Consider the following 40,769-nt stretch of genomic DNA (forward strand, 5'->3'; position numbering starts at 1 on the left):
AAGTTGGTGCGTATTGAAACGCGTGCTGGGCATGGCGCAGGTAAGCCTACGTCATCTAGCATCACGCCGAGCCCGCCTGGTACGTCGCGATCCACGCGCCCGATGATCGAGGGTTTGCGGATGTCGAAAGCCCTGAAAAACAGCAGCGCCAAAATTATCGCGACGATCGATATCCTGCTGCTCTCAAAGCCCGCGATCAGCTCCCGCAGCGGCAGCGAAAAGATCTCGCCCACGGGCGCGGTGACGCACATTGCGATCCACACCCCCACGACCTCGTCGATTACGATCTCGCTGTTATCGTGCGCGCTTACCCGCCTTTCGTAATCGCTTACGATCTTAAGCGAGACGAAAAAGACGAGGCCGGCGCACAAAAACAGCGTCACCTCGCCCGCCAGCATCAAGATTGCAAGCCCCACTATCCAGCCTGCGATGCTGCCCCAGGTGCCGGGCGCGGGCTTTAGCAACCCCGCGCCGAAAAATGTAACGAAAATTTTATCCATAATTGTCCTTTTAAATTTTGCTTTTTAAAATTTTACCGCTTATTTTAATTAGGGCATCTGCTCGCGTGCGAAAATTTTAAATTTCGTTCGTACATATAGAATTTAAATTTCGCCCGCCTACACGAAATCAGTTCTACTCGCCACGAATTTTGCTCACTAACGTAGGAATTTTAAAATTCTACTCATTTGCGTAAAAATTTTAAAATTTTGCTCGCTCCACGCGGAGTTTTCAAACCCGTCCGCAAACACACGGCATTTTGCGTGGGCGAGCAGTCGTTGCGCTGCATCTGAGTTTTGCGCTGTAACTCGCAGCAACTGCTTAATTTTAAAATTTTAGGTTCGCTTGTCGAAAACTTAAAATTTAGATTTGCCGTACTGCTTTACATATCTATCGCGCCTTAAAATTTTAAATCCGCTTCGCCGCAAAATTTTACTGCACCGTTATAAATTTGCTACGAAGCCAAGACTTTAAAATTTAAAGCTCGTTTTATCGTACCGCTGCTAATGCTCTAAAAATTTAGCTTCGTTGTACCGCAAAATTTTACGCCAAATCTGCGTCCGTCGCTCTTTATTCTACAAAATTCCGCGCAGTCCTTTCTTTCCGCACTATGAAATTTTACTTTACGTCTAGCCGCCGTAAATTCTAACGCCGCGAAATTTTACCCTCTGCCTAGCTTCTGCAAATTCCACGTCATTTTTTGCGTTGCGCCCTCAAACGCTACGTCTTTAGCGCGCTGGTTTGATACAGCTGCATCAGCTGCTCGTAAAACTCGCTTTCGCCGTGGCTCTGCAAGATCCCGCTGTTTGGAAAAAGCTCGTCGTAGAGCTTTTGTAGATCCGAAAATCGCGCGGGAAAGAGCTCGCTTAAAATCATCGCCGAGATCTCTTTACGCATAAAAATCGCAGGCGGCAAAATCCCCGCACGTAGCAATGCCTTGAGGTTTTGCGTGCGGTAATGCACGTGATGATGAGCGCCGTGAGGGCAGTTTTTCGTGCTTACGAGCACCTTGCACTTCTCGCAATAGACGTATTCGGGCATCAGCAAAATCTCGATTTCGCCGCGCTTTTGATACTCGTCCAGCACCGAATGCACGCCGCCTCCTTCAAAAAACAGTTCCATATTCGCGTGATTTTGCCCAAAAATTATTTTGTTTATACCTAAATTTTTTGCGATCGCGCACTGCAGGGCAGGCTTGCCGTCAAAAATCGCAAGCGAGCCCAGATCGATCATCATGGCGCGTTGCGCAACCAAAAAATTTTGCAGCAAATAGCTTAGCGTTTTTTTGCGTAGCTCGTAGGGCAGGGCATCCGCGCTGCTCGTGCCGGTTAAAAAAATCACCACGAAATCCGCCTTATCAATCATATGCCTAATCAGCCGCTCATGCACGCGGTGGATCGGATCGGCGCAGGTAAAAAACGCTGAAATTTTAGGCGCGGCAAGCGAGCTTGCGACTTTTTTTATACGCGCGATTTGCTCTGCAAGACCATTTTTTAGCAGCGTGATGCGCCCTTGCACTGCAGTTTGCTCTGCGTATGCGTTTTGAAATACTGAGCCTGCGATCTCGCTTGCGCTTGGGGCATAAACATCGCTAACGTCTATGCGCGCGACAAGCTCGCAAGAAGCGGGATTTTTGGTGAAATTTTCGGTGGAATTTGAGATAAAATTTCCCGCCGAATTTGCTACGGATTTTGCATCTGCGCTGCAAACGCGATTGAGTGCGGAATTTTCGGCAAAGCTCCGCGCGGAATTTACCGCAGAATTTTCGCTGGAGCTTTTCGCCAAATCCAAAGCGGCGTTTTTCGCAGATTTTACATCTGCGCTGCGAGTAAAAGTTTGATCATGGCTCGCAGTAAGGCTTTCTATATGGTCTAAGCCCTCGCTTGTGGCGTTTATAGCGCTTTGCGCACTTGCATTGCGCGCTAAATCTGCGCCGCTTTCTGCAAAATTCTGTTTATTTTGCGCCGCGGCAGAAACTCCATCCTGCAAGTTGCGCGATTCTTTAGCTAGCAAATACGCACCACTTTCACCGCTAAGCGAATTTTTGACGCGTTCGGCTATGCCGTCCTTGCTAAGATAAAGCTCTAAAATATCGCCCTTTTTTGCGTCCGCGCAGGAAAAAACGAAATTTATGCCGCATACGCTTAGCTTGCTTGGGCGCAGTAGCTCGCAGCTCTTGCCGAAAGCGCCGTTTGCGAGCAGGCTCAGGACATTTAGGTCGGAGCGCGAGATCACTATCTTGCGGATTTGCGTTGCGCTATTATTTGCGCCTTTGCTCTCGCTTCCGGCTTGCTCTGCTTTTAAATTTCTTGCCGCGCTCTTAGCTCGCGCCTCGTCTTTTCTGGCATTGCTCGTCTTTGACATTTTTAAATTCCGCATCGTTTTTAAATCACGCTTTGCTTTTGAGTTCTGTGATGCTTTTAAATTTTGCTTTGCCTTTAAATTTAGCGCCGCATCGCTCGAAGCTTTTGTGACGTTTAGAGCTTTTGTGCCGCTTAAAATTCCTTCGTTTTCAAGCGGTTTTGTATCGTACAAATTGCCGGTATCACTCGAAATTCCCATCTCGTCTGCGATCCGTACCGGATGCGCGCGGCTATTTTTTTCTTGCGATGCCATATTTTTTCCTTTTCTCCCAAAGCGATTTTCGCGAAATCCCTAAGGCGGCTGCCAGATCGGAGTCGAAATACTCGTCTTGGTGCGCTACGATCGTAAGCTTTACGTATTCTTCGATGCTTAAAATTTCACTGCGTTCTTTGCTGTTGCCGAGCGTAATTTCGTCGCTAAAGCCCTTTTGTGCGCTGATGGACCCGGCGATTAGGCGCATGGATTTGGTTTTGCTTATAAATTTTTCCTTCTGCGCGCCACTTAGGCTGTCGAAATCTGGTGCGTAAAAAATCTCCGCGCCGCGTTCTAGCAGCTCAGGGCTTTGCGAGGATAGAATTTTAAGGCGCGATTTTAGCGCGAGTGCGATCTTAAATACCGCCGCAGCCCGTGCTGCCGCATCGCCGCGCAAAAGAAGCGGAAATTTTATCTGCGCTAAACGCGCGGGCGGTATTTCGCACGAAAGGGAGGCCTCTTTAAGCAGTGCTTCGTAGGCTTCGTTTTGCGATTTTAGCGAGCGAAACTGCGCGTAATGCTCAATCTTTTTGATGAGCTCCTCTATCATAAAGGGCTTTTGGATATAGTCCGTCGCGCCCGCTTTTACGGGGTTTAGCACCGTTTCGCTATCGACGTAGGCGACCATCAAAATTATGATCGAGCGCCTAAATTTCTCGATCAGCGGATAAAAGCTCGCGCCGCTCCAGCTCGTAGAAAGCAGTACCGCCCCAAACTCCTCCGCAAGAGCTGCCGCGGCCGCCAAGCTCGCTGCGTTAGTGCATTCATGCCCCAGCGCGCCCAGCTTGTTTGCGATACTTTGAGCAAGGTAGCTTTCGCTCTCGATTATTAAAATTTTCATACGTCCTGCGCCTTTGCTGCGTGCTTTTGCCAGTCGTAAAATTTCAAATTTACCGCAGCCTGCGCAGCGATGCCCTCGCTTCTGCCCGTAAATCCCAGCCCTTCGGTCGTGGTCGCTTTGACATTGACGCGCGCGCAGTTCAAAATTTCGCTCAAAACCTCTTGCATCTGCGCTTTGTAGGCTCCGATCTTCGGGCGCTGCGCGATGATCGTAATATCGGCATTTACGAGCTCGTAGCCGTAGTCTCTGACGCGCCGCATTACATTTCGTAACAGCTCCTTGCTATCCGCGCCTTTAAATTTGGCGTCGCTATCGGGGAAAAGCTCGCCGATATCGCCCAGCATCGCCGCACCGCAAATAGCGTCGATTAGGGCGTGGATCGCTACGTCGCCGTCGCTGTGCGCGATCAGTGCGAACTCGCATGGAATTTGCACGCCGCCAAGCACGATGCCCGCGCCTTTTTCAAGCGCATGCACGTCATAACCCGTACCGCAGAATATATCGCGCGAGCAGGGTTTTAAATTTAGCGCCGCCAGATCGCTTACGCGCGTGATCTTAAGCGCGCCCGCTTCGCCTTTTATAAATTCCAACCGCCCGCCCGCGCTGCCGATCGCCGCGCTGTCGTCGGTAAAAATTTCGCTTCCTTCAAGCGCCTTTTTAAGTAGCGCCGTGCGCGAAAGCTGCGGCGTTTGGATGAGGCGCAACTCCTCCCTCTTCACCACGGCCTCGCCGAGATAGGTCGTGTCGTTTACGCCAAGATAGGGGCTGATACAGTCCGCACCGCCTAAATTTCGTATCAGCGAGGAGATCAGCCCTGGCGAAATTTGCGCACGCGCCACGTCGCTTACGAGCACGAGCTCGCTCTCTACGAGCTTTAGCGCGTTTTTTAGCGAGCTTTGGCGATTTGCACCGCCTGGGACGAAGTGAAATTTTAAATTTGCAGAGCCGCATTCATCTGCGCCGCATCCGATTTGAGGTTTAAAATTTTCCGCGCCCCGCGGCTTGCTTGCGTCGTTTAGATCATCTGCGCCGCATTCGATCCCGCCCTGCTTTCTTTGAAATTTATACTCGCTCGTGTCGCACCCTGCGCTTTTGCCGCGCGCCGAGGCCAAGCTGCACGCATAGAGGCGCTCGCAATAGCTCACGTCCTCCTCGTTTACGGCGATTATGATCTTTTTAAATGGGTGTGCCCGCGCAATGCTCTGCGCGACGTATTGCCAAAGCGGCAGCTCGCCCACGCGCAGCCATTGCTTTTTGACGCGCAGCTCAAACCTGCTCGAATCGCCCGCGGCGAGCAAAATCAGCGATATATCTTTCAAATTTTATCCTTGAAATTTTGTTACGAAATTATACGTATTAAAAATGAAAGCAAAATTAATCGCGGCTTGCGGGCTAAAATATCTTAATCTTAGGCGTAAATTTACGCGGCGCGGAGGTAAAATTTCATCCTGCGTTACGAAAATAAACGGCAAAAGAAAAGTAAGGATTAATGAAATTTGTTATATTATACGCGCATTTTTAAGAAGCGAGGCAAAAATGACCGAAAGCTGCGTATCGCAGATCTATTTTGCAAAAAAGGGCGAGCTGACGCCGCAGATGAGAGAGGTCGCGCAAAGCGAGCGTATGGACGTGCGGGCCTTGTGCGATCTGATCGCGCAAGGAAGAGCGATCATCCCCGCAAACGTTAATCACAAAAGCTTAAAACCCATCGGCATCGGACACGCTCTTCGGTGCAAGATCAATGCAAACATCGGCTCTTCAGGCACGACGAGCGATATTGAGGGCGAGCTGGAAAAGCTCGAGGTCTGCTTAAAGTACGGCGCCGATACGGTGATGGATCTAAGCACGGGCGGCGATTTGGACGAGATCCGCGCCGCTATAATCGAGCGCTCGCCCGTACCCATAGGCACGGTGCCGATCTATCAGATGATCCATGAGCTGGGCGATATTAAAAATTTAAAAACGAGCGCTATTCTTAGCACGATCGAGAAGCAAGCGCGGCAGGGAGTGGATTATTTCACGATCCACGCAGGCTTTAAGCTCGAGTTTATGCCGCTGCTCTCCCGTCGCAAAATGGGTATCGTAAGCAGGGGCGGCTCGCTGATAGCGTCGTGGATGATGAAATTTCATAAGCAAAACCCCTTCTACGAAGCGTTTGATGAAATTTGCGATATTTGCGCCGCTTATGACGTAGCGCTATCTCTGGGCGACGGCTTGCGCCCGGGCTGTTTATACGACGCGACCGATAGGGCGCAGCTTAGCGAGCTTGAAATTTTAGGCGAGCTAGCCCTGCGCGCGAATGAAAAAAACGTGCAGGTGATGATCGAGGGGCCGGGGCACATCCCGTTTAACGAGATCGAGCTTAATATACAGCTGGAGCGCAAGCTCTGCCGCGACGCGCCGTTTTACGTGCTGGGGCCGCTTCCGACCGACATCGGCGCGGGCTACGATCATATCAGTAGCGCTATCGGCGGGACGATGGCTGCGTATTGCGGCGCCAGCATGCTCTGCTATGTAACGCCGAAGGAGCATCTGGGGCTTCCTAATGCAAAAGACGTCAGGAAGGGCATCATCGCGCACAAAATCGCCGCTCACGCCGCAGACGTCGCGCTAGGCAAAGCAGGCGCGATAGAGCGTGATCACGAGATGAGCGATGCGAGGTATAATTTTGATTGGAACAGGCAGTTTGAGCTTAGCTTCGATCCTGCGCATGCGCGCGAGCTGCACGACGAGAGCCTGGGCGATGAAATTTACAAAGGCGCGGAGTTTTGCTCGATGTGCGGACCGAAATTTTGCGCATATAAAATCAGTAGAAATTTAACCGAAAATAAGGAGAAGGAATGAGTAAAGACGAAGTCTTAAATTTGCTTAAAAGCGTGATCTATCCGGGCTTTTCTAAAAGCATCGTGGATTTTGGATTTGTAAAAGAGGTCGAGATCGGCGATAGAATTTTCGTAGGGATCGAAATCCCCAGCGCCAAGCCTGAAATTGCCGCGGAGCTTAGATCGGCGACGCAAAAGGCGCTAGGGGCGGACGCCGAAATTTTAATCAAACAGCCTAAGATCGCCGAGGAAAAGAGCAACTCTCGCAGCGGCAAAAATATCGCGCCGCAGATCAAGCATTTCGTGATGATCAGCAGCGGCAAGGGCGGCGTAGGCAAGAGCACGACGACGCTAAATTTAGCCATCAGCACGGCAAAGCTCGGCAAGAGAGTAGGGATTTTAGATGCCGATATATACGGGCCGAATTTGCCGCGAATGCTGGGCGAAGATAAGACGCAAGCAAGTGTCGTGGGGCAGAAACTAAAGCCGATCTTAAGCCACGGCGTGGAGATGATGAGCATGGGCGTGCTGATGGAGGAGGGCGCGAGCCTTATCTGGCGTGGCTCTATGATAATGAAAGCGATCGAGCAGCTGCTAAAAGACGTGGCGTGGAGCGATCTGGACGTGCTGTTTTTGGATATGCCTCCGGGTACGGGCGATGCGCAGCTTACGCTCGCTCAGAGCGTGCCGGTGACGGCGGGCGTGTGCGTTACGACGCCGCAGACGGTCGCACTGGACGACAGCGCCCGCGGGCTTGATATGTTCGAAAAGCTCCACATCCCGATTGCAGGTCTTATCGAGAATATGAGCGGCTTCATCTGCCCCGATAACGGCAAAGAGTACGACATCTTCGGTCGCGGCGGCGCGCAAAAGCTGGCACAGCGATACAATACCGAAGTAATCGGCGAGATTCCGATCGAGATCGCTATCCGCGAGGGCGGCGACAGCGGTAAGCCGGTAAGCTTCTATGCGCCAGATTCTTTGAGCGCAAAGCGCTACGAGCAGGCCGCGCGCAAGCTGTGGGAAAAGATCGAGAAGATCGATCGCGAGGAGCTGGCGGACAACTCCGCAATCCAGCCGGTGATGGACGGCAAGAGCGCCTGCTCGAATTAGGGCTTTGGCGGGCACAGCGTCAAATTTCGCGTGGAATTTCTCTTGAATTTTGCAGATTGAAATTCAACGCGGAATTTCATAATTTGGAATTTTACGTCGAATTTCGCTGCAAATTTTATAATGCTCGTAAAATTTCGGTATGCAATCCGTCATAGAATTTTGCCCGTAAATTTAGCGGTCAAAATTCTATGCGGGTTTCGCGGCTCGAAATTCTGAGCCGAATTTTGTAGCTCGAAATTCCTGGCAAAAATTCCGTCGCGAAATTTTGAAGTGATTTTATGGCGCCAGTAAAATTTTTGTGTATAGAATTTCGTGCAGAGGTTGTAGCATTAAATTTTAAAGCTTGAAATTTCGAGCTACAATTTTACCCAATCTCCGTTGCGTGAGGGTTCAGATAAAATTCTAAGCGTGAAATTTTGCGGTGGAAGTTAAATTCCAAACGCGCAATTCAACGAGGTAAAATTTGCCGTAGAATTCCGCCTTGGAGTTTTAAATGTAAAATTTTAAGCATAAAGCTTTGCCGCGGAATTTCAAAATGCAAAATTTATCGCTAAAACTTTGTTCTAAAATTTTAAGATGGGGCTTTAGCGATGAATTTCTGGCTTGAAATTTTATCGCGTCTAGCTTTTTAGCGGTAGCCACAGCATTGCGCTAGTTTAAAATTTTTATTTTGCCGGGTTTCATGGCAGTGGAGCTTATCTGCGAAAGCCTCTGAGAAGCTTATTTAGAGTGGAATTTTATCCGTATCGGTCGCGGCAAGGAAATTTCTCGTGCATCTGAAATTTAAGCAGCTGGAATTTCATTCGTATAGGCAGGAAGCTAAAGCGGCAAAATCCCTAAGCCTAGGCTTTTAGGTTTAGGGATTTTACTTTTATACGAAATAAGAAAGGTCGGTAATGAGATTTTTGATTATTTTGGTGCTTGCATTTGCGGCGTTCGCGCAAGAGAGCAATATGCAAAAATGGGCGAAAGAGATTACTGCGGATGCGCAGATCCCGCAGGATAAGTTTTTGGCGTTTTATCTGAATAAAGATGAGCCTAAGAAAGTGGTTTTCTCTGAAAATGTCGATCGCATCAGCGTCAATTACGAAGGAAATTCCTTTCATGAAATCCCGTCTCCAAATCTTATGGCGTATTGGGTCGGCGAGTTTAATTTCGACGCAGATGTCGAAAAGATGGTGCTAGGAGATTACGGCTGGTCCACGCTGGTAATCGCTGTGGACGGCACGGACGTGCTGGGTGGGACATCTAGCAATCAAAAGCGCCCGCTTACGTATAAATTTAGCAAGGGCAAGCACAAGATCGAAGCGTGGTTTTTAAATGACGCGCATTCCAGCGAGCTTTTCGTAGATTTTAAAGATGTAGAGCCCTTTTATCGTCAAAAAGACGCCGTAGCCAAGATCCCTGCGGATAAGGACTATGACCTGTGGCTGGGCGCGATCTACGAAAGCGCGCAGATGAATAATCGCGTCAAGCTAAATTTAGCCAAATCCGATAAGCCCATCGTGCTACTGCTTAGCTCATATCGCGCCGTGGAGTGGGAGATCTCAAATCCTCAAAATAACGAAATTCTAGCCGTGTTAATTTACAATCCCATTAGTAGCGTCCGTGGCGTAAGCGGTGCGCTTTACGTCGAGGACTACAGATACACGGAGGCTGCGGATGGGCTTAAATGCGAGTGCATCTCCGGTAATGTCTTTCACTGCGACGGCAGCGAGATTTATGATATGAACGGGCGCGTAAACGGGATATTTGGCAGAGGCCTGGGGGCATTTGCCGGCAAGCACGCCGTAAATTCCTTAGACCTACCGGGGCTTGTTATTACTCCAAAAATTTTAGACGAAAGCAAAGCTCGCCTACTCTCGGTAGAAGCGGACCGCAAGAAATGCGAAAGCACGCCGATGGATGATGTGTTTAGGTAGGATGGAATTTAAAATTTGGAGGAAAAAATGAAAATTTTAAGAGTATTTTTACTGGCTTTTTGCGTATTTCTTGCTTGTGCAAACGCTAACGACACACAAAAATGGGCGAATGAGATCACGGCGGGCAAGCAGATTCCGGCGGATAAGTTTTTGGCTTTTTACTTAAATAAAGACGATCCGAAAACCGTCGTTTTTTCGGAAACGGTCGAAAATATAAATTTAAATTTCGCTTATGATAAGTTCCACAAGATACCTTCTGAAAAATTTATTGCCTACTGGGTCGGGAATTTCGACTTCAAGCAGGATGTGCAACAGATGATTTTGGCGGATTTTAGTTGGGCGAATTTACGTATTGCGATAGACGGCGAGCAGATATACGACTCCGAAAATGCTAGAAACAAAGCCGTCGTACATAAATTTAGTAAAGGGCGCCACAAGATCGAGGTTTGGTTCGCCAACAATTGGCATACCACTAGCCTTTTGGTGGATTTTAAGGATGAGCCAAATTTTTATAAACAAAGCGAGGTAGCTGCTAAGCTAAAAGGTCAAAATTTCGATATATGGCTAGCTGCCATTTACGAAAGTGATGCGAATGATAATAAAGTAGTCGTCGCGCTAGAAAAATCGAAAAAGCCGCTTGTAGTGATGCTAAGTTCATATCGTGCCGTACGCTGGGAGGTGTCAAATCCGCATAATAATAAAATTCTAGCCGTACTCGTTTTTAATCCGATAAGCAGTATAAATTTGAAAGAAAACGTTTATTTGGTGAATCGTGTATACGATGATAATACCAAAATAAGATGCGATTGTGTTGGCGGCGGATCGGACTTTCACTGCGATGGCGGAGATATAAGTAGCAAAAACGAGCTCATTAAAAAAGATTTTGGACAAAATTTAAGCGGTTTTAGCGGCTCTCACGACGCGATTATGATAAATTTGCCGAGTACTTTGGTGGATGAAAGTGTGTTTGCCAAGGACGCCGAGCTCAAAAAACAAATCGAAATCGATCGTGAAAAGTGCCTAAAAGGCGGTAAAATAAACGATATTTTTAATTAATTTTAGGAGTAAGAATGTCTAAAGAATTTAAAACGATAGAGGAGTTGAATGAGCTTATACAGGGCGTGCGAGCAGCCAAGGGTTATCGCGATCCGATCATGTGGGCGGTCGGGCGCGTATTTAAGGGGTGCGCGGAGGGGCACAAAAGCCTAAGCGTAAATTACGCGCACGTAAATTTTAAAGATGGGCTAACAAGCGCAGCAGTGCTAATTCACGCGCTGCAAAGCTGCGACGCACAAGCGGATTTTAGCGGTAGTGAGTGTATTTTGACGCTGACGCATAAAGCCCTAAAAAAGGCGATCGAGGCTTTAAAATTTCTGCAGCCAGACGCCAAAGAGGGCGCGCACAAAAATCTGCAGGTGCTGCTTGCGGTTAAAGAGGCGATGAAATCGGACGGGCACGCGAGCTTTTGCGCTAGTTTTATCTTTGAGGATGCCGCGCCAAAAAGCGTCGAGAGCGTCTATCTTAAGCTTTATGCGCTTTCGCTAAATCTCTGCGAGCCGCGCACGCTCAATCTAGACGGCGCATTTAGCGTGCTTCCGAACGTCGCATGGGACGAAAACGCCCGCCCGATCGAGCTTTGGTGGCTGCGTGAAAACGAAATCTCTTTAAAAATGCAAGGCCGCTATCCACGCATCATCAGCGTCGATAAATTTCCGCGCTACCTAAGCCACGTCGTGCCGCCGCAAAATGTACGGATTTTAGATGACGCGAAGGTGCGTTTGGGTGCGCATATCGCCGCGGGTACGACCGTGATGCCGGGTGCTGCGTATGTAAATTTCAACGCAGGTACGACCGGCGGCGTTATGATCGAGGGGCGTGTCAGCAGCTCGGTCGTCGTGGGCGAGGGCAGCGACATAGGCGGCGGCGCGTCGATTTTGGGCGTGCTAAGCGGCACCAACGGCAATGCTGTGAGCATCGGCAAGCACTGCTTGCTGGGCGCAAACTCCGTAACGGGCATTCCGCTAGGCGACCGCTGCATCGTGGATGCCGGCATCGCGGTACTTGAGGGCACGAAGGTTTTCATCGCGCAAAAGGATCGCGAGGCGCTAGCGGCGCTAAATCCAGGCTTTGCGTTCGATCGTGAAATTTATAAAGGGCTTGAGCTTGCCGGGCTTAGCGGACTGCACTTCCGACAAAACAGCCAAAGCGGGCAGATTACGGCAAGCATTAGCAAGCGTGCGATCAAGCTCAACGCGGAACTGCATTAAATTTATAAATTTAAACGGCGGGCGCGGATTAGCTGGAGCTTTTCAAAGCTGCGTTAAATATATAATTTAAACGGCGAGCTTGAAAAAGATACGGACGATCTCGCCGCACGCCGCTTTGAGCGAGCGCATGTGATCCGTCGCAAAAATTTCCGCTCATAGAATTTCACGCGGAATTTAAAGAATTTTTGCCGCGATTTAGAAAATTTCTAGCGGTGATTTATGGAATTTACGCCGCTATTTTAACGTAAGTAATTTTGGCGGCTCGCGGATTTGCGCCGCGCAAATAGGTCTTTAAATTTCAAAAATAGATTGAATTTAAAATTTGAATATGATAGATTTCAAATAAAAATAAGGAGATGAAAATGAAAAAATTTATACTCGCCCTGTTTGGCGTGTTTATCTGCAGCGCAGCGCTTGCGGGAGATGCCGAGCGCTGCAAGGCTTTGGCGGACGCTGTAAATGGGCGCAGTCACCCAGAGACTGAAGATATAAAGTTGGGCGCGGCTACGTGCGAAGGCGATAAATTTATAGTTTCCATGACCCTAAAAAACATAATTTGGGATAAAGTAGATCCTAAAATAAAGCAAAATTTTGAGAGAGTTTTGCGCGCCGATAGGCAAAAGGACGTTTGCGCGACGATGAAAGCGGGCGGCCTAAAACGCATAGGCGTGCGACAATTTCTGCAAAGTGGCGAAAAAATCGCCGATCTGACCTACACGCGCAGCGATTGCGGCTTAGAGTAAAATTTCAAAGGAGAGATAATGGAAGTGCCTCAAGCGGCGTATAGCAGGGATAAAATCATCATTCGCACCGGTGTGATCGGTATCATTTCAAATGTAATTTTAGCGGCATTTAAGGGTGTCGTGGGGCTGATCTCAGGCTCGATCGCGATCGTGCTTGATGCCGTAAATAACCTAAGCGACGCGCTTTCATCAGTCATTACGATCGTGGGCGTGCATCTTGCTAGCAAGCAGCCCGATCGCGCACACCCCTTCGGACACGGCAGGATCGAGTATCTAAGCGCGATCGTAATCGCCATCATCATCCTCTACACCGGCGGCGTCTCGCTCGTCGAATCGATCAAAAAGATCATTCATCCGCAAGCGGCGAATTATAATACGGTTTCGCTCGTCATCATCGCCGTAGCCGTCGCGGCGAAATTTAGCCTAGGGCTTTATACGCAAAAGACGGGCGAGCGCGTAAACTCCGACTCGCTCATCGCAAGCGGCGTGGACGCCAAATACGATGCGCTCGTATCGCTAGCCACCCTCGTAGCGGCTTTTATTTCGCTTATTTTTGGGCTGAGCTTAGAAGCGTATCTGGGCGCGATAATTTCGGCGCTTCTGATCAAAACGGCGTATGAAATTCTGCGCGATACGATCAGCAAGCTTTTGGGCTCGCGTCCGAGCTTGGAGCTTACGAATGAAATTTACGACGTCGTGCGCGGCTTTGAGGGCGTCATCGGCGCATACGATCTGATGTTTCATGACTACGGGCCCGATAAAATGGTAGGTTCGGTGCATATCGAGGTCGCGAGTGACACGACCGCGGCGCAGATCGACGCTCTTACGCGCCGCATCCAAAACGCCGTTTTTGCGAAATTTAATATCATCCTAGACACCGTAGGAATTTACGCGTTTAACAGAAACGATCCGCGCGCCGCCGAGATCTACGAGCATATCAAGCAGATGGCGTTTTCGCATGAGTTCGTCTCGCAGATACATGGATTTTATCTCGACGAGGAAAAGCGCTCGATCAGCTTCGACGTTATCGTCGATTTCGCAGCGCCCGATATGGAGGCGACGTTTCGCGCGGTTTGCAAGCAGGTGCGCGCCGCGTATCCGAACTACACGCTCATCATCACTCGCGATAGCGATTACAGCGGCTAAAATTTAAATTGCTCTAGCGGTTTAAATTTAATCGCGCCCGCCCGCCTTCGGCGAAATTTCAGAATTTTAAGCTACAATAGGAGAAATTTATCGCAGCTCCGCGCGGCGCAAAAGCCGCAATAAACCGCGAAATGAAATTTGCGCGCAAAACCTGACAGAAGCCCGCGCTCAAGGCAATGCAAATAGAAATTTAAAAGGAAAAATATGGTTGAAATCAAAGATCTTACGATGCGCTTTGGCAAACAGATACTTTTTGAAAACGTAAATTTAAGCCTCGATAAGGGCAGACGCTACGGACTCATCGGCGCAAACGGCGCGGGTAAATCGACGCTACTTAAAATTTTAAGCGGGCAGATCGAAGCAAGCAGCGGCGAAATTTTGATCGAAAGCGGGCTTAAAATCGGTGTTTTGGGGCAGGATCAATTCGCCTTTGAAAGTTTCAGCGTCAAAGACGCCGTACTCTACGGCAACAAGCGCCTTTATGACGCCGTGCGCGAAAAGACGCAGCTTTACGAAGCGGGCGAGTTTAACGACGAGATAAACGAGCGTCTCGGCGAGCTTGAGATGATCTGTGCGGAGGAGGATCCCGCCTACGAGTACGAAACGCGGATCGAGAAAATTTTAAGTTCGCTGGGGATTAGCGACTTCGATAAAAAGATGAGCGAGATCGAGACGAGCGATAAATTTAAGGTTCTTCTCGCGCAGGTGCTCTTCCCGCGCCCCGACGTGCTGTTTTTGGACGAGCCTACGAATAACCTCGATATCGACGCTATTTCGTGGCTTGAGTTTGAGCTAAATCGCCACACGGGCACGCTCGTAGTCATCAGCCACGACCGCCACTTCTTAAACCGCGTCTGCACGGACATCCTCGACGTAGATTTTAGGCGGGTGCGCGAATTTAGCGGCAATTACGACGACTGGTTTATCGCGTCCAATCTCACCCTCAAACAGGCGCAGTTTGAGCGCGAGAAAAAGCTCAAAGAGAAGGCGGAGCTTGAAAAATTTATCGCTCGTTTCAGCGCCAACGCGAGCAAGGCAAAGCAGGCCACGAGCCGCCAAAAACAGCTCGACAAACTAGGTGTTAGCGAGCTTGCGACCTCTTCGCGCAGAGAACCTAGCATTTTATTTAAGCCCGCGCGCGAGATCGGCAATGAAATTTTGGAACTAAGCGGCGTGGATATGAGCTTCGGCGAGATTGAAATTCTGAAAAATTTTAACCTCAAGCTCGCTCACGGCGATAAGATCGGCATCATCGGTCGAAACGGCGTGGGCAAAAGCACGCTTTGCAAGATCATCATGGGCGAGCTCGCACCTCTTAGCGGTAAGGTTCACATGGGCGCCACGATCGAGCCCGGGTACTTCGCGCAGGATACGAATAATAAAATTTCAGGCGAGCTTAAGCTCTACGAATATCTACAAAGCCCGCAGAATAGGGATCTGGATGAAATTCGCAAATGCCTTGGACGTATGCTTTTTAGCGGCGCGGAGCAGGAGAAAAGCGTGGGCAGCCTAAGCGGCGGCGAGAAACATCGCGTGATGCTAAGCAAGCTAATGCTGCAACGCCCGAACCTGCTGGTGCTCGATGAGCCCAACAACCACCTTGATCTTGAAGCGATTATCGCGCTTGGCGAAGCGCTGTATAATTTCGCGGGATGTGCGATCTGCGTGAGCCACGACCGCGAGCTTATCGACGCGTTTGCAAATAGAATTTTACACCTCAAAGGAGGCGGTGAGATCATAGATTTTAGGGGTACTTACGAGGAGTATCGCGAGAGCTTGGGAGCGAGCGATGATTGAGATCTACGTAAACGGCGAGCGGCTGCAGCTGGCGCAGGATATGAGCGTGAGCGAGTTTTTGCGCCAGCGCGGACACGATCTGCGCCTAGTAGCGCTCGAGCGCGACGGCGAAATTTTAAAAAAAGAGGCGTGGGGGCGCACGCAGATCTCAAGCGGCAAAAAATATGAGATCGTAGAATTCGTAGGCGGCGGCTGAGTTCGGAGCTTTGGGTTATGTTAAAATTGCGGTGACCGAGGTTTAAATCCGCGTGGAAGTTGCTAAATTTAATCGGTACGGTAACACAGCGGCCGGGGCTTAAAATTTGCACGCGCGTCGTTAAAATTTTAGCGGTATGGCAGAGCGGAGACATAGCGCGTTTGGGTTTTTAAATTTATGAGAAAGCCGCGGTAGCCTGGCGCCTGCGGCGAGATTTTAAATTTTGAATGCGAGCTAGGCCGCGGCGGCAGGACGCAGGAGTTTTAAAATTCGCTCCGCGGCGATAGAGTTTAAATTTTATTTCGGCGGCGGAACGTTAATTTGCGTCGCCAGCTGCGGCGACTGGGTGTGGAGCTGTAAACTGCGTCGGCGCCGTAGGCTTGAGCGCGGGGCTTTAAAATTTAATTTCGTCGCGCTAGGGAACGGCACCCGACGCGCAAATTTTACCCGCGAGCGCGCTAAATTAGCTCGTAAACACGGTATGTGCCGCGTGATCTATTTATATTAAACATAAAATTCCGCGTTCGGCGGCACGCCGCAGTGCGTAAAATTAACGGATCGATTCGGAGATCTATCGATATGCCGCGTTACAATACTGCGACGTAAAAAGGAGCGGGAATGCGACTCTGTTGCGCGGCGCACGGTAAAAAAGCGGCTTGCGCCGATTAAATTTGGGCGGCGCGATAAATTTAAAAAGCTTAAGGCCGGTCAAAACAAAGCGCACGATACGGCGTCAAAATTTTATCGATTGGGCTCGCTTCGGGTTTACGCGCGATTGATCGTAGCTTTTCGCTAGTCGCAAGACAAAGCGCACTTGCGTTAAGCTCAAGTGCGGGTGCGTTGGCTAATTGAGCTCAATCATGGCGGCGGGCTGAGCTTCGGTCATCAAGACCGCGCAAATTTGTCTTAAGTATAAATCGCCATGGTGCGAAGCGAGCAATTGCGCGCTACAGCTCGTAGAATCGTTAAAATTTTCGGCTTTGCGTGACGCAAAAAAGGCACAGGGTCGAAGCTCGCGCGGCGAGGCTCGGGCGCGCAAAAAGATAAAATTTAGGATCAAAATGCAGATAAAATTAAACGGCAAAGCTTACGAAACGGGCGCGAGCGATCTTGAGGGGCTGAAGTGCGAGGTTAAATTTAGCGGCGAGATCGTCGTAATAAACGGCTATGCGAGCACGCAAAACTGCGAGCTTAAGGCGGGCGACGAGCTCTTTTTGCTCGCGCACGGTGCGGAGCTGGCACCGCAGGAGCTTCGCGAGCTGATGCTTGCTCGCAACGCTCCTTCCGTAAATGAGGCGCTGCAAGGCTCGCGCGTGGCGATCTGCGGGCTCGGCGGGCTCGGCTCCAACGTCGCGATCCTGCTTGCGCGCGCGGGCGTTGGCGAGCTCTTTTTGATCGACTTCGACGTTGTCGAGCCGACCAACCTAAACCGCCAGCAGTACGAGATCGGCGATCTTTACAAGCCCAAAACGACCGCTCTGCGCGAAAAAATCGCGCGCATAAACCCGTTCGTGCGCGTGCGAACCTTAAACGAGCGACTTACCGCGCAAAACGTAGCCGAAATTTTAAAAAACGAGCGTATAATTTGCGAGTGCTTCGACGACGCGGCGGCGAAAGCGATGATTTTCGATGCGCTCGGCGGAACGGATCGCTTTTTGATCTGCGCTAGCGGTATGGCTGGCAGCGGCGACGCCAACGAGATCCGCACGACGCGGCTCGGCAAAAACGTCTTCGTCTGCGGCGACCGCAAAAGCGCCGCAGCTCAGGGCGTGGGGCTGCTCGCTCCGCGCGTAGCGATCTGTGCCGCACATCAGGCAAACGTCGCGCTTAGGCTGATTTTGGGCGAGGAGGGCTAGGCCCGGCCGCTCATCGCGCGCCTGCATTTCTAAATTTACGCGCCTTTGTGTATTGTTGCTAAATTTAAGCCTCGCGTGATTATTTTTGAGAAGCAGCGAGCGTTTCGGCGGCATACGGCGCGTTTTAAAAACGATGTGAAATTTACCGCGCACCGCGTAAATTTAAACGCAGCGTATAAATTTAAAGCCGTTGCTCCGCCGCAAAATTTTAAACAGCGCTTTGAAATTTTGCGCTGTCTGTCTGCGACATAAAATTTGACGGAAAATTTTAGGTTTCGATGCGGTCCGTGCGGCACGTAAAAATAGCAATAGAAGCAAGGTGTACAATCTGTGCCGCAATTTCGCTGTGTATAATCACCGTGCGCTGATATGCGCCATTTGCGCCGCGCATAAAAACGATAATTTAAACTAAAGAGGATAGAATGGACGATAAACTGATCTTAGGCGGCAGGGAGTTTAGCTCGCGCCTGATAATGGGCTCTGGCAAGTTCGATCACGCGATGATCGACGCCTGCGTACGGCACGCGGGCTGCGAGATCGTCACGCTTGCGCTGCGCCGCGTGAACGAAAGCAAGAGCCGCAATATCTTGGATTTCATCCCCCGCGGCGTCACGCTGCTGCCGAACACCAGCGGCGCACGAAATGCCGCCGAGGCGCTGCGGATCGCACGGCTCGCGCGCGAGCTTGGCTGCGGCGACTTCGTAAAGATCGAGATCATAGGCGATAGCAAATACCTTCTGCCCGATAACGCCGAGACGATCAAGGCCTGCGAAGCCCTAGCGCGCGAGGGTTTCGTGCCGCTTGCCTACATGCACGCCGATCTGTGCGTAGCTCGCGATCTGGTAAACGCAGGGGCTGCCGCCGTGATGCCTCTGGCCGCGCCGATCGGCTCCAATCGCGGGCTGATGATGCGCGGGATGATCGAAATTTTGCTTGGCGAAATCGACGTGCCGATCATCGTAGATGCGGGGCTCGGCGCGCCTAGCGAGGCCTGCGAGGCGATGCAGATGGGCTGCGCTGCGGTGATGGTAAATACGGCAATCGCCACGAGCGGGGATTTGGCGCTGATGGCGCGGGCATTTGCGCTCGGCGTGCAGGCGGGGCGCGATGCCTATCTGGCGGGGCTCGGCGCCGTTTGCAAAACGGCCTGCGCAAGCTCGCCGCTAACGGGATTTTTGCGCTAGCGGTTAAAATTTTAAGCGCGCTTGGTTACGCGAGCCGCGTTTTTTGCGCCGAATTTGCATTTCTTGGGTTTGTATAGATACATATCGCGCAAGGTTTTGCGCCATGTGAGTTAAATCTCAGCACACTTTGTTAAGCCCTATGCCGAACGATATAAATTCCGCATTTCGCTAGGCATCTTAAAGTGTAGTGGCGAAAAGTATAATTTGGCAGCGGTGTAGCGCGCAGCAGGCTCGGCGATCAAATTTTAAAATTTAATCGGGCTGAAAGCAGCCCGATCGAGAGAAACCCGATTGATCGGCGGGCTATTTTAGCATGTCGTATTTATCGCAGTATTCTCGTAAAGAGTCTTTATCGTAGCCGAATAACCCTGGGTGTTTTTTGCCCATTTCGCAGGCCTTTTGATAGTATTGTGTCGCCCTTGCTCTGTCGCCACCTGCTTCAAGAACTGAAGCAAAATTCCCGCACGCCATCCAACTTCCCGCATCGCAGGCTCTTCTGGCATATCCCATAGCCCGCGTCATATCCATTTTAATCCCTTTACCATTTGCATACATATAACCTAAATTGTTGCAGCCGTCTGCATATCCGCCGTCGCAAGCTTTATCGAATAGTTCGATAGCCTTTTTATAATCTTTTTTCACCCCTTTGCCACCATGATACATTGCTCCCAAATCCGAGCAGGCTACATAATCGTTTCCGTCGCAAGCCTTTTTAAAGTAGTAAAGTGCTTTTTTATAATCCCTATCGGATGCGTTTCCCCCGAACAAGGTCGGATTTTTATAAAGAGCGCCGGCGTAACTGCAAGCCTCAAAATCACCTGCTTCGCAATTTTGCTCAAATTGTTTAACTTGCTCTTTGCTAAAAGTTATGCCAAAAGCCAAAGAGCCCAATAGGGCTAAACCTAAGATGATTTTTTTCATTACTTCTCCTTAAAATTTTACGAAAGTATATTCTTTCATCTTTTAAAAATCACTAAAATTTAAAATGCGAATAGACACCCCTCATTTTGCAATTTTTTACCTAAATCCTGCTAAAATGCGCTTCTAAACCAAACGAAAAGAAACTTTGCGGCGCCTAAATTTACACGCAAAAGCGTGCCGCGTGGAATTTAAATGAAAATTTAAAAGGAAAATTTTAAAGATGATGGGAACCGGCTATCTAGCGGGCATGGAGGATATCGGAAGCGAGATGATGGAGCGTACGCTCGCTCTGCGCGAGGGCTTTTGCAAGGAGGCGAGCGAGGCTGACGTGCAAAGGGCGATCGGCGCGAAAAATAGAAGTCTGCGCGATTTTGCGGCGTTACTAAGCGTGCGCGCGGGCGAGCATTTGGAGCAGATCGCGCAAGCTGCAGCGCGCGAAAAAGCAGCGCATTTTGGCAGCAACATCGCCGTTTTCACGCCGATTTACATCTCAAACTACTGCGACAATCTGTGCGTTTACTGCGGCTTTAACTGCAAAAACAAAATCGCGCGCGCAAGGCTCGATGAGACGCAGCTAAAGGCGGAGTTTGAGGCGATCGCGGCAAGCGGGCTAGAAGAAATTTTAATCCTCACGGGCGAGAGCGAGAAAAACAGCCCCGTACGCTACATCGGGCGCGCCTGCGAGCTCGCTCGGCAGTATTTTAAGGTAATCGGCGTCGAAATTTATCCGATAAATTCCGTCGATTACGCCTATTTGCACGCTTGCGGCGTCGATTTTGTGACCGTTTTTCAAGAAACCTACGATCCCGCGCGCTACGCGCAGCTGCATCTTGCGGGTAACAAGCGCGTTTTTGCGTATCGCTTCGCAGCCCAAGAGCGCGCGATTAGAGGCGGTATGCGCGGCGTGGGCTTTGCGGCGCTTTTGGGGCTTGGGGACTTCCGCCGCGATGCTTTTGCGACGGGCGTGCACGCGTGGCTGCTTCAGCGCAAGTACCCGCGCGCCGAGATTGCTTTTTCGGTGCCGCGCCTGCGCCCGATTATCAACAACGACAAAATAAACCCGAAAGACGTCGGCGAGCGCGAGCTGCTGCAGGTGATGTGCGCGTATCGGCTGCTGCTGCCAAGTGCGCAAATCACGATCTCCACGCGCGAGAGGGCGGGCTTCCGCGACAATGCGATCAGGATCGCGGCAAGTAAAATTTCGGCGGGCGTAAGCGTGGGTATCGGCGGGCACAGCGAGCAGAGGGGCGACGAGCAGTTTGAGATCAGCGACGCGCGCAGCGTAAGCGAGGTCTGCGAGGCGATCCGCGGCGGCGGGCTGCAGCCGCTAATGAGCGAGTATATCTATGTGTGAGGCGCGAAATTTTGCCGCGTGCGTGGATGAAATTTACGGCGTTAGACGCGAGATTTGCAGCGTCGGGCTCGAGGGCGGATTTAGTGCCGCCCAGCGCAGAAGTAAAATTTGTAGCGTAAAATACGACGCCGAATTTTGCAGTGCCGCGCACGGCGATAAAATTTATGGCGCTATGGCAGATGATAAAATTTTCGATGTCGTGTCAGCTCGCGCGGGAAATTTTGAGTTACAAAATGCGTGCGTAAATTTAAGACCTAGGAACACATACGCGGATTTAAAATTTAAGGGCAGTGCAGATTCCGAGCCCGCGGGCGACTTAAATTCTAAATTTAAAAACGGCGCGAGCTTCGGGTTCTTATGCGGCGGCAACGCGAGGTCGCTAAAATCAAACGACCGGGCGAACGCTTTGAGCTCCGGCGGCGCGATGGAAATTTCAGCCATTGTCTCGGCGGGCGAAATTTTGAAATATGGCGTGACGGCGGGGATTTCGGCGCTCGCCCTAGCAAGTAAAATTTTAATCCCTAGCATCGCAGGCAAAATTTTAAATTTGAGTGCGGCGCCACGCACGGATGTTGAGTTTAAAGGAGCGGGTGCATGCAGGATTTAGAGCTTGCTTCGCGCATTACGATCATCACAAATCGCGCGTTCTGCGGCGGTGAGGCGGCGCTGCTTACGCGCATAGCGGATTTTGCCGCGGCGGGTGTAAGCGAGATCGTCGTGCGCGAAAAGGATTTAGACGAAGCGACCTATGCAGCGCTGTTTGGTAAAATTTTACGCGCCTGCGAGAGTGGGTTTTGCGCGGATACAGCCTGTGCGGACGGGATTTTTGCAGATGAAGCTCGTGCCGCTAAATTTAGCGAAACCCGGGCTTTTGCGGACGGATTGAACGCGAGCGCGGCCTACGCGGATAAAATTTCGCTCTACGAGCGCGACGCAGACGAAGTTTCTCCAGAAAAGCTCCATTTGGGCGGTGGCAAGAGCGGGCTTTGCGCGGATACGGCCCGCAAGCACGCTGCTACGGATGAGATTTGGCCTAAAAATTCCGCTTGCGTTTTAGATGAAATTTTATCTGAAAATTTTACCGGCGCTGCAAATCGCGCGAATGATAGCGCGCCTGGCGAAATTTCACTTCGCGGCGCCATATGCGAAACGAAACTAGCGGCAGAAGGCGTACGGAGCGCAGAAAATGCGGAAAGTATGCGGAGTACGCAAAGTGCAGAAAATACGAATGATGTGCATAGTGTAAAAAACGCGGGGAGCTCACAGAGCGCGCAGTATACAGAAAGCTCGGAAAGTATAGAGGGCGTAGAAAATTCACAGAGCGTGAAAGAGGCGGAAAACTTGGAGAATGTGAAGAGTGCGCAGAATGTAGAGAGTGCAAGGCGCCTGCCCACGCTATTCGTGCATAATTTCGCGGATTTTGCGCTGCGGGCGGGCGAGAGAAATTTATGGCTGCCGCTTGGTGTTTTGCGGAGCTTCAGCTCGGCGCACGGCGCGGAGTTTTTGCGCGCAAATTTCAAAAAACTGGTCGCTTCCTGCCACAGCGAGGCGGAGGCGCACGAGGCGCTGGAGCTGGGTGCCGGCGCAATCTGTCTGAGCCACATCTTCGCGACTGATTGCAAGGCGGGGCTAGCGCCGAGGGGGCTAAATTTGATCCGCGCCGTGCGGGAGTTTTTCGCGGGCGAAATCTATGCGCTGGGCGGCATAACGCCGCGCAATTTCACCTCCGTCTTGCGCGCGGGAGCCGATAGGATCGCCGTTATGAGCTCGGCGATGGCGGCGCGGGACGCGAGCGATTTCATAAGAAAATTTAAGAAATAAATTGATCCAAAAATGCGGTTTGTTTCCGTTGTCGCGCCCTTGCTGCCGTCATTGCGCTGCATGCGGCGCGACGCAAAACACATTTTAAATAAAATCAAAAACGCGCGAAATGAACGCGATTTATTGCGATTTAAGCCCGAAGGTATAAAATATGAGCGATTTAAGCTTAAGGATATTTTTTGGATAAAGTGCGGTTTGAGGAATCTAAAAAGCCTCTAAATGAACGACATCGGACTTTCAAGCAAAAGCTTCGAAAAGGCGCTAGCGCTGACATCTTTGACGATGCGGATTTAAGCGATGCAACGGATCGCAGATCATTAAATTTAAACGATGCAAATTTGAGTAGCAAAAACTTTAAAAATACGAATTTTGATCAAACAGATCCCAAACCGCAACCCGATCATCTTTGCGGCGCAAATTTCCGAGATAGAAATTTAAACGACATGAATTTAAACTCAAAAGATGAGATAAAATTTCAAAATTTAAACCCGGGTGGTATTTCATCGCGGGGCGCTAAAACTCGTGATTACGACAAAGAGCCGTTGGTCATCAAAGACTATATGCCGATCGTAAATATTATAGCTATAGTAGCGTTGCTTTGTTTTGCTATGTTTATAAATTTAGTGTCCAACATCCCTTATGATAGAAAAGTTGCGAATATCCTGCTCACCGCACCTTTGGTTGCTAGGGCTCTTAAGGGTTTTTCACAGCATTACGGAAGAAAATTTATATTTTTAAACTCAAGCATAAAATGTATAAAATCAGGCGAGCAGCTCGTAATGAAATTTGATGATATTTTATATTTTAAAAAGACTTTCGCTCTTGTTTATGAAAGTGAAACACGAAAATACACGGAAACGGAAAGAATTATAGGAAAAACCTGCCTCGCCATATACGTACTCGCTTATATTTATGGTGCGATATTTGATGATTCTATGATAGTTTTCATAATGTTATTTTGCTGCATGGGAGCGATTATCTTTCTTTTTATACCGCAAATGATTTTTCATCTGTTTAAGGGCGGATTATTTTCATGTAGGTTTGTCGATGCTTTAATTATAGACGCGCTTTACAATAAATTTTTTATATTTATACCCACTAATAAAGAATATAACGAGCTTAAAAAATATATGGAACTAAAATTTAATAAAGACCTGGACGCGCCAAATTATCTTTTAAGAGTTAAAAATTTTTAACTCAGGTATTTTTCGAATTTACGAAGTCTCATTCCACAAGCCGCGCGCGGATGTCGCCGAAGAGCAGCACGTCCTTCAAAACGGCGCGATCGGCGTAACCGCGCTCGTTTAGGCTCAGGTGCAGCTCGCCTCGGCTGCTCGAAAATATCGGCTGGTTGATGAAAACCACGTAGATCGCCGCAGCCTGCTTATCTGCGCCTGCGCCGCGCCCTTTAAAATTTACGTCCGTTGTGCCGGTTTTCGTGTCTGCTCCGCTAGAGCTTGCGCTTGCCGCTGCGCCGGAGTTTGTATCCGCATCGCTAGGCGGCGCGACGCCAAGCTCGCTCGCGATATTTGCGGCGGCGCTTCCGCGCGGTATTTGAATGTCGATCCTTCCGTCGGCGCCTTTTGCGCCCGCGGCTCGGACGAAAAATTTATCGCCCGAGTGCGGGATTTTAGAGAAATTGAAAAACAAACTCAGCAGGTCGTTCGTCGCGAAGTAGGGCAAAATTTCATCGCTTACGAGCTGTAGCTCGCCGCCCGTGCCTTTGAACTTTTGAAATTTTATCGTTTTGCGCGCGTAGTCGAAGGCGTAAGTTTTGCGCTCGTTTTTCGTCGTTTTGCCCTTTTTGCGCGAGACCTCATGGACGTAGAGATCGGGCATCAAAAGCCCCGCCACGACACGCCCCTTTGAGCGGAAGCTCTCGCGCCTTTGTCCGCTCAGGCTGCCCGCGACGCCCTGCGCAACGGCGTCCATTACGATCTCGTAGCGATCGCTCTGCCGCACGAGCCGCGTATTTGCGCTGCCGACTGCGCCGAAAACGCCGAACGAAATCTCATATTTCGCGCTGATCGTCTCGCCCAAAAGCGCGCTCGCGCATAAAATCAAAAGAGTAAAAAATTTCATTTTAACCGTCCTTCCGCTTTGCGGCCCCCCCATCATAAGGCGCCCGTTAAATTTACCCCCTTCACGCCGTCCGTAAAACTCGTGCAGGAATCTGCGCCGCGTTTGTAAAATTTACCATAAAAAGCAAAACTCGCGCCACCTATTTCATTTTCTCCATAGCGTGATTATTAAATATCAGCCGCCACCGCTCGCCGTCGTGAAAGGCTGCGCCGTGTGCGCCTAAAAAACACCGACTGTCGCCGCTTTTATATTTGCAACGCATATACGGCTCGGCGCGCGCTTGCCAGAAATCGGAGCCGCGTCGGTTGCTTGCAAATTCGATCAAATTTAAACGACCTGCGCGGGTCAAATTTGTAAATTTAGTCCTTCCAAAGCCACCATTTCAGCTTGGCTTTATCAGGACGGGGCGTGCTGGCGTAGTGGCTGGCCTCGGTAAACGTAGAGGATACATCTGCCGCGCCCGAGCGCCTTTGCGCGTTCAAACATCTGCTCGGATCCGCGCCATTTAGAGAAGCGATGTCAGTGTAGCCCAGCGCCAGCAGATCGGCCTCTGTCGCCTCGCCGACATAGGGGATTTTCTTAAAATCGCTTGCGCCTTTACTCAAATTTTACTCCAATCTTTATTTAGATTTCGCTCGACTCGCCATTTGGATAAAATTTTAAAACCCCTTGAGAGTGCGGAATTTTAAAATTTCACTCGTGCGAGGCAAGTTTTAAAATTTTATCCACGCGGCGCGAAAAATTTTTAAAATTTTACCTCGCCGCCGGGTCGCCGCTGCGCTTATGCGCGCCTCTTTTTAGTGCTAAAGCGCCCGCCGCCGCGCTCATTGTCGGAAATTTTATCCGCGAGCTAGCAGGGGGCTTCGGCGCGGTAAAGCTTAAACGTTTTTAATCCCAAAAGGAGTAAATTGATGCTTCCGCCTCGCGACAAATGCAAAAATCTGATACGTTTGTTTCAAACTCCAACGGATTTTGTAAAAAGATGACGACGGCGCTTCGACGTCATCCGAGCCGCCTTTGTGCGCATTTTAATTAAAATTTCTTGCGCGCGAAAATTCCGCTTAAAACGAGCTTGCGTCAAATTTTATGCAAGTTTTGGCGTTAAATTTGATCCAAAATTCGCTCGCAAATTTCGCGCGGATCGGCGCTTTGATAGATCGGGCGACCGACTACGATAAAGTCCGCTCCTGCCTCGCGCGCTACGCTCAGATCCGCCACCCGCTTTTGATCCCCCACGCTCTCACCAAATGGCCGCACGCCAGGGCAGAGCGTGATAAAATTTGCGCTTGTGGCATCCTTTATCAGGCGGCTCTCGTAAGCAGAGCAGACCATGCCGTCAAGCCCCGCTTCGTAGCTCATCACGCTAAATTTGCGCACGGCGTCGCTTAAATTTTGCTCGTAAACCGCGCTAAATTCCGCCTGATCAAAGCTCGTTAGCGCAGAGACTGCGAGCACCAGCGGACGTGAACCAAGCTTGTTTAACCGCTGCATCACCGTAGCCATCGCGCGTTTGCCGCTACTTGCGTGCACGTTTATCATATCTACGCCGAGCCTGGCGATCTCCTCGGCAGCGTCATCCATCGTGTTTGGGATGTCGTAGAGCTTTAGATCGAGGAAAATTTTAAAATTTCCGAGCTTTTTTAGCTCCCTCACAAAGCCCGCTCCGTCGCGCAAATAAGCTCTCAAGCCCACCTTGAGCCAAATTTTATCCGAAAAGTCCGCAAGCTGCTCCGCCAGCTGTAAACACTCCTGCTTCGAGCCCAGATCAAGCGCGACGCAGAGCTTCACCGTTTATCCTTGCCGCGCACTGCGCCTTTGCTGCCTGCTGGTTTTTTTGAGACGGTGCCTCTGCCGTCCGCAGATTTTTTCGGCGCGATAGAGCTTTTGCGCCCAGCCCTACTTTTCGGCGCAATATTTTTACCCGCAGCGCCCTTTTTTGGTGCTGTACTTTTGCCGACTCTGAAATTTCTATCCGCGCCCTCTTTTTTCGGCGCGGCGTCTTTGCCTCGTTCGCCTGCCTTAAAATTTTTACCTAGCTCGCCCGTTTTGAAATTTTTGCCCGTTTTCTCCGTCTTAAATTTATCTCCGGCCTTAAAATTTCCCTCCGTTTTAAATTTTTTGCTTGCGACGGATTTTTTGGCGGGCGCGTTGCGAGTTTTCAAATTAGCGGACTTTTTAGATGGCCTGCTTCTGCTTGGCGTAGAATTTTTCGGCGCGCCGCTCCGCTTTGCCTTAGTAAAATTTTTCGTCTCGCCGTCCGTGTCTGTAGGGATGAAATTTTTCGCCGCAACGTTGCTGTCTGAAATAGCGGAGCTTTTCGCCGCAGTGGGCTTGGAATTTTCGCTTGTCGCCGTGGATAGCTCGGAATTCACGCTTGCTGTTGTATTCGGCTTGGAAATTTTATCCGCCGCGATGTTTACGGGGCTATCTTTTAGCGCGTCCAGCACGCCGTTTATAAATCTTGGCGAGATGCCAAGCTCTTTAGCGGAGTTGATCGCTTCGTTTATGACGATGCCCGCGTCCGTGTCCGTAAAGCGCAACTCATACGCCCCGAGCCGCAGTATCGCGCGCTCCAGAGCCGAAATTTCGGCGAGCTTGAATTCCTTTAAATTTTCATCTATCAGCGCATCGACCGCGGCGAGATTTTCGCTAGCGCCGCGTAGAAGCGCCAGCGTCCAGTTGCGCTGCTCGTTGCGAATGCGCTTTTCCTCCAGATATTCGTCCGCAAAGTCCTCGCCGCCGCCGTTCATATCTTGGGAGTAAAGCAGCGAGATCGCAGCGAGCCTGGCTTGGTGTCTGGTAGCCATTTTAAGCCTTTATGTTGCGAAATAGACTTAGAAGCTCGATCGCGCCACTCATCGCTTCAAAGCCCTTGTTGCCGGCCTTTGAGCCTGCTCGCTCGATCGCCTGCTCGATATTATCGGTAGTCAGCACGCCGAAAGTCACGGGCGCGCCGTATTTTAGCATGGTGTTTGCGATACCCTTGCTTACCTCGGCGCTTACGTAGTCAAAATGCGGAGTAGAGCCGCGGATCACCGCGCCTAGGCAGACGACGGCGTCGTAGAGTTTGGAAGCTAGCGCCTTTTCAAGCGCGAGCGGGATCTCAAAAGCGCCCGGAACAAGCATCAGGCTCAAATTTTCCTCCTTGCCGCCGTGACGCAAAAACGCATCGTGCGCCCCCTCGACTAGGCGATCGGTAATGATGTGGTTGAAGCGGGCGTTGATGATTAGGATCTTTTCGCTGCCCTTAAGAGCAAGCGAGCCTTCGATGATTTTCATGGTTTTCCTTTGCGTTAAATTTAGCGCTAAGCTTAGCTAAATTCGCCAAAATTCTAAATTAATTTCAGCATCGCGGCGCTTGAAATTATGAGAAATAACAGGCGCTTTGCGCGCCAAAAATTTATCGCAGCGGACGAATACACCCGGCATCACGGCGCCGATCGTGCCGATGCCTGTGCATAAGCTTAGCGTGAATATGAAAAATATGCGAAGTAGGCTAATCTCCGAGCCCTCTTTTAGTGCGACTATCGTTTAGAGTGAAGCGATAAAAGCGTGCCGAGGCCCGTGTATAGGACGTATGTGAGTGTCGCACTATGTATTTAAAAGCAGGCATAAATATAAAAAGCTCGCAATTACGCAGATGACGGTGAGCAGCGATTCGTGCGTACTAGCAGCGTGCTTAAGTCCGTAAGCCCAGCCGCACTCAAAAAGCGCTCCGATGAGGAGAAGAACAAAGCTTTTGGTTATTCAAAACCGCCTAAATTTTAAATTTAAAGCACGATTATATTAGGAGCGAGCTAGATTGAAATTCATCTTAAAATTAATCCTAAATAATAAATTTTATTATTCGTTTAGAAATTTTAGGCTATAATCGCTTTAAAATTCATTTCAAGGAGAGAAAGATGTTTAAACTTAGAGAGTTGCCGTTCGATGCGGCGCACAACGCGGTAGTAAGCAAGCAAACCTGTGATTATCACCACGGCAAGCACCACGCGACCTATGTGGCAAATTTAAATAAATTTACCGAATCAGGCGAGTTTGCGGGCAAGGGGCTTTACGAGATCGTAATGGCTGCTAGCGGCGGGCTTTTTAACAACGCCGCGCAGGTTTACAACCACGATTTTTACTGGGATTGCATCGCAAAACCTAGCGAGGCTTCCGCGGAGCTAAAATCGGCGCTGGCAGAAAATTTCGCGGATTTTAAAAGCGAGTTTTTGGCTGCTGCTACGGCGCATTTCGGCTCGGGTTGGGTGTGGCTTGCTTACGATCCGAAATCGGGCAAGCTTTGCATCAAAGCGACCCAAAATGCCGCCACGCCGGTGACCGAGGGGCTCGTACCACTTCTAGTCGTGGACGTTTGGGAGCACGCGTATTACATCGATGAGCACAATGCGCGCCCGAAATATCTGGAGAAATTCTACGCAGGCATCAACTGGGAGTTCGTCTCAAGCGCCTACGAATGGGCGAAAAAAGAGGGTCTCGGCTCTGTGAAATTTTACATCGACGAGCTTCACGGCAGAGATTAAATTTTAAAATTTAAGCGGATGCGACGAGGCGATGCTACATAAAGCAAAACCGCCTAAACGCGCCGCCGTTTCGCTGCGGATAAGAATCATGCCCGCAAATTCCTTAGGCGCACTGTAGGCTAACCCTGGACGATAACCGCCGCGGCGCTTGGTGCACGCCACCGATCGCTTAAAATTTTAATTCAGAGCTAGCGGCTAAATTTTAAAGGCTTTCTTGAGATTTAGCCGCAGCAATACCGCTTTTCAATCTATCTTTTAAATTTAAAATTTCATCAAAACTCGGGCGCCAAGCCCAATCAAAATTTAGCCTAAAATCATCCATAGTCCGATCGCGCACATCAGCACCGAGCAGAAAATTTCGAGGTATTTCAGATGGGTTTTCAGCAGATTTTTTAGCACCGCTCCGCCCAGCGCGTAGATGCTAAGACAGATGCTTTCGCTGGCGCACAGCGTGGCGACAAGGGCAAATGTGCGCGCGCCGAAAAGATTGTCCGCGTCCAAAAATGGCGGAAAGAGCGCGGTAAAAAATATCCACGCCTTGGGGTTTGAGACCGCGACTACGAGACCTTGGAAGAAGATATTTTCGCTGCGCTTCTGTTTTTGCAGCTTGAAATTTCCGCGCGCTAAAAAGGTCGCGACGCCCAGATAGAAGATATACGCGCCGCCTAAAATTTTAATCGCGCTAAGCGCTGCAGGGTGCGCAAGCAGAATGCCCGCGACGCCGAATATGCACGCAAGCGCCACGGCCGCGACGCCCAGCACCTGCGCCAGCAGTGCAGGCAGCGCCCTAAGATAGCCGCGCGAGATGCCGAGATTTAGCGCGTAGGTCATGTTGATGCCCGGCATCAGCGATATCGGAAAGATCGTAAAGAAAAACAGAAGCATTGAAAACTCCTAAATTGCGGCTAAATTTTAAATTTTATCTCTCGCGATACGGCGCCGCTGCGATAGATTTTAAAATTCTAAAATTTAACGCGCTGCGCTGAGGCGAATAAAATTTTAAAATTCCGCCGCGCCGCACCCAAACTTTTCTTGGGGCGGGAAGGGGCCCCGGTTGCGAGGTCGCACTTCTCGCAGAGACGGCGCTGCTTCTGCAGCACCGTATTGCTCTGCTCGCCCACAAACTCAACCCAATTCCCGACGACACTTTACAAGGGGCAGGACGCAGTTGCGCTAAATTTATATTACAACTACGCCGCAGCGTACCGCACCGCGTAAAAACTCACGCCGCAGCGTATGTAACGGAGCGAATGAAATTTTAAAATTCTATTACGCCTTGGCATAAAATATATTGCGGCGAAGTGAGCCGCGCCAGCCGTGGACAAATTTAAATTTTAAAACTCTCGCGGCTTTAAATTTAGCCGAAAATCCCGTATCCGAAGATCACCGCGATGATGAGCGGCAGGATAAATTTGACATATAAAAACCAAACTCCCGCGAGTCTTGCGCCCAGATCGCCTTCGTTAGTGAGCTCGTAGATCGCGTCCTTTTTTAGCACCCAGCCCACGTAGATGCAGCACAGAAGCGCCGTTAGCACGAAAAATACGTTCGCGCTTACGAAGTCGAAGGCGTCGAAAACCGAGCGCCCCAGAATTTTAACGTCCGCAAGCACGCTGCTTGAGAGTATGCAGGGTAGGTTGCCGAGCACGAAGACGCCGCCGAGCGTTAAATTTACCGCCTTTAGCGTCGAAAAGCCGAAGCGCTCCTCGACGAAATTTATGATGACCTGATAGATCGTGATCGACGTCGTAAGCGCGGCGATGAGCAAAATCGAGAGAAAGACCACCGCGACGGCGTTGCCGAAGGGCATGTGCGAAAACGCGATCGGCAAGCTCTTAAAAACTAACGACGAGCCGCTGCTCGGCTCAAGCCCCGCGCTAAAGAGCGACGGGAAGATCATAAAGCCCGCAAGCACGGCGATGAGTGTGTTTACGACTGCGGTGATGGTGGCTGTTTGCATCAGCTTCTCGTCTTTGTTTAAAAAGCTCGACAGCGTGATCATCACGCCGAAACCGAGCGAGAGCGCGAAAAAGACCTGACCCAAAACGTCGATCAAAAGCTTGGGCGTGATCTTTGCAAAATCGACGCCGAGATAAAATTTCACGCCCTCCTTTGCGCCTTCTAGCGTTAAATTTGTAAGAATTACGGCGATGAAGCACAAAAATAGCGCGGGCATTAGAAATTTTACGAATTTTTCGATTCCTTCGATGATGCCGTTTTTCAAAATGTACCAGTTGATCGCTATGAAAACGAGCGTGTAAGCTCCGACACCGAGCGGGCTATTTTCGATGTGATCTGCGTAGAATTTCTGCGTAAATGCGGGATCGGTGATTCGCGCGGAGAGGTCGAAGTTGCCGCTTACGATGTTTACGATATAGGTTAGCACCCAGCCGCCGAGGACCATATAATAGGCTAAAATTCCAAACGCGCCGATTACGCCCATGATGCCTACGATCTTCCATGCGGGCTTTATGCGTGAGCCATCCTTTTTAGGCGCTACGAAGGCATCGACGCAGTTTCTTAGCGCACGGCGTCCGATGACGTTTTCTACCAAGATCATCGGGATTCCAAGCACGATCATCGCGATGCAAAATATGAGCACGTAGGCGCCACCACCATTTTCGCCGACTAAATACGGAAACCTCCACGTGCAACCAAAGCCGATCGTGGCGCCTGCGACGGTTAAAATATATGTGAGCTTGCTGCTCCAGGTCTGTCTCGGCACGCCCCCTCCTTAAAATTGCTCTTTTTTGAGCTTGTCGAGGAAGTCCTCGATATTGTATTTGGCGCGGTATGTCTCGCTTATGAGATGGACTATGATGTCGCCGAGATCGACGACGCTCCATTCATCGCCGCTTTCGATAGCCAAAAACTCCTCGCCGAGTGGCTTAAGCACGTTTTTTAGCTCCTCGATAAGCGAGGCTGCGTGGCGGGAGGTTAGCGTAGTGGCGATAACTACGAGCTTTGCGATGTATTCGCGCTCACTCATATCGATGATCTGGACATCTTCGGCTTTCTTTTCGTTTAAAATTTCGGCGATCCGCTCCGCCCTTTGCTTTGGATCTTGCATATCTTTCCTTTTATAAAATTTTATGACCTCTGCTGCGATCTTGGGCGGGATTTCGCCTTTGAAATCTCGCCTAAAACCGCTTGAGCTCGCATCCACGGCAACCTCGATCCGCCTTAAGCTCGCCCACTGCCGCGGGATCTCGTAGCCGGGCCTCGTAAGCACGACAAACTCCGCTAGTCTTTGCAGCTCGCTAAAGTCGCGCCATTTGTGAAGCTCCGATAGGTTGTCGGCGCCTACGACGATGTAGAGCTTTGGTGCGGTGTCTGCGCCGCTCGCATCGCTTGCGTAATCCGCGTAATTTGAACCGTTTACGTCGCCGCTTATAATTTTACCTGCGCCTGGAATTTTGCTCGCAACGGCATTTGAAATTTTGCCTGTGACGGCGCTTGAAATTCTGCCTGCATCTGAAATTTCGTTCCGCCCAGCATTCAGAATTTTGCTCGCGCTCGAAATTTTATCCCCGACGGAGTTTGAAATTTCTCTCATGACGGCGCCGGACGCTCTGCTTGAAGCAGCGCTTGAAATTTTATCCGCGCTTTGGGTTTCACTCGCCGCGGCTGCCATTTCCGCCGCGATTTTGCCGTTTCCGCCGTATTTTTCGAGCAGAAATTTCACGCTTTGTATCGTGGGTACCGGGCGGTTTTGCGAAATTTCATAATCGCTTACCTCCACGCCCGGGGCGTCGTTCCACAGCGCGCGGCACCATCTAAGCCGCAGTTGCGGAGGCGCCGAAAAGCTCTTTTTAAACGGGTTTAGAAACGACGGCATTATGATCAGCAAGTCGGGCTTCAGGCTAGATAAAATCGCCTTCATCGCGGCGTCGTGTCCTGCGTGCGGCGGATCGAAACTGCCGCCGAAAAGCGCGATCTTCACGCGCCCGCTCCGCGCCGCTCCGCGCCGCGAAATTTCTCGCCCTTTGCCACAAATTCCGCGCCGTAAAATCTTGCGCGGCGCAATCTTACTTTATGAAATTTTACGCCGCAAAATTCCACTTCGCCGAATTTTATTGCAAAAAATCCCGCGTTTTGCGGCGCGATAAATTTAAAAGGCGCAGCGGCGTAAAGGCTAGGACTGCGTCGTAGCCCTTTTGCGGCGGCAAATTTTAAAAGCGCGCCATCGCGGAATTTCACCCCGCCGAATTTCGCTACGTTAAATTTCGTTTTAAGCTCTAAATTTGGCGTCTGGAACTTCATCTCGTGAAATTTCGCGCCGTGAAATTTCGCCGTATAAAATTTCGCAGTGCGAGTTAAAAAACCCGTTTCGTGCAATCTAGCTTTGTAAAATTTGACGCTGCGTGTCCTAAATTTTGATTTGCAGAATTCCGTGCCGCGAAAGTTTGTTCCTAAAAAATTCGTCCCGCAGGTCGCAAATTTCGCGCCATCAAATTTCTCGTCGTGAAATTTAAAATGCGGGTGCCGTGATTGCCAAATTTGTTGCGTATGACGAAGCGTTTCATTGCAAAATTTAAAACCGCGAAGCGCGGCATCGCGTGCTTCAGGCTCTGCGCCGTAAGGATAAAATTTAATGCTACGCTTTCTAAATTTTACCGCGCAAAATCCAGCGGATGCAAAGCGGGCGTTAGAATTTGGATTTTTGTAAGGCTTTTGCACGGGCCGCCTACATATATTTTTCTAAAACGCGCGGAATTTCGATGCTGCCGTCCTTGCGCTGGTAGTTTTCCATCACCGCGATTAGCGTGCGGCCGACCGCGAGCGAGGAGCCGTTTAACGTGTGAACGAGGCTGTTTTTCTTGCCGTCTTTGAAGCGGATCTTGGCTCTGCGCGCCTGGAAATCGCGACAGTTGCTGATCGAGCTGATCTCTCTGTATTGGTTTTGCCCCGGTAGCCAAACCTCCAAATCCACGGTCTTTGCGGCGCTAAAGCCAAGATCGCCGCTGCAAAGTAGCATATGCCTGTGCGGAAGGCCTAGGCTAGCTAGCAGATCGCTCGCGCACGAAATCATCTCCTCAAGCATCTTTGCGCTATCTTCGGGGCGCGTGATAGCGACGAGTTCGACCTTTTCGAACTGGTGCTGGCGGATCATGCCGCGCGTATCGCGCCCCGCCGAGCCCGCCTCCTTGCGAAAGCAGTGGCTGTAGCTGGTGAGCTTGATCGGCAGCTCCTCGCTGCGTAAAATTTCATCGTTAAAGAGATTCGTCGCCGTAACCTCGCTCGTAGGGATGAGGTAGAGGTTTTGCTCCTCGTCGTCAACGCGGTAGAGGTCGTCTTTAAATTTAGGCAGCTGGCCCGTGCCGTAGAGGATCTGATCGCGCACCAAAAACGGCATATTTACGAGCTCGAAACCGCGCGAGTTATTAAATTCGATCATGTAATTGATGAGAGCCATATTCAGCTTTGCGCCAAGACCTCGGATCGCTGTGAAGCGGCTGCCGCTGAGTTTGACGCCGCGCTCGAAATCAAGCCATCCCAGCGCCTCGCCGAGCTCGAAGTGCTGCTTGGGCGCGAAGTCGAACGTGTGCGGCTCAAGCACCTTTTTGATACAGACGTTTTCGTTCTCGTCCGCACCGATCGGCACGTCGTCGTCGATGATATTCGGTACGCACGCAGCGATCGCTTCTAAGCTTTGCTCACGCTCGTTTACGAGCTCGCTTAGGCTTTGGATCTTTTGCTTGTTTTCCTCAAGCTGAGATTTTAGCGCGCCTACGTCCTTGTCCTCGCGCACAGCGAGGCCAAGCTCCTTGCTCTTTGCATTTTGCACGGCTTGGAGGTTTTCAAGATCGCTCTTTTTAGATTTTAGCTCGTTGTAGGCATCTAGCAGCGTTTGCAGGGTTTGCGGCGGGACTTTTTTGGCGATGAGTTTTTTATTAAATTCATCGAAATTCGTCTCGATAAGTTTTAAATTTATCATTTTCTGCCTCTTTTTGGTAATTTAAATTGCAACATTTTAACCAAAGTTTGCTTTAAATACTCAAAATAAACCCACATTTAAGCAATACGGATGAAAAAAAGTGATACAATTCCGTAATATTTTATTATGAAAGGTATTACATGAAGGCAAAATTTGCTTTTTTAGGAATCATCGCGGCTAGCCTTGCGTTCGCACATTTCGGCGTTCTTACAACGGATAAAAATGTCGTAGAGGATCAAAAAGATGCTACTTTAAAGCTAAATTTGGAATTCTCCCATCCGTTTTTACAGGAGTCTATGAATCTACAAAAGCCCGCAGAATTCGGCGTTTTTATTGATAGTGAGAAAAAATCGCTCCTAGGCAGCCTAAAAGAGCAAAAAAAAGGCGAAAATTCCTATTTTGCGGCGGAATTTAAAGCTGACAAGCCATCGCTTTTGGCGTTTTATTTTGATCCAAAATCCTATGCCGAGCCGGCTGAACAGAAGATGATCCGCCATATCACCAAAACCTACGTCGATGCTTACGACGCGGGCGAAGGCTGGGATAAGCCGCTCGGGCTAGAGGCGGAGATCGTGCCGCTCGTGCGCCCTTATGCGCTGTATGCGGGAGAGATATTTAGCGGAGTTTTTTTACTGCACGGAAAGCCCGTCCCGGGCGCGGACGTGGAGATCGAGCTATATAACGATAAGGGCTACAAAGCCCCTAGCGAGGCGCATGTCACGCAGGTCGTTAAAACCAACGGCGCGGGCGAGTTTAGCTTCGTGATGCCGGTTGCCGGCTGGTGGGGCTTTGCGGCTCTTAGCGAGGAGGAAGCCGCCAAAGGAAGCGAGCAGCCCGTAAATGAGCTGGGGGCCGTGCTTTGGATCAAGGCGGACGAGCTGAAAAAATAGCGGAGCGACTCGGTGAGATCTCTTTTTTCGGACGAAATTTGCGCGGCTGCGGATAAATTTAAATTTGCGTTTGAGCGGAGTTTTGAAATTTTATTTTCGTACGTTTTGCTTGGCGATGTAAAATTTCCATCGAATTCTGCAGTTAAAATTTTAAATGGCAAAATTCCGCCGAGTAAAATTTTAAGTAACGAAGCTCTGCTGCGTAAAATTTTGCTCGACGGAAATCCGCTCTTAGGAGCTTCGAGCCGTAAAATTTTACATCCGTGGATTTATGAGCGTAAAATACCCGCGCGCAAAATTTCGTTTTTTGAAATTTTTAAAACCCCGGCTTTTAAAATTTCGCAAGCTCTGTTTTACCGCGGGAGCGTTGCACCGAGATCGATCGGAGCTTTAAATTTTGCGTTGCAAAATCCGCTCGCTGCTCCCGCAAATACGGAAATTAAAATTTATTGCGCCATGCGAGCCTTAAAATTTATTAAATTTACTGGTTCCGCAAGCAGCTCCGAGACCGCTCCGAGTCTTGCGCTGACAGCCACCGCAGATAGGACGCAAGCCGCGAGTTTTACAGCCGCAAATTTTGCCGCGATTAAAGCCGTAAAAGCAAGACCTGTAGCAATCAAAGCGATTATCGCAAAGGTCGAAAAGCTATTAAATTTAACCACTTTGTGTGTTTTTGCACATCTGAAAAACGAGGGCTATTTAAAGGAGGCGAGCCGTGCACATTAGCGAAGGAGTTTTGAGCGCGCCCGTGCTGCTCGCAGGCTGGACGGTTACGGCGCCTGCGGTAGCGGCGATTTTATGGCGCGTAAGGCAGTCTGAAATCCCTAGGATCGCATGTTTTAGCGCGCTATTTTTCGTCGCCTCTTTCGTGCACCTGCCTGTGGGCGTCAGCTCCATGCACCTGATGCTAAGCGGGCTCGTAGGCGCGTTTTTGGGCTCGCGCGCGATCTTGGCGATTTTCGTCGCGCTATTTTTGCAAGGGGTATTTTTCGGCTTCGGAGGGCTTAGTGTGCTAGGCGTAAATACCGCAGTCATCGGCTTTCCGGCAGTTTTGGGCAGACTCTTTGCCGCCGCCGCAAAAGCGCAAGAGCTAAAAGTACGCACGCAAAAAATTTATCTGTTTTTGGCGGGTTTCGTGCCGATCGTCTGCTCGATGCTGCTTCTTGATCTCGTGCTTTTCATTAGCGGGCGGGAGTTTTTTGCTATCGCGACGCTCATCTCGCTCGAAGGCGCAATCTTAGCTGTTTTGGAAGGGATCATCACCCTTTTTGCGCTTAGCTTTATTGCGAAATTTTACGGCGGACAGAGGCGATGAGAGCGCTATTTTTCTTAACGGTTTTGATCTCCTTCGCATTTTCGCATGCGCTTCATCTTTTCGCGACGCAAGAGGGCGATAGAGTGGCAATTTATAGCTATTTTTATAAAAATTCTCCCTGCATGGAGTGCGAAGTTTTAATCAGTGCGGACGGGCGCGAAATTGTGCGCACTAGGACCGATAAAGAGGGACTTGCGAGCATACGAATACCCGCTAAAAATTTTACTATTCAAATTTATGGAGGCGCGGGACACGGCGCACAGATGGAATTTAGCGCCGAGGACTTTACGCCGCAGGATTCCGGTGATCCTGAAAATTCCACGCCGCAAAATTCTGACGTTTCTAAAAATCCTGTGCCGCAAAATTTGAACGCCGCTAAAAATTCCGCGTTCGAAGGCAGTGCGTCCGAAAATATCGCACCGAAAGGCAGTATGCCTAAAAATAAAATTTCAAGTGTTTCCGAGCCTTTGGAAAATTCCGCCTCGCAAAGCATCTTGCCGAAAGAAAGCCCTAAGAGTGATATTAGGAGCCTGGCGTTTCAAAGCCAGTCCGCCGAGGCGCCTAAAATCGCGCTTTGTTTGGCCTTGATTTTCGGCTTTTTTGGCTTAATGTGGCTAGCGAAAAGAGCGCGCAAATGAGCCCTGCCGTATCACTGCTCGCGTTTTTCATCTTCAGCTTTGGCGTCGGACTTAGCGAGCAGCTTTACGCGGCGTTTTTTGCCCCGCCGCTACTTCTTTTTGCGCTTAAAATTTCGATTGCGCGCGCGGTCTGCACAAGGCTTGCGGTATTAAATATCTTTGCGATTTTAAGCGCGTTAAGCCCCGCTATAGTCGGCAACTACGAGCTTGCGGGCGTGATATTTTTGCGCGCGAATTTGATAATGGCGTTTGCAATTTTGCTATTTTACGGCAAGGACGAATATTTTTTCGCGCGCGGATTTTACGGGCTCGGGCTCGGCGAAAAGCTAAGCGCTTTGGTGTATTGCTGTGGGCGATTCGTAAATTTTTTACGCTCGGATCTGGCGAGGCTGCAAGCACTTTTGCGCATGCGCGGATTTGTAGGGACGAGCGGAATTTTCACTTATAAAATTTATGCGAATTTGATCGGGATTTTAGCGATTTCGGCACTTGAGCAAGCAAGGAATTTAAGCATGGTAATGAGTGCGCGAGGGTTTTGCGGTAGGCTATTTTACGAACGTCGCGATGGCTTGAGCGTCTCGGAGGCCTCGTTTTTGGCGTTCGTGCTGGCATGCGTATCTGTTAAAATCGGAGCTATCTTATGAGCTGTTCGCTTAAGGCGCTGGATTTAAGCGCCAAAAATGGCGAGCGAGAAATTTTTCGCGGCGTAAATTTGAGCGTAGGGCATAAGGAAAAAGTGGCGATCTTGGGCGCGAACGGGCAGGGTAAGACGAGCCTGCTTCAAATTTTAGGCGGCCTAAGGCAATGGGGCGAGGGCAAGATCGAGCTTTTCGGCGAGAAGCTTGAGTGTGCGGAGGATTTTGTAAAATTTCGCCACGAGATCGGGTTTTTATTTCAAAACAGCGACGATCAATTTTTGTGCGCGAGCGTGTTTGAGGACGTCGCATTTAGCCTGCGTGCGCAAAATGAGCGGTTAAAACGAGCACGAAATGTGGAGCAAAGGCGTGGAATTTTTTCTAAATTTTTTGGTCGTAAGGCGGAAATTTTAAGGCAGGGCAGCGAAAACGACCATCTAAAAAAGCTTGAAATTTTAGGTGAAGAGCAGATCGAGCGCAAGGCGCTGGAGACGCTGCGACGCTTGGGAATCGAACATCTACGCGAGCGGGTGCCCTTTCATCTAAGCGGCGGCGAGAAAAAGCTAGTGGCGCTTGCGGGCGCGCTGGTATGCGAGCCTAGGATACTGCTACTGGACGAGCCTACGACGGCACTTGATGAGGCGATGCAGGAGCGCGTGGCGGGGATTTTGGCGGAGCTTGACGTAAGCGAAATCATCGTCTCGCACGATAAAAGCTTCATCGATAAAATCGCAGATAAAATTTATTATTTAAAATCTGACGGGCTGTATGAAAGTCCATGATAAAATCATAGATAAATTTACCGTTTAAAATCAAGAGGCTTGTATAAGTCCATAATGGCGACCCTTGCGGGATTTGAACCACGCGTTTTCGCACTGAGAATGCAACGTCCTGAGCCACTAGACGAAAAGGTCAAGAAGCCACATTATAGCGACAAAAACAAAATTTTAGATAAAATACTAAATGTGGTGTCTTAATATGACGATAAGTTTTTTTAGAATTTTAAAGAACGACACAGTGCTTATTGAGCTACGTTATTTAGATTAAAATTTAAAGTGCGATGGATATAATTTTAATTTTAGTCAATCGCACTTATTTTTGAGATAAATTTGGGATGTAAAATTTTATGATTTGACTGAAATTTTATATGCAAGACGGAGATTAGCCTATCTTTTCCATCGCTTTGTTTTTAAATGCTACGGGATTGGTGATATACGGGAAGCTAACCGCCGTTCCGCCGGTGCCTCGTACCACTACGGTACCGCAGCCGAAAATTCGCCCGAGGACACCTTGCGCCACAGATAGGCTCTCGATTTTCTCGTATTTCAGCTCTACGGTGTCGCGGCTGACAAAGCCTGCTTTACCGATTATACGCTGATTTGTAATGGCAAGCTCGTTTGTTTTAAAAACAATCAATCCTTTAAGCAACGCCAGTATAAAAACTCCAAATAATATGACAAAAATTTCGTAATCACCTTTGCTAAATATAAGCAATGCAATGATTAAAAAAACAATAGCGGGAATGAAAACTGCCCAGTGAATTTTAGCTTTCGCAACTATCTCTTCGCCTTTTAGAAGGTTAGACTCTATATAACCCATGAAATTATCCTTTAAAAGAAATTAGGATTTGAATTATACCCCCCCCCCC

36 protein-coding genes, 1 tRNA gene and 2 pseudogenes are annotated in these 40,769 nt (G+C 49.8%); 21 read left to right on the forward strand and 18 right to left on the reverse strand.

Features of this window, described 5'->3' with window-relative positions; all coding sequences use genetic code 11:
• The 4 genes from Q0600_RS00660 to ispF form a co-directional block, all read right to left on the reverse strand.
• Positions 1-500 (reverse strand): phosphatidylglycerophosphatase A (locus Q0600_RS00660; protein ID WP_298755690.1); only part of this gene is annotated, 500 nt, incomplete at its 3' end.
• A 718-nt stretch (positions 501-1,218) separates the two neighbouring features.
• Positions 1,219-3,114, reverse strand: a complete 1,896-nt coding sequence (locus tag Q0600_RS00665; protein ID WP_298755692.1) for a hypothetical protein — start codon at positions 3,112-3,114, stop codon at positions 1,219-1,221.
• Positions 3,092-3,955: a response regulator gene (locus Q0600_RS00670; RefSeq protein WP_298755694.1), complete on the reverse strand. Its 864-nt coding sequence runs from the start codon at positions 3,953-3,955 to the stop codon at positions 3,092-3,094. Before Q0600_RS00670 ends, Q0600_RS00665 begins: the two co-directional genes overlap by 23 nt.
• Complete coding sequence (gene ispF / locus Q0600_RS00675) at positions 3,952-5,274, reverse strand: 2-C-methyl-D-erythritol 2,4-cyclodiphosphate synthase (RefSeq protein WP_298755695.1); 1,323 nt, start codon at positions 5,272-5,274, stop codon at positions 3,952-3,954. Before ispF ends, Q0600_RS00670 begins: the two co-directional genes overlap by 4 nt.
• 217 nt (positions 5,275-5,491) lie before the next feature.
• Between ispF and thiC the strand changes: the two genes are divergently transcribed.
• The 11 genes from thiC (at position 5,492) to Q0600_RS00730 (ending at position 19,001) form a co-directional block, all read left to right on the forward strand.
• Positions 5,492-6,799, forward strand: coding sequence for a phosphomethylpyrimidine synthase ThiC (gene thiC / locus Q0600_RS00680; protein WP_298755776.1), 1,308 nt, complete (start codon positions 5,492-5,494; stop codon positions 6,797-6,799).
• The gene (locus tag Q0600_RS00685; RefSeq protein ID WP_298755697.1) at positions 6,796-7,890 is read left to right on the forward strand and encodes an Mrp/NBP35 family ATP-binding protein; all 1,095 of its coding nucleotides are present in this window, start codon (positions 6,796-6,798) and stop codon (positions 7,888-7,890) included. The genes thiC and Q0600_RS00685 overlap by 4 nt, the downstream gene beginning before the upstream one ends.
• A gap of 896 nt (positions 7,891-8,786) precedes the next feature.
• Positions 8,787-9,812, forward strand: coding sequence for a hypothetical protein (locus Q0600_RS00690; protein ID WP_298755700.1), 1,026 nt, complete (start codon positions 8,787-8,789; stop codon positions 9,810-9,812).
• Between the two features lie 27 nt (positions 9,813-9,839).
• Entirely contained in the window at positions 9,840-10,868 is a 1,029-nt protein-coding gene (locus tag Q0600_RS00695) for a hypothetical protein (RefSeq protein WP_298755702.1), read from the forward strand.
• Between the two features lie 14 nt (positions 10,869-10,882).
• Positions 10,883-12,079: a tetrahydrodipicolinate N-succinyltransferase N-terminal domain-containing protein gene (locus Q0600_RS00700; protein WP_298755705.1), complete on the forward strand. Its 1,197-nt coding sequence runs from the start codon at positions 10,883-10,885 to the stop codon at positions 12,077-12,079.
• Positions 12,080-12,441: 362 nt separating this feature from the next.
• Positions 12,442-12,822 carry a hypothetical protein gene (locus Q0600_RS00705; RefSeq protein WP_298755707.1) on the forward strand — a complete coding sequence of 127 codons (381 nt, stop codon included), beginning with the start codon at positions 12,442-12,444 and terminating at the stop codon, positions 12,820-12,822.
• Between the two features lie 18 nt (positions 12,823-12,840).
• Positions 12,841-13,968, forward strand: coding sequence for a cation diffusion facilitator family transporter (locus Q0600_RS00710; protein ID WP_298755712.1), 1,128 nt, complete (start codon positions 12,841-12,843; stop codon positions 13,966-13,968).
• Between the two features lie 204 nt (positions 13,969-14,172).
• On the forward strand, positions 14,173-15,765 hold the full coding sequence (locus Q0600_RS00715) for an ABC-F family ATP-binding cassette domain-containing protein (RefSeq protein ID WP_298755715.1): 1,593 nt from the start codon (positions 14,173-14,175) through the stop codon (positions 15,763-15,765).
• Entirely contained in the window at positions 15,758-15,961 is a 204-nt protein-coding gene (gene thiS / locus Q0600_RS00720; protein WP_298755718.1) for a sulfur carrier protein ThiS, read from the forward strand. The genes Q0600_RS00715 and thiS overlap by 8 nt, the downstream gene beginning before the upstream one ends.
• 1,061 nt (positions 15,962-17,022) lie before the next feature.
• Positions 17,023-17,817, forward strand: a complete 795-nt coding sequence (thiF, locus tag Q0600_RS00725) for a sulfur carrier protein ThiS adenylyltransferase ThiF (protein ID WP_298755721.1) — start codon at positions 17,023-17,025, stop codon at positions 17,815-17,817.
• Positions 17,818-18,239: 422 nt separating this feature from the next.
• Positions 18,240-19,001: a thiazole synthase gene (locus tag Q0600_RS00730; protein WP_298755724.1), complete on the forward strand. Its 762-nt coding sequence runs from the start codon at positions 18,240-18,242 to the stop codon at positions 18,999-19,001.
• 303 nt (positions 19,002-19,304) lie between these two features.
• Here the strand turns inward: Q0600_RS00730 and Q0600_RS00735 are convergent, their stop codons facing one another.
• Positions 19,305-19,922 (reverse strand): tetratricopeptide repeat protein, encoded by a 618-nt coding sequence (locus Q0600_RS00735; RefSeq protein WP_298755726.1) that lies wholly within the window; start codon positions 19,920-19,922, stop codon positions 19,305-19,307.
• 220 nt (positions 19,923-20,142) lie between these two features.
• Between Q0600_RS00735 and thiH the strand changes: the two genes are divergently transcribed.
• The 4 genes from thiH to Q0600_RS00755 all read left to right on the forward strand — a co-directional run bounded on the left by thiH (position 20,143) and on the right by Q0600_RS00755 (position 24,293).
• Positions 20,143-21,276: a 2-iminoacetate synthase ThiH gene (gene thiH, locus Q0600_RS00740; RefSeq protein WP_366517526.1), complete on the forward strand. Its 1,134-nt coding sequence runs from the start codon at positions 20,143-20,145 to the stop codon at positions 21,274-21,276.
• Entirely contained in the window at positions 21,269-21,883 is a 615-nt protein-coding gene (locus tag Q0600_RS00745; RefSeq protein ID WP_298755729.1) for a hypothetical protein, read from the forward strand. The genes thiH and Q0600_RS00745 overlap by 8 nt, the downstream gene beginning before the upstream one ends.
• Positions 21,871-23,097 carry a thiamine phosphate synthase gene (locus Q0600_RS00750; protein ID WP_298755732.1) on the forward strand — a complete coding sequence of 409 codons (1,227 nt, stop codon included), beginning with the start codon at positions 21,871-21,873 and terminating at the stop codon, positions 23,095-23,097. The genes Q0600_RS00745 and Q0600_RS00750 overlap by 13 nt, the downstream gene beginning before the upstream one ends.
• A 179-nt stretch (positions 23,098-23,276) precedes the next feature.
• On the forward strand, positions 23,277-24,293 hold the full coding sequence (locus tag Q0600_RS00755; protein WP_298755735.1) for a hypothetical protein: 1,017 nt from the start codon (positions 23,277-23,279) through the stop codon (positions 24,291-24,293).
• A 28-nt stretch (positions 24,294-24,321) separates the two neighbouring features.
• Here the strand turns inward: Q0600_RS00755 and Q0600_RS00760 are convergent, their stop codons facing one another.
• From Q0600_RS00760 to ribH, 5 genes and pseudogenes are all read right to left on the reverse strand, one after another.
• Positions 24,322-25,179 (reverse strand): DUF3108 domain-containing protein, encoded by an 858-nt coding sequence (locus Q0600_RS00760; RefSeq protein ID WP_298755737.1) that lies wholly within the window; start codon positions 25,177-25,179, stop codon positions 24,322-24,324.
• A gap of 359 nt (positions 25,180-25,538) precedes the next feature.
• Entirely contained in the window at positions 25,539-25,784 is a 246-nt protein-coding gene (locus tag Q0600_RS00765; protein WP_298755740.1) for a helix-hairpin-helix domain-containing protein, read from the reverse strand.
• Positions 25,785-26,280: 496 nt separating this feature from the next.
• Positions 26,281-26,967 (reverse strand): orotidine-5'-phosphate decarboxylase, encoded by a 687-nt coding sequence (gene pyrF / locus Q0600_RS00770; RefSeq protein WP_366517527.1) that lies wholly within the window; start codon positions 26,965-26,967, stop codon positions 26,281-26,283.
• Between the two features lie 644 nt (positions 26,968-27,611).
• A pseudogene (gene nusB, locus Q0600_RS00775) lies at positions 27,612-27,986 on the reverse strand (transcription antitermination factor NusB); the annotation flags it as partial.
• Between the two features lies 1 nt (position 27,987).
• Entirely contained in the window at positions 27,988-28,458 is a 471-nt protein-coding gene (gene ribH, locus Q0600_RS00780; protein WP_298063905.1) for a 6,7-dimethyl-8-ribityllumazine synthase, read from the reverse strand.
• Positions 28,459-29,081: 623 nt separating this feature from the next.
• On the opposite strand from ribH, the gene sodB reads away from it, so the two are divergent.
• A complete protein-coding gene (sodB, locus tag Q0600_RS00785; RefSeq protein WP_298755743.1) occupies positions 29,082-29,705 on the forward strand; it encodes a superoxide dismutase [Fe] in 624 nt (207 codons plus the stop codon).
• Positions 29,706-30,008: 303 nt separating this feature from the next.
• Here sodB and Q0600_RS00790 read toward each other — a convergent pair whose 3' ends face one another.
• From Q0600_RS00790 to serS, 5 genes are all read right to left on the reverse strand, one after another.
• Positions 30,009-30,590: a LysE family translocator gene (locus Q0600_RS00790; protein ID WP_298755746.1), complete on the reverse strand. Its 582-nt coding sequence runs from the start codon at positions 30,588-30,590 to the stop codon at positions 30,009-30,011.
• 472 nt (positions 30,591-31,062) lie between these two features.
• Complete coding sequence (locus Q0600_RS00795; protein WP_298755749.1) at positions 31,063-32,430, reverse strand: sodium-dependent transporter; 1,368 nt, start codon at positions 32,428-32,430, stop codon at positions 31,063-31,065.
• 9 nt (positions 32,431-32,439) lie between these two features.
• Positions 32,440-33,648: a ribosome silencing factor gene (rsfS, locus tag Q0600_RS00800; RefSeq protein ID WP_298755752.1), complete on the reverse strand. Its 1,209-nt coding sequence runs from the start codon at positions 33,646-33,648 to the stop codon at positions 32,440-32,442.
• The gene (locus Q0600_RS00805; protein ID WP_298755754.1) at positions 33,645-34,385 is read right to left on the reverse strand and encodes a hypothetical protein; all 741 of its coding nucleotides are present in this window, start codon (positions 34,383-34,385) and stop codon (positions 33,645-33,647) included. The genes rsfS and Q0600_RS00805 overlap by 4 nt, the downstream gene beginning before the upstream one ends.
• A gap of 7 nt (positions 34,386-34,392) precedes the next feature.
• Positions 34,393-35,643, reverse strand: coding sequence for a serine--tRNA ligase (gene serS / locus Q0600_RS00810; RefSeq protein WP_298755757.1), 1,251 nt, complete (start codon positions 35,641-35,643; stop codon positions 34,393-34,395).
• Positions 35,644-35,783: 140 nt separating this feature from the next.
• Between serS and Q0600_RS00815 the strand changes: the two genes are divergently transcribed.
• Positions 35,784-36,533 (forward strand): DUF4198 domain-containing protein, encoded by a 750-nt coding sequence (locus Q0600_RS00815; RefSeq protein WP_298755760.1) that lies wholly within the window; start codon positions 35,784-35,786, stop codon positions 36,531-36,533.
• 142 nt (positions 36,534-36,675) lie between these two features.
• Here Q0600_RS00815 and Q0600_RS10530 read toward each other — a convergent pair.
• Positions 36,676-36,750: pseudogene (locus Q0600_RS10530) on the reverse strand (hypothetical protein); the annotation flags it as partial.
• A gap of 498 nt (positions 36,751-37,248) precedes the next feature.
• On the opposite strand from Q0600_RS10530, the gene cbiM reads away from it, so the two are divergent.
• Genes cbiM through Q0600_RS00840 form a run of 4 tightly spaced genes read left to right on the forward strand, consistent with a single transcriptional unit; the run spans position 37,249 to position 39,903 of the window.
• A complete protein-coding gene (cbiM, locus tag Q0600_RS00825; RefSeq protein ID WP_298755766.1) occupies positions 37,249-37,848 on the forward strand; it encodes a cobalt transporter CbiM in 600 nt (199 codons plus the stop codon).
• Complete coding sequence (locus Q0600_RS00830) at positions 37,845-38,486, forward strand: hypothetical protein (RefSeq protein WP_298755768.1); 642 nt, start codon at positions 37,845-37,847, stop codon at positions 38,484-38,486. The genes cbiM and Q0600_RS00830 overlap by 4 nt, the downstream gene beginning before the upstream one ends.
• Positions 38,483-39,130 (forward strand): energy-coupling factor transporter transmembrane component T, encoded by a 648-nt coding sequence (locus tag Q0600_RS00835; protein ID WP_298755771.1) that lies wholly within the window; start codon positions 38,483-38,485, stop codon positions 39,128-39,130. Before Q0600_RS00830 ends, Q0600_RS00835 begins: the two co-directional genes overlap by 4 nt.
• Positions 39,127-39,903, forward strand: coding sequence for an ABC transporter ATP-binding protein (locus Q0600_RS00840; protein WP_298755774.1), 777 nt, complete (start codon positions 39,127-39,129; stop codon positions 39,901-39,903). The genes Q0600_RS00835 and Q0600_RS00840 overlap by 4 nt, the downstream gene beginning before the upstream one ends.
• 55 nt (positions 39,904-39,958) lie before the next feature.
• On the opposite strand, the gene Q0600_RS00845 is transcribed toward Q0600_RS00840, so the two are convergent.
• Together Q0600_RS00845 and Q0600_RS00850 are read right to left on the reverse strand one after the other, a co-directional pair.
• Positions 39,959-40,035, reverse strand: a tRNA-Glu gene (locus tag Q0600_RS00845).
• Between the two features lie 247 nt (positions 40,036-40,282).
• The gene (locus tag Q0600_RS00850) at positions 40,283-40,720 is read right to left on the reverse strand and encodes a PH domain-containing protein (RefSeq protein ID WP_297916904.1); all 438 of its coding nucleotides are present in this window, start codon (positions 40,718-40,720) and stop codon (positions 40,283-40,285) included.
• Between the last annotated feature and the right edge of the window lie 49 nt (positions 40,721-40,769).

Source organism: uncultured Campylobacter sp. (assembly GCF_938041645.1).
In the GTDB taxonomy this organism is placed as follows: Bacteria; Campylobacterota; Campylobacteria; order Campylobacterales; family Campylobacteraceae; genus Campylobacter_B.

What these genes read in the sequence shown, in the direction of transcription:
- Q0600_RS00665 (WP_298755692.1), bottom strand. Translation starts at nt 3,114, where the DNA reads ATGGCATCGCAAGAAAAAAATAGCCGCGCGCATCCGGTACGGATCGCA.
- Q0600_RS00670 (WP_298755694.1), bottom strand. Translation starts at nt 3,955, where the DNA reads ATGAAAATTTTAATAATCGAGAGCGAAAGCTACCTTGCTCAAAGTATC.
- thiC (WP_298755776.1), top strand. Translation starts at nt 5,492, where the DNA reads ATGACCGAAAGCTGCGTATCGCAGATCTATTTTGCAAAAAAGGGCGAG.
- Q0600_RS00685 (WP_298755697.1), top strand. Translation starts at nt 6,796, where the DNA reads ATGAGTAAAGACGAAGTCTTAAATTTGCTTAAAAGCGTGATCTATCCG.
- Q0600_RS00690 (WP_298755700.1), top strand. Translation starts at nt 8,787, where the DNA reads ATGAGATTTTTGATTATTTTGGTGCTTGCATTTGCGGCGTTCGCGCAA.
- Q0600_RS00695 (WP_298755702.1), top strand. Translation starts at nt 9,840, where the DNA reads ATGAAAATTTTAAGAGTATTTTTACTGGCTTTTTGCGTATTTCTTGCT.
- Q0600_RS00700 (WP_298755705.1), top strand. Translation starts at nt 10,883, where the DNA reads ATGTCTAAAGAATTTAAAACGATAGAGGAGTTGAATGAGCTTATACAG.
- Q0600_RS00705 (WP_298755707.1), top strand. Translation starts at nt 12,442, where the DNA reads ATGAAAAAATTTATACTCGCCCTGTTTGGCGTGTTTATCTGCAGCGCA.
- Q0600_RS00710 (WP_298755712.1), top strand. Translation starts at nt 12,841, where the DNA reads ATGGAAGTGCCTCAAGCGGCGTATAGCAGGGATAAAATCATCATTCGC.
- Q0600_RS00715 (WP_298755715.1), top strand. Translation starts at nt 14,173, where the DNA reads ATGGTTGAAATCAAAGATCTTACGATGCGCTTTGGCAAACAGATACTT.
- thiS (WP_298755718.1), top strand. Translation starts at nt 15,758, where the DNA reads ATGATTGAGATCTACGTAAACGGCGAGCGGCTGCAGCTGGCGCAGGAT.
- thiF (WP_298755721.1), top strand. Translation starts at nt 17,023, where the DNA reads ATGCAGATAAAATTAAACGGCAAAGCTTACGAAACGGGCGCGAGCGAT.
- Q0600_RS00730 (WP_298755724.1), top strand. Translation starts at nt 18,240, where the DNA reads ATGGACGATAAACTGATCTTAGGCGGCAGGGAGTTTAGCTCGCGCCTG.
- Q0600_RS00735 (WP_298755726.1), bottom strand. Translation starts at nt 19,922, where the DNA reads ATGAAAAAAATCATCTTAGGTTTAGCCCTATTGGGCTCTTTGGCTTTT.
- thiH (WP_366517526.1), top strand. Translation starts at nt 20,143, where the DNA reads ATGATGGGAACCGGCTATCTAGCGGGCATGGAGGATATCGGAAGCGAG.
- Q0600_RS00745 (WP_298755729.1), top strand. Translation starts at nt 21,269, where the DNA reads ATGTGTGAGGCGCGAAATTTTGCCGCGTGCGTGGATGAAATTTACGGC.
- Q0600_RS00750 (WP_298755732.1), top strand. Translation starts at nt 21,871, where the DNA reads ATGCAGGATTTAGAGCTTGCTTCGCGCATTACGATCATCACAAATCGC.
- Q0600_RS00760 (WP_298755737.1), bottom strand. Translation starts at nt 25,179, where the DNA reads ATGAAATTTTTTACTCTTTTGATTTTATGCGCGAGCGCGCTTTTGGGC.
- ribH (WP_298063905.1), bottom strand. Translation starts at nt 28,458, where the DNA reads ATGAAAATCATCGAAGGCTCGCTTGCTCTTAAGGGCAGCGAAAAGATC.
- sodB (WP_298755743.1), top strand. Translation starts at nt 29,082, where the DNA reads ATGTTTAAACTTAGAGAGTTGCCGTTCGATGCGGCGCACAACGCGGTA.
- Q0600_RS00790 (WP_298755746.1), bottom strand. Translation starts at nt 30,590, where the DNA reads ATGCTTCTGTTTTTCTTTACGATCTTTCCGATATCGCTGATGCCGGGC.
- serS (WP_298755757.1), bottom strand. Translation starts at nt 35,643, where the DNA reads ATGATAAATTTAAAACTTATCGAGACGAATTTCGATGAATTTAATAAA.
- Q0600_RS00815 (WP_298755760.1), top strand. Translation starts at nt 35,784, where the DNA reads ATGAAGGCAAAATTTGCTTTTTTAGGAATCATCGCGGCTAGCCTTGCG.
- Q0600_RS00830 (WP_298755768.1), top strand. Translation starts at nt 37,845, where the DNA reads ATGAGAGCGCTATTTTTCTTAACGGTTTTGATCTCCTTCGCATTTTCG.
- Q0600_RS00835 (WP_298755771.1), top strand. Translation starts at nt 38,483, where the DNA reads ATGAGCCCTGCCGTATCACTGCTCGCGTTTTTCATCTTCAGCTTTGGC.
- Q0600_RS00840 (WP_298755774.1), top strand. Translation starts at nt 39,127, where the DNA reads ATGAGCTGTTCGCTTAAGGCGCTGGATTTAAGCGCCAAAAATGGCGAG.
- Q0600_RS00850 (WP_297916904.1), bottom strand. Translation starts at nt 40,720, where the DNA reads ATGGGTTATATAGAGTCTAACCTTCTAAAAGGCGAAGAGATAGTTGCG.